This is a genomic window from Caulobacter hibisci, from assembly GCF_016135805.1.
GTDB lineage: Bacteria > Pseudomonadota > Alphaproteobacteria > Caulobacterales > Caulobacteraceae > Caulobacter > Caulobacter hibisci.
Window position 1 is genome coordinate 1 of the sequence record NZ_JADWOX010000023.1, and the last position, 53,555, is coordinate 53,555.

The 53,555-nt window shown below is 69.2% G+C and carries 60 protein-coding genes (1 of these 60 running past the window's edge); 44 read left to right on the top strand and 16 right to left on the bottom strand.

Translation table 11 applies throughout. From position 1 onward, the window contains the following. Positions 1 to 75 precede the first annotated feature (75 nt). The 14 genes from ruvB to I4Q42_RS22900 all read left to right on the top strand — a co-directional run bounded on the left by ruvB (position 76) and on the right by I4Q42_RS22900 (position 12,854). Positions 76 to 1,122, top strand: a complete 1,047-nt coding sequence (gene ruvB, locus I4Q42_RS22835) for a Holliday junction branch migration DNA helicase RuvB (RefSeq protein ID WP_198578398.1) — start codon at positions 76 to 78, stop codon at positions 1,120 to 1,122. Next, positions 1,115 to 1,642, top strand: a complete 528-nt coding sequence (locus tag I4Q42_RS22840) for a hypothetical protein (RefSeq protein ID WP_198578399.1) — start codon at positions 1,115 to 1,117, stop codon at positions 1,640 to 1,642. Before ruvB ends, I4Q42_RS22840 begins: the two co-directional genes overlap by 8 nt. Positions 1,643 to 1,691: 49 nt before the next feature. After that, positions 1,692 to 2,144, top strand: a complete 453-nt coding sequence (locus tag I4Q42_RS22845) for a YbgC/FadM family acyl-CoA thioesterase (RefSeq protein ID WP_269816539.1) — start codon at positions 1,692 to 1,694, stop codon at positions 2,142 to 2,144. 203 nt (positions 2,145 to 2,347) lie between these two features. Then, entirely contained in the window at positions 2,348 to 3,046 is a 699-nt protein-coding gene (gene tolQ / locus I4Q42_RS22850; protein ID WP_198578400.1) for a protein TolQ, read from the top strand. 4 nt (positions 3,047 to 3,050) lie between these two features. Next, positions 3,051 to 3,572 carry an ExbD/TolR family protein gene (locus I4Q42_RS22855; protein ID WP_198578401.1) on the top strand — a complete coding sequence of 174 codons (522 nt, stop codon included), beginning with the start codon at positions 3,051 to 3,053 and terminating at the stop codon, positions 3,570 to 3,572. A 16-nt stretch (positions 3,573 to 3,588) separates the two neighbouring features. Then, positions 3,589 to 4,452 (top strand): energy transducer TonB, encoded by an 864-nt coding sequence (locus I4Q42_RS22860; protein WP_198578402.1) that lies wholly within the window; start codon positions 3,589 to 3,591, stop codon positions 4,450 to 4,452. A gap of 149 nt (positions 4,453 to 4,601) precedes the next feature. Then, positions 4,602 to 5,945: a Tol-Pal system beta propeller repeat protein TolB gene (gene tolB, locus I4Q42_RS22865; protein WP_198578403.1), complete on the top strand. Its 1,344-nt coding sequence runs from the start codon at positions 4,602 to 4,604 to the stop codon at positions 5,943 to 5,945. 226 nt (positions 5,946 to 6,171) lie between these two features. Then, positions 6,172 to 6,744 (top strand): peptidoglycan-associated lipoprotein Pal, encoded by a 573-nt coding sequence (gene pal, locus I4Q42_RS22870; RefSeq protein ID WP_198578404.1) that lies wholly within the window; start codon positions 6,172 to 6,174, stop codon positions 6,742 to 6,744. Between the two features lie 116 nt (positions 6,745 to 6,860). Next, complete coding sequence (ybgF, locus tag I4Q42_RS22875; protein ID WP_198578405.1) at positions 6,861 to 7,706, top strand: tol-pal system protein YbgF; 846 nt, start codon at positions 6,861 to 6,863, stop codon at positions 7,704 to 7,706. Further along, positions 7,703 to 8,914, top strand: a complete 1,212-nt coding sequence (tilS, locus tag I4Q42_RS22880) for a tRNA lysidine(34) synthetase TilS (protein ID WP_232793376.1) — start codon at positions 7,703 to 7,705, stop codon at positions 8,912 to 8,914. The genes ybgF and tilS overlap by 4 nt, the downstream gene beginning before the upstream one ends. A 76-nt stretch (positions 8,915 to 8,990) precedes the next feature. Beyond that, on the top strand, positions 8,991 to 10,871 hold the full coding sequence (ftsH, locus tag I4Q42_RS22885; RefSeq protein ID WP_198578406.1) for an ATP-dependent zinc metalloprotease FtsH: 1,881 nt from the start codon (positions 8,991 to 8,993) through the stop codon (positions 10,869 to 10,871). Between the two features lie 179 nt (positions 10,872 to 11,050). Next, positions 11,051 to 11,521: a YbjN domain-containing protein gene (locus tag I4Q42_RS22890; RefSeq protein WP_232793370.1), complete on the top strand. Its 471-nt coding sequence runs from the start codon at positions 11,051 to 11,053 to the stop codon at positions 11,519 to 11,521. 41 nt (positions 11,522 to 11,562) lie between these two features. Then, complete coding sequence (gene folP / locus I4Q42_RS22895) at positions 11,563 to 12,378, top strand: dihydropteroate synthase (protein WP_198578408.1); 816 nt, start codon at positions 11,563 to 11,565, stop codon at positions 12,376 to 12,378. Positions 12,379 to 12,446: 68 nt separating this feature from the next. Beyond that, on the top strand, positions 12,447 to 12,854 hold the full coding sequence (locus I4Q42_RS22900; protein ID WP_198578409.1) for an MliC family protein: 408 nt from the start codon (positions 12,447 to 12,449) through the stop codon (positions 12,852 to 12,854). A 44-nt stretch (positions 12,855 to 12,898) separates the two neighbouring features. Here the strand turns inward: I4Q42_RS22900 and I4Q42_RS22905 are convergent, their stop codons facing one another. Beyond that, complete coding sequence (locus I4Q42_RS22905; protein ID WP_198578410.1) at positions 12,899 to 13,642, bottom strand: DNA polymerase III subunit epsilon; 744 nt, start codon at positions 13,640 to 13,642, stop codon at positions 12,899 to 12,901. 55 nt (positions 13,643 to 13,697) lie between these two features. After that, complete coding sequence (locus I4Q42_RS22910; RefSeq protein WP_232793371.1) at positions 13,698 to 14,594, bottom strand: hypothetical protein; 897 nt, start codon at positions 14,592 to 14,594, stop codon at positions 13,698 to 13,700. A gap of 71 nt (positions 14,595 to 14,665) precedes the next feature. Between I4Q42_RS22910 and I4Q42_RS22915 the strand changes: the two genes are divergently transcribed. Together I4Q42_RS22915 and I4Q42_RS22920 are read left to right on the top strand one after the other, a co-directional pair. Next, complete coding sequence (locus tag I4Q42_RS22915; RefSeq protein WP_198578411.1) at positions 14,666 to 14,995, top strand: DUF1491 family protein; 330 nt, start codon at positions 14,666 to 14,668, stop codon at positions 14,993 to 14,995. A 113-nt stretch (positions 14,996 to 15,108) separates the two neighbouring features. Next, complete coding sequence (locus tag I4Q42_RS22920) at positions 15,109 to 15,489, top strand: hypothetical protein (protein WP_198578412.1); 381 nt, start codon at positions 15,109 to 15,111, stop codon at positions 15,487 to 15,489. A 99-nt stretch (positions 15,490 to 15,588) separates the two neighbouring features. On the opposite strand, the gene I4Q42_RS22925 is transcribed toward I4Q42_RS22920, so the two are convergent. Beyond that, positions 15,589 to 15,726: a hypothetical protein gene (locus I4Q42_RS22925; protein WP_198578413.1), complete on the bottom strand. Its 138-nt coding sequence runs from the start codon at positions 15,724 to 15,726 to the stop codon at positions 15,589 to 15,591. Positions 15,727 to 15,940: 214 nt separating this feature from the next. On the opposite strand from I4Q42_RS22925, the gene I4Q42_RS22930 reads away from it, so the two are divergent. From I4Q42_RS22930 to I4Q42_RS22950, 5 genes are all read left to right on the top strand, one after another. Further along, positions 15,941 to 17,635, top strand: coding sequence for a tetratricopeptide repeat protein (locus I4Q42_RS22930; RefSeq protein WP_198578414.1), 1,695 nt, complete (start codon positions 15,941 to 15,943; stop codon positions 17,633 to 17,635). A 144-nt stretch (positions 17,636 to 17,779) separates the two neighbouring features. Continuing rightward, positions 17,780 to 19,387 (top strand): peptidase MA family metallohydrolase, encoded by a 1,608-nt coding sequence (locus tag I4Q42_RS22935; protein ID WP_198578415.1) that lies wholly within the window; start codon positions 17,780 to 17,782, stop codon positions 19,385 to 19,387. Positions 19,388 to 19,500: 113 nt separating this feature from the next. Continuing rightward, positions 19,501 to 21,090: a tetratricopeptide repeat protein gene (locus I4Q42_RS22940; RefSeq protein WP_198578416.1), complete on the top strand. Its 1,590-nt coding sequence runs from the start codon at positions 19,501 to 19,503 to the stop codon at positions 21,088 to 21,090. Between the two features lie 79 nt (positions 21,091 to 21,169). Further along, positions 21,170 to 22,783 carry a peptide chain release factor 3 gene (locus I4Q42_RS22945; protein ID WP_198578417.1) on the top strand — a complete coding sequence of 538 codons (1,614 nt, stop codon included), beginning with the start codon at positions 21,170 to 21,172 and terminating at the stop codon, positions 22,781 to 22,783. A gap of 103 nt (positions 22,784 to 22,886) precedes the next feature. Beyond that, positions 22,887 to 23,801 (top strand): energy transducer TonB, encoded by a 915-nt coding sequence (locus tag I4Q42_RS22950; protein WP_198578418.1) that lies wholly within the window; start codon positions 22,887 to 22,889, stop codon positions 23,799 to 23,801. A 316-nt stretch (positions 23,802 to 24,117) separates the two neighbouring features. On the opposite strand, the gene I4Q42_RS22955 is transcribed toward I4Q42_RS22950, so the two are convergent. Then, positions 24,118 to 24,939, bottom strand: a complete 822-nt coding sequence (locus tag I4Q42_RS22955; protein WP_198578419.1) for a hypothetical protein — start codon at positions 24,937 to 24,939, stop codon at positions 24,118 to 24,120. 62 nt (positions 24,940 to 25,001) lie between these two features. Next, complete coding sequence (locus tag I4Q42_RS22960) at positions 25,002 to 26,252, bottom strand: glycosyl hydrolase 53 family protein (RefSeq protein ID WP_198578420.1); 1,251 nt, start codon at positions 26,250 to 26,252, stop codon at positions 25,002 to 25,004. Positions 26,253 to 26,395: 143 nt separating this feature from the next. Here I4Q42_RS22960 and I4Q42_RS22965 point away from each other — a divergent pair, with 143 nt between their 5' ends. Continuing rightward, positions 26,396 to 26,776 carry a methylglyoxal synthase gene (locus I4Q42_RS22965; RefSeq protein ID WP_198578421.1) on the top strand — a complete coding sequence of 127 codons (381 nt, stop codon included), beginning with the start codon at positions 26,396 to 26,398 and terminating at the stop codon, positions 26,774 to 26,776. Here I4Q42_RS22965 and I4Q42_RS22970 read toward each other — a convergent pair. Continuing rightward, positions 26,773 to 27,954, bottom strand: coding sequence for a pYEATS domain-containing protein (locus I4Q42_RS22970; RefSeq protein ID WP_198578422.1), 1,182 nt, complete (start codon positions 27,952 to 27,954; stop codon positions 26,773 to 26,775). The two genes, I4Q42_RS22965 and I4Q42_RS22970, sit on opposite strands and share 4 nt — an antisense overlap. A gap of 75 nt (positions 27,955 to 28,029) precedes the next feature. Beyond that, complete coding sequence (locus tag I4Q42_RS22975; protein WP_198578423.1) at positions 28,030 to 28,515, bottom strand: ribonuclease H family protein; 486 nt, start codon at positions 28,513 to 28,515, stop codon at positions 28,030 to 28,032. 434 nt (positions 28,516 to 28,949) lie between these two features. Between I4Q42_RS22975 and I4Q42_RS22980 the strand changes: the two genes are divergently transcribed. The 3 genes from I4Q42_RS22980 to I4Q42_RS22990 all read left to right on the top strand — a co-directional run bounded on the left by I4Q42_RS22980 (position 28,950) and on the right by I4Q42_RS22990 (position 31,542). Then, positions 28,950 to 30,272 (top strand): hypothetical protein, encoded by a 1,323-nt coding sequence (locus tag I4Q42_RS22980; protein WP_332873138.1) that lies wholly within the window; start codon positions 28,950 to 28,952, stop codon positions 30,270 to 30,272. A gap of 66 nt (positions 30,273 to 30,338) precedes the next feature. Then, positions 30,339 to 30,644, top strand: coding sequence for an energy transducer TonB (locus I4Q42_RS22985; RefSeq protein WP_198578425.1), 306 nt, complete (start codon positions 30,339 to 30,341; stop codon positions 30,642 to 30,644). Positions 30,645 to 30,705: 61 nt separating this feature from the next. Further along, on the top strand, positions 30,706 to 31,542 hold the full coding sequence (locus I4Q42_RS22990; protein WP_198578426.1) for a hypothetical protein: 837 nt from the start codon (positions 30,706 to 30,708) through the stop codon (positions 31,540 to 31,542). 22 nt (positions 31,543 to 31,564) lie between these two features. On the opposite strand, the gene I4Q42_RS22995 is transcribed toward I4Q42_RS22990, so the two are convergent. After that, on the bottom strand, positions 31,565 to 32,218 hold the full coding sequence (locus I4Q42_RS22995) for a J domain-containing protein (protein ID WP_198578427.1): 654 nt from the start codon (positions 32,216 to 32,218) through the stop codon (positions 31,565 to 31,567). 59 nt (positions 32,219 to 32,277) lie between these two features. Between I4Q42_RS22995 and I4Q42_RS23000 the strand changes: the two genes are divergently transcribed. Both I4Q42_RS23000 and cdd read left to right on the top strand, forming a co-directional pair. Continuing rightward, the gene (locus tag I4Q42_RS23000; protein ID WP_198578428.1) at positions 32,278 to 32,550 is read left to right on the top strand and encodes a BolA family protein; all 273 of its coding nucleotides are present in this window, start codon (positions 32,278 to 32,280) and stop codon (positions 32,548 to 32,550) included. A 98-nt stretch (positions 32,551 to 32,648) separates the two neighbouring features. After that, on the top strand, positions 32,649 to 33,074 hold the full coding sequence (gene cdd, locus I4Q42_RS23005; RefSeq protein ID WP_198578429.1) for a cytidine deaminase: 426 nt from the start codon (positions 32,649 to 32,651) through the stop codon (positions 33,072 to 33,074). Between the two features lie 170 nt (positions 33,075 to 33,244). Here cdd and I4Q42_RS23010 read toward each other — a convergent pair whose 3' ends face one another. From I4Q42_RS23010 to I4Q42_RS23020, 3 genes are all read right to left on the bottom strand, one after another. Continuing rightward, entirely contained in the window at positions 33,245 to 33,466 is a 222-nt protein-coding gene (locus tag I4Q42_RS23010) for a YdcH family protein (protein WP_198578430.1), read from the bottom strand. A gap of 87 nt (positions 33,467 to 33,553) precedes the next feature. Then, complete coding sequence (locus I4Q42_RS23015; RefSeq protein WP_198578431.1) at positions 33,554 to 34,003, bottom strand: TIGR02444 family protein; 450 nt, start codon at positions 34,001 to 34,003, stop codon at positions 33,554 to 33,556. Between the two features lie 5 nt (positions 34,004 to 34,008). Beyond that, positions 34,009 to 34,650, bottom strand: coding sequence for a UbiX family flavin prenyltransferase (locus tag I4Q42_RS23020; RefSeq protein ID WP_198578432.1), 642 nt, complete (start codon positions 34,648 to 34,650; stop codon positions 34,009 to 34,011). 133 nt (positions 34,651 to 34,783) lie between these two features. Between I4Q42_RS23020 and I4Q42_RS23025 the strand changes: the two genes are divergently transcribed. Next, positions 34,784 to 34,957, top strand: coding sequence for a YdcH family protein (locus I4Q42_RS23025; RefSeq protein WP_110117944.1), 174 nt, complete (start codon positions 34,784 to 34,786; stop codon positions 34,955 to 34,957). A 99-nt stretch (positions 34,958 to 35,056) separates the two neighbouring features. On the opposite strand, the gene I4Q42_RS23030 is transcribed toward I4Q42_RS23025, so the two are convergent. After that, positions 35,057 to 35,770 carry a DUF1013 domain-containing protein gene (locus I4Q42_RS23030; RefSeq protein ID WP_198578433.1) on the bottom strand — a complete coding sequence of 238 codons (714 nt, stop codon included), beginning with the start codon at positions 35,768 to 35,770 and terminating at the stop codon, positions 35,057 to 35,059. 187 nt (positions 35,771 to 35,957) lie between these two features. Between I4Q42_RS23030 and I4Q42_RS23035 the strand changes: the two genes are divergently transcribed. Continuing rightward, positions 35,958 to 36,584: a hypothetical protein gene (locus I4Q42_RS23035; RefSeq protein ID WP_198578434.1), complete on the top strand. Its 627-nt coding sequence runs from the start codon at positions 35,958 to 35,960 to the stop codon at positions 36,582 to 36,584. A gap of 249 nt (positions 36,585 to 36,833) precedes the next feature. On the opposite strand, the gene I4Q42_RS23040 is transcribed toward I4Q42_RS23035, so the two are convergent. Next, entirely contained in the window at positions 36,834 to 37,808 is a 975-nt protein-coding gene (locus I4Q42_RS23040) for an NAD(P)H-quinone oxidoreductase (RefSeq protein WP_198578435.1), read from the bottom strand. Positions 37,809 to 37,882: 74 nt separating this feature from the next. Between I4Q42_RS23040 and I4Q42_RS23045 the strand changes: the two genes are divergently transcribed. The 8 genes from I4Q42_RS23045 (at position 37,883) to I4Q42_RS23080 (ending at position 44,104) form a co-directional block, all read left to right on the top strand. Then, positions 37,883 to 38,089, top strand: a complete 207-nt coding sequence (locus I4Q42_RS23045) for a DUF1192 domain-containing protein (RefSeq protein WP_198578436.1) — start codon at positions 37,883 to 37,885, stop codon at positions 38,087 to 38,089. 154 nt (positions 38,090 to 38,243) lie between these two features. Continuing rightward, the gene (gene rcdA / locus I4Q42_RS23050; protein ID WP_198578437.1) at positions 38,244 to 38,756 is read left to right on the top strand and encodes a protease adaptor protein RcdA; all 513 of its coding nucleotides are present in this window, start codon (positions 38,244 to 38,246) and stop codon (positions 38,754 to 38,756) included. A 70-nt stretch (positions 38,757 to 38,826) separates the two neighbouring features. After that, a complete protein-coding gene (thiD, locus tag I4Q42_RS23055; protein ID WP_408611121.1) occupies positions 38,827 to 39,651 on the top strand; it encodes a bifunctional hydroxymethylpyrimidine kinase/phosphomethylpyrimidine kinase in 825 nt (274 codons plus the stop codon). Next, positions 39,648 to 40,127, top strand: coding sequence for a hypothetical protein (locus I4Q42_RS23060; protein WP_198578438.1), 480 nt, complete (start codon positions 39,648 to 39,650; stop codon positions 40,125 to 40,127). Before thiD ends, I4Q42_RS23060 begins: the two co-directional genes overlap by 4 nt. Before the next feature lie 4 nt (positions 40,128 to 40,131). Beyond that, complete coding sequence (locus I4Q42_RS23065; protein WP_408611124.1) at positions 40,132 to 40,704, top strand: nucleotidyltransferase family protein; 573 nt, start codon at positions 40,132 to 40,134, stop codon at positions 40,702 to 40,704. A 203-nt stretch (positions 40,705 to 40,907) separates the two neighbouring features. Continuing rightward, a complete protein-coding gene (locus tag I4Q42_RS23070) occupies positions 40,908 to 42,545 on the top strand; it encodes a family 43 glycosylhydrolase (protein WP_198578440.1) in 1,638 nt (545 codons plus the stop codon). A 99-nt stretch (positions 42,546 to 42,644) separates the two neighbouring features. Then, entirely contained in the window at positions 42,645 to 43,262 is a 618-nt protein-coding gene (locus I4Q42_RS23075; RefSeq protein ID WP_198578441.1) for a DJ-1/PfpI family protein, read from the top strand. 17 nt (positions 43,263 to 43,279) lie between these two features. Beyond that, positions 43,280 to 44,104 (top strand): PhzF family phenazine biosynthesis protein, encoded by an 825-nt coding sequence (locus tag I4Q42_RS23080; protein ID WP_198578442.1) that lies wholly within the window; start codon positions 43,280 to 43,282, stop codon positions 44,102 to 44,104. 8 nt (positions 44,105 to 44,112) lie between these two features. On the opposite strand, the gene I4Q42_RS23085 is transcribed toward I4Q42_RS23080, so the two are convergent. Both I4Q42_RS23085 and I4Q42_RS23090 read right to left on the bottom strand, forming a co-directional pair. Then, positions 44,113 to 44,472 (bottom strand): hypothetical protein, encoded by a 360-nt coding sequence (locus tag I4Q42_RS23085; protein ID WP_198578443.1) that lies wholly within the window; start codon positions 44,470 to 44,472, stop codon positions 44,113 to 44,115. A 129-nt stretch (positions 44,473 to 44,601) separates the two neighbouring features. Beyond that, the gene (locus tag I4Q42_RS23090; protein ID WP_198578444.1) at positions 44,602 to 46,482 is read right to left on the bottom strand and encodes an ATP-binding protein; all 1,881 of its coding nucleotides are present in this window, start codon (positions 46,480 to 46,482) and stop codon (positions 44,602 to 44,604) included. 168 nt (positions 46,483 to 46,650) lie between these two features. Between I4Q42_RS23090 and I4Q42_RS23095 the strand changes: the two genes are divergently transcribed. The 7 genes from I4Q42_RS23095 to I4Q42_RS23125 all read left to right on the top strand — a co-directional run bounded on the left by I4Q42_RS23095 (position 46,651) and on the right by I4Q42_RS23125 (position 52,725). Next, on the top strand, positions 46,651 to 46,995 hold the full coding sequence (locus I4Q42_RS23095; RefSeq protein ID WP_198578445.1) for a hypothetical protein: 345 nt from the start codon (positions 46,651 to 46,653) through the stop codon (positions 46,993 to 46,995). A gap of 59 nt (positions 46,996 to 47,054) precedes the next feature. Beyond that, the gene (locus I4Q42_RS23100) at positions 47,055 to 47,480 is read left to right on the top strand and encodes a hypothetical protein (protein WP_198578446.1); all 426 of its coding nucleotides are present in this window, start codon (positions 47,055 to 47,057) and stop codon (positions 47,478 to 47,480) included. A gap of 147 nt (positions 47,481 to 47,627) precedes the next feature. After that, positions 47,628 to 48,803 (top strand): phosphoserine transaminase, encoded by a 1,176-nt coding sequence (locus I4Q42_RS23105; RefSeq protein WP_198578447.1) that lies wholly within the window; start codon positions 47,628 to 47,630, stop codon positions 48,801 to 48,803. Positions 48,804 to 48,808: 5 nt separating this feature from the next. Then, positions 48,809 to 49,288: a hypothetical protein gene (locus I4Q42_RS23110; RefSeq protein WP_198578448.1), complete on the top strand. Its 480-nt coding sequence runs from the start codon at positions 48,809 to 48,811 to the stop codon at positions 49,286 to 49,288. 63 nt (positions 49,289 to 49,351) lie between these two features. Then, positions 49,352 to 50,929 (top strand): phosphoglycerate dehydrogenase, encoded by a 1,578-nt coding sequence (gene serA / locus I4Q42_RS23115; RefSeq protein WP_198578449.1) that lies wholly within the window; start codon positions 49,352 to 49,354, stop codon positions 50,927 to 50,929. Between the two features lie 271 nt (positions 50,930 to 51,200). Further along, positions 51,201 to 51,569, top strand: coding sequence for a VanZ family protein (locus I4Q42_RS23120; protein ID WP_198578450.1), 369 nt, complete (start codon positions 51,201 to 51,203; stop codon positions 51,567 to 51,569). 43 nt (positions 51,570 to 51,612) lie between these two features. Beyond that, positions 51,613 to 52,725, top strand: coding sequence for an acyltransferase family protein (locus I4Q42_RS23125; protein ID WP_198578451.1), 1,113 nt, complete (start codon positions 51,613 to 51,615; stop codon positions 52,723 to 52,725). A gap of 119 nt (positions 52,726 to 52,844) precedes the next feature. Here the strand turns inward: I4Q42_RS23125 and I4Q42_RS23130 are convergent, their stop codons facing one another. Then, positions 52,845 to 53,555, bottom strand: the 3' portion of a protein-coding gene (locus I4Q42_RS23130) for an HAD family hydrolase (protein WP_198578452.1). The gene runs 3 nt beyond the window's last position; only the last 711 of its 714 coding nucleotides appear in the window; its start codon lies off the right edge, out of view — the gene reads right to left on this strand; the stop codon is at positions 52,845 to 52,847.

Here is a 53,555-nt window from a genome sequence, read left to right on the forward strand (position 1 = left end):
GGGTTGTTTTTCCGCGGTTAATATCCTCCCCGTCTGGGGGAGGGGGGGCGGCGGGTCTGGGGGGGTCTTCGCCCAATGACCCGCATCATCTCCGGCGAAGCCCAGCACGGCGAGCAGATCCCCGGCGCGACCGACCGCGCCATGCGGCCCCAGACCCTGGCCGAGTTCGTCGGCCAGGAGCAGGCCAAGGCCAATCTGCGGATCTTCATCGAGGCGGCCAAGGGCCGGGGCGAGTCCCTCGACCACGTGCTGCTGTTTGGCCCGCCGGGCCTGGGCAAGACCACCCTGGCCCAGATCGTCGCCCGCGAACTGGGGGTGAACTTCCGCGCCACCTCCGGCCCGGTGCTGAACAAGCCCGGCGATCTCGCGGCCATCCTGACCAATCTCGAGCCCAACGACGTCCTGTTCATCGACGAGATCCACCGGCTGTCGTCCAACGTCGAGGAGATCCTCTATCCGGCGATGGAGGACCACGTGCTCGACCTGGTGATCGGGGAAGGGCCGTCGGCCCGCTCGATCCGCATCGACCTGGCGCCCTTCACCCTGGTGGCGGCGACGACCCGGGCCGGCATGCTGGCCACGCCGCTGCGCGACCGTTTCGGCATTCCGGTGCGGCTGGAATTCTACACCCCGCGAGAGCTGCGCCACGTGCTGCTGCACGCCGCCCGCAAGATGGGCGCGCCGCTGTCGGAAGACGGCGCCGACGAGATCGCCAAGCGCGCGCGCGGCACCCCCCGCGTCGCCGGCCGCCTGCTGCGCCGCGTGCGCGACTTCGCCACCGCCGACGCCGCCGAGGTCATCGACCGCAAGGTCGCCGCCATGGCCCTGGCCCGCCTGGAAGTCGACGAGAGCGGCCTCGACAGCCTCGACCGCCGCTATCTGCGGGCCATGATCGAGCACTATGGCGGCGGACCGGTGGGCGTGGAGACCATCGCCTACGCCATCGCCGAGGCCCGCGACGCCGTCGAAGACGTCATCGAGCCCTACCTGATGCAGCAGGGCTTCATCCAGCGCACCCCGCGCGGCCGCATGGCCTGCGGCAAGGCCTATCTGCACCTGGGCCTGACCCCGCCGGCCGCCCCGCCGCCGGCGGCGCAGGGCGGGCTGTTTGGGGATGAATAGGGCCAAGGCGACCGACAGCGTCGCCTGGCGCTTCCGTACGCCGTTCCCGCCCGAGGCGGCGCGTGAGCGCCTGGAGGCCGCTGTAGGCGGTCCGGACGAGACCCGGATCGGGGAAGTGATCGGCCAGGTCGGTCTGGATTGGGCCAGGATCTATCGCTGCGAGCGTCAGGGATACGCGCCGATCCCGCTGCGGATGGACTGGGTCGCCGACGGCGAGGGAACGCTGGTCACCTGCCGCATGCGGTCGCCGAGCAAACGTTTCCCTCAGGGGCTGGCTATCGGCATCGCGATCATAGCCGCCTTTTCGGCCTGGCTCGTGTTCGGTCCCCTCGCGAGAGACGCCGGCGGCCTCACCGCGGTCCACGTGATCCTGTTTGGGCTGTGGTGCCTGTTCCTGGGCGGCTGGGGCCTCTATGCGGTGGTCTTCAGCAACTACGCCTATCGCGACGAGCGCCTGCTCCTGATCGCTCACGCCCAGCAGGCGCTGGAGGGCGGGCCGGTGGAGGAGGTCGGGGTTTGACGCGAAACCAGCCTCGCCCCGAGCAGCGAAGCGATTAAAAGAGGTCCCGATGAGCCAGGAACCGACCCCCACCGCCGGCGTCTTCGTCGATCGCGAGCACCAGCTGCCCGTCCGCATCTATTACGAGGACACCGACTTCTCGGGGATCGTCTATCACGCCAACTACCTGCGCTATTTCGAGCGCGGGCGCAGCGACTTCTTCCGGATGATCGGGGTGTCGCATACCGAGCTGGCGGCGATCGACACGGCCTTCGCCATCACCCGCATGGAGATCGACTTCAAGCGCGCCGCCAGGGTCGACGACGCCCTGGTGGTGCACACCGTCTGGAACCGCATCAAGGGCGTGCGCCTCTTGGCCCGGCAATGGATCACCCGCGGCGAGGACCTGGTTTGCGCTGCCAATGTCGAGGCGGTCTGCATCACCCTGGACGGCCGTCCGCGCAAGCCGTCGGCCGAGATGACCGCCAAGGTGACGCCCTGGCTGGCGCCCGAAGAGGCCTGAACCGGCGCGAACCTGGAATGCAGATCGTCGGTTGGTGAAAAATGGGCCGCCTGCAACCAATGTCATAGTTTCAACATTGCCCCGCTTCATGCAGTAAGGGCGCAGACCCATCACTTTTGAGCCTGGGGCGCATCCAGGCGGCGAACCTCGCACACTTCGCCTGACGCGCCCTAGACTGACGCCCCAACGGAGCAGAAACCCGCATGGACGCCGCCGCCAGCCCCGAAAGCTTCTCCTTCATCACCCTGTTCCTGAACGCCGACTGGGTGGTCAAGCTGGTGATGATCGGGCTGATCCTCGCCTCGCTGGGCTCGTGGGCCGTGATCCTCGACAAGCTGTTCCGCTTCTCGGCCCTCAACCGCGCCGCCAACCGCTTCGAGGAGCAGGTCGGTTCGGGCCGCTCGCTGGAAGACGTCGCCGGCGAGGCCGGGTCGAACCCGCGCCACGCCCTGCCGCGCATGCTGCAGGCGGCGCTGAAGGAGTGGCGCGAGGCCAAGGCCAAGGGCATCCAGAGCGAAGGCCAGGTGGCCCTGCTCAGCCAGCGCATCGACCGCGTGCTCGACACCCAGATCGCCCGCGAGAGCGCCAAGGCCGAGGAAGGCCTGGGCAGCCTGGCCATCGTCGCCACCGCCTCGCCGTTCGTCGGCCTGTTCGGCACCGTCTGGGGCATCATGCACGCCTTCCAGAGCATCGCCGCGGCCAAGAACACCTCGCTGACCGTGGTCGCCCCGTCGATCGCCGAGGCCCTGTTCGCCACCGCCATCGGCCTGATCGCCGCCATCCCGGCCTATATCGCCTACAACAAGTTCTCGACCGACGCGGGCAAGTACGCCGGCCGCCTGGAGAACTTCGCCGACGACCTGTCGACCGCCATTCAGCGTCGCCTGTCGGACCGGGTCTGATCCGATGGCGATGTCTTCCAACGACGCCTTCGCCACCTCGGGCGGCGGTCGCGGCCGCCGCCGTCGCCGGCGCGGCAAGGGCGCCCTGTCCGAGATCAACGTCACGCCGCTTGTCGACGTGATGCTGGTGCTGCTGATCATCTTCATGATCTCGGCGCCGCTCTTGACCTCGGGCGTCGAGCTGGAGCTGCCCAAGACCGAGGCCGGCGCGCTGAAGAACGAGCAGGAGCCGATCACCGTGTCGGTCCGCCACGACGGCGCGGTGTTCATCGGCGAGGACCAAGCCCCGTTCGCCGACTTCGCGTCGGTGGTCACGGCCAAGGCCGGCGATACGACCGACAAGCCGATCTATGTGCGCGCCGACGGCAAGGCCCCCTACGAGGTGGTCGCCCAGGTGATGGCCGCCCTCTCGAAGGCCGGCTTCACCAAGATCAACCTGCTGACCGACACCGGCGGCCCGACCTCGGGCGCGGCGCCGCAGGACGCGCGGCCCGCGGGCGGCGACGACCTGCGCCCGGCGCAATAGGGAACACCGACGGCTGATGCGCGAGGACCGCAACAACCTGTCGCCGGCGCTGATCGGCTCGGTCGCCCTCCACGGCCTCGTGGTGGCGGCGGTGATGATCGGCTGGCCGTGGAAGACCTCCAAGCCGATCGTCATCGGCGAGAGCGTGCCCGTGACCATCGTCACCGAAGGGCCGACCAACGTGCGTCCCGCCATCGAGGACCCGGTCGAGCAGCCGGCCGAGACCATCGAGCCCGTGCCCGACGCCACGCCCCAGCCGCCGGCCCCGATCCCCGCGCCGACGCCGCAGCCGGCGCCGCCCAAGCCGCAGCCGACGCCCAGGCCCGCGCCGGCCCCCGTGCCGCCCAAGCCGTCGCCGACCCCGACGCCCAAGCCGGTGCAGCCGCAAAAGCCCACGCCTCAGAATCCGACCCCGGCAAAGCCGGAGGCCGACTTCTTCTCGTCGATGGAAAAGACCCTGTCGAAGACGGCCAAGCCGGCCGGCAAGCCGAACTCCTCGGCGCCCCAGGGCCAGACCAACCGCGCCGAGACCGCCAACCAGGCCCGTCCCGGCACCGGCGCGATGACGGCCCTGCAAACGGCGGCGATCAGCGGCATGAAGGACGAGATCCAGCGGCGCTGGAACCCCAACTGCGAGGTCGTGGGCGGCGGTTCGATGCAGATCAAGCTCAGCTTCAAGCTCGCCGCCAACGGCCGCGTGGCCGGCCAGGTCACGGCCGGCGGGGCCGAGAACTCCGGCGACACCATCACGCGCACCGAGGCCGAGCGGGCGATCCGCGCGGTGTTCCAGTCGGCGCCGTTCGAGGGCCTGCCGCCCGACTACTACAACCAGCAGCTCACCTTGAACTTCAAGGCGCGCGACGCCTGCGCCGCGCGCTAGGGGTCTGAGATGAAAACCTCGTCCTTCGACAGGCTCAGGATGAGGTTTTTCTGCCGCCGAGCCTGAAATTGGTCCTCATCCTGAGCTTGTCGAAGGACGAGGGCCACGCACTAACGACAACGAACACGATGATGGAAGGAAGCCCGACGATGACCGCCAGCGCCCCCGCCCAGAGCGTCAAGCGCCGCCTCGCCACGCCGCTTCTGGCCATGAGCCTGGCCCTGGCCGGCTTCGGCGCGATCGCCGCCCTGCCGGGCGTGGCCGCCGCCCAGATCGAGATCGACATCGACAAGGGCGCGGTCAAGCCGATGCCGGTGGCCATCCCGGCCTTCGCCGGCGCCCAGCGCGGGGCCGACATCGCCCAGGTCATCAGCGGCAATCTCGAGCGCTCGGGCCTGTTTCAACCGCTCAACGTCGGCGGCGTCACCGACAAGCTGACCGACGTCAACGTCCAGCCGCGCTTCCCAGACTGGCAGGCCACCGGCGCCCAGGCGCTGATCAACGGCCAGGTGACGGTCGGCGCCGACGGCTCGCTGCGCGTCGACTTCCGTCTGTGGGACACCTTCAGCCAGCAGCAGTTGCTGGGCCTGCAATTCACCTCGACCGCCGAGAACTGGCGCCGGGTGGCCCACAAGATCAGCGACGCCGTCTATGAGCGCCTGACCGGCGAGAAGGGCTATTTCGACACTCGCGTGGCCTTCGTCGCCGAGAGCGGCCCGAAACTCGCCCGCGTCAAGCGCCTGGGCATCATGGACCAGGACGGCGCCAACCCGCAGTACATCACCGACGGCTCGTCGATCGTGATGACCCCGCGCTTCTCGGCCACCAGCCAGGAGCTGACCTACATGGCCCTGCGGCCGACGGGGTCGAGCATCTACCTGCTGAACCTGCAGACCAACCGCCAGGAGACGGTCGGCCGCTTCCCCGGCATGGTGTTCGCCCCGCGCTTCTCGCCCGACGGCAAGAAGGTGGCCTTCTCGGTCGAGAAGGGCGGCAACAGCGACATCTACGTGCTCGACCTGCGCACCCGCCAGTCGACCCGCATCACCACCGACCCGGCCATCGACACCTCGCCGTCGTTCTCGCCGGACGGCAGCAAGATCGTCTTCAACTCCGACCGCGGCGGCCAGGCCCAGCTCTACGTGATGAACGCCGACGGCTCGGGCGTGCGCCGCATCTCCTACGGCGGCGGCCGCTATACGACTCCGGTCTGGAGCCCGCGCGGCGACTACATCGCCTTCACCAAGCAGACCGGCGGCCAGTTCCACATCGGCGTCATGGCCACCGACGGCGGCGGCGAGCGCCTGCTGACCACCAGCTATTTGGACGAGGGCCCCACCTGGGCGCCGAACGGCCGGGTGCTGATGTTCTTCCGCGAGGGCAGCGCCGGCAATCCGCGTCTGTGGACCGTCGACATCACCGGCCGGATCCTGCGTCCGGCGGCCTATCCCGGCGCGGCGTCGGATCCGGCCTGGTCGCCGCTTCTGGACTGATCGCGGGCTGCGATGCACGGCTTGTAAGAAGGTTTCGCAACTTTCCACAGGCCCGGCGCGTTGGAGCGTTGCTGTTCATCCGCCATTCACCCGGAAGGTGTCACCCGACAGGTGAAACGAGGTGGAACGTCACCAACCTGACGCCATTGTGAGGTCGAGGGAGCGTTTTTGCGGGGCGAAGCTACAGCAACGCCGGTAAGAGTTTGAACCCAGGCCGTATTTAGACTTGAGGAGATACTGGATGAGCTTCGACACCAAGGGCGCTGCCCGACTGGCGCTGATCGGCCTTGCCGTCGCCTCGCTGGCCGCCTGTACCTCGCGGCCGAAGCCCGCTGGTCCGGCCGAGCCGGTCGCGCCGCAGCAGCCGGCGCCGGAACGTCCCTACACCCCGACGACCCCGGCTCCGGATCCGACCCCGCAGGGCCCGCTGCCCGGCACGATCCAGGACTTCGTGGTCAATGTCGGCGACCGCGTCTATTTCGACACCGATGAATACACGGTCCGCGCCGACGCCCAGCCGCTGCTGGCCGGCCAGGCCCAGTGGCTGAACCGCTATTCGAGCGTCAAGGTCCGCATCGAGGGCAACGCCGACGAACGCGGCACCCGCGAGTACAACCTGGCCCTGGGCGCCCGTCGCGCCAACGCCGTCCGCGAGTTCCTCGTCGGCCAAGGCGTCGCCGCCTCGCGCATCGAGACGATCTCGTTCGGCAAGGAGCGTCCGCTCGATCCGGGCACGGACGAAACCGCCTGGGCCAAGAACCGTAACGCCCGTACCGCCATCACCGACGGCGCGCGCTAAGGCTCTAGCCTGACCGATCGAAGGCCCTTTCCCGAACCCCGGGGGAGGGCCTTCTTTCCGTCTGGTCCCACTAATCCGGCCGCACTTTTGTCCGCAACCAGGGCATAATCGTCGACATGAAGCTGAAATCCGCGCTCCTCGCCTCCGCCCTGCTGCTCGCCGTCGCCGCGCCGGCCCTGGCCCAGACGCCGATGCCCGATCCGCTGGACGACCGTTCGGCCAAGCGCATCGAGAAGATGGAGAAGGTCGTGCGCGAGCTGCGGGCGATCGTCTTCCAGGGGCGCGACACCGGCAAGCCGGTGGTCGTCCAGACCGCGGAGACCGACGCCCAGATCGCCGCCCTCAACGACCGGATCTCGGACCTCGAGCAGACCATCCAGCGGATGAACGGCCAGAACGAGACCCTGACCCACGATCTGGATCAGGCGCGTCGCGGCAACGAAGGCCAGAAGGCGCGCGCCGACCAGCTGGAGCAGCGCCTGGCCGCGCTCGAGGGCAAGATCACCACGCTGGAGACCGCCGCCGCCACGGCCGCCGCGGCCCAGATCCCGCCGCCCCCGCCGCCGCCGCCGGCCGATCCGGCCACGGCCTTCAAGCAGGCCCGCCAGCTGCTGCTGGACGGCGACTACGCCGGCGCCGAAGGGGCCTTCAACAGCTTCGTGTCCGCCTATCCCGACGACGCCAAGGCGCCGGAGGCCCGTTACTGGCTGGGCGAGACCCTGTTCGTGCGCGAGGCCTATGGCGACGCGGCCGGCGCCTATCTGGGCGCGGTGCGCGGCTGGCCGCAGACCAGCTGGGCGCCCAACGCCGTGCTGAAGCTGTCGCGCTCGCTGGTGGCCCTGAAGAAGCCCGCCGACGCCTGCCGCACCCTGGACGAGCTGACCAAGCGCTATCCGAAGGCCTCGGCCGACGTGGTCGGCAAGGCCAAGAGCACCCGCGCCCAGGCCAAGTGCGCGGCCTGATCGGCGAGCCCGACTTTCCAAGCTTCGCCGCCGTCCTGGAACGGCGCCTGCGGCCGGGGGCGATCACGCCCCTGGCCGTCGGCTTTTCAGGCGGCAGCGACAGCCTGGCCCTGCTGCGCCTGACGCTGGACTGGGCGACCCCGCGCGGACGGCCGGTCCTGGCCCTGACCGTCGATCACGGCCTCAACCCCGCCAGCAACGCCTGGACCGCCGACGCCCTCGCCAGGGCCCGGGCGCTCGGCGCCGACGCCCGCGCCCTGCACTGGATCGGCGACAAGCCGTCGACGGGCCTGCCCGCGGCCGCCCGCGCCGCCCGCCACGCCCTGCTCGCCGAGGCGGCCCGCGCCGCCGGCGCCAGGGTCCTGCTGCTGGGCCACACCGCCGACGACCTGGCCGAAGCCGCCCTCATGCGGGCCGAGGGCTCGACCGTCTCCGATCCCCGCGACTGGGCGCCGTCGCCGGCCTGGCCGCAGGGGCGGGGCGTCTTCGTCCTGCGGCCGCTGCTCGGCGTTCGCCGCCAGGCCCTGCGCGCCTGGCTGGCCGCGCGCGGCGAGACCTGGCTGGAGGATCCGGCCAACAGCGATCCCCGCTATGCCCGCGCCCGGGCCCGCGTGGCGCTCGACGGCGCGGCGCCGCCGTCGCCGGCCAAACCCGAGGTCGCCAAGCCGCTGGCCGTCGAGGGCGAGCACGCCCTGCGCCTGCCGCGCGACGCTTCCGCCGCCCAGGTCGCCGCCGCCTGCCTGTGCGCGGCGGGGTCCAGCGTTCCCCCGCGCGGCGATCGCCTGGCGCGGCTGGTCGAGCGCCTGCGGGGCGGCGAGGCCTTCGTGGCCACCCTGGCCGGGGCGCGGATCGTCGCCGACGCGGCCGGCGCGCTGTTCGGGCGCGAGGCGGGGCGAGAGGGTCTTCCGGACCTCGTCCTGGCCGCCGGCGAGACCGCCGTCTGGGACGGCCGCTACGCCGTGACGGCGACGCAACTGGTCACGATCCGGGCGCTCGGGGGGCTGGCGGCCCGTCTGCCGGCGGAAGAAAGGCTGGCGCTGAAGAATTTTCCGGCGGCCTTTCGACCCATGCTGCCGGTCGCCGTCGATGCCGCCGGCCAGGCCTCTAGCCCGGTCCTTGCAAGGGATAGCGCGGTCCGCGCGCGTGTGCTGATCCGGGAAAGGTTCGAAGCCGCATGCGGCTTCATCGATCAAGAACCTGCGACCTGATATCGCGCGCGTGGCGAAACGCCGTCAGTCGTCCTATCTTGGGTCGACGAGCGATAGCTTTGGGAAGACGACGCGTATGAATCTGAGGAATGTGGCCATCTGGCTGGGGATCGTGTTCGTTCTGATCATGGCCTACAGCGTGATGCGGCAGGGCAGCCCGGTGCATCGTGACGGCGGCGCCAGCTACTCCCAGCTGCTGAAGAACATCGACAACGGTCAGGTCAAGAAAGCCGAGATCAACGGTCAGCAGGTCAAGGTGACCGCGGCCGACGGCAAGACGACCTACACCGTCAACGCCCCGTCGAACGACGAGGACCTGATCAAGCGGCTCGAGGCGCGCAACGCCGAGATCCAGATCCAGGACCCCAACAAGTTCAACATCCTGGGCCTGTTCCTGAATATGCTGCCGATCCTGCTGCTGATCGGCGTGTGGATCTTCTTCATGCGCCAGATGCAGGGCGGCACGAAGGGCGCGATGGGCTTCGGCAAGTCCAAGGCCCGCCTGCTGACCGAAAACAAGAACCGCGTGCTGTTCGACGACGTCGCCGGTGTGGACGAGGCCAAGGAAGAACTGCAGGAGGTCGTCGACTTCCTGAAGGATCCGGCCAAGTTCCAGCGCCTGGGCGGCAAGATCCCCAAGGGCGCCCTTCTGGTCGGCCCTCCCGGCACCGGCAAGACCCTGATCGCCCGCGCCGTGGCGGGTGAAGCCGGCGTGCCGTTCTTCACCATCTCCGGTTCGGACTTCGTCGAGATGTTCGTCGGCGTCGGCGCCAGCCGCGTGCGCGACATGTTCGAGCAGGCCAAGAAGAACGCCCCCTGCATCATCTTCATCGACGAAATCGACGCCGTCGGTCGCCACCGCGGCGCCGGCCTGGGCGGCGGCAACGACGAGCGCGAGCAGACCCTCAACCAGCTGCTGGTCGAGATGGACGGTTTCGAGGCCAACGAAGGCATCATCCTGATCGCCGCCACCAACCGTCCCGATGTGCTGGATCCGGCGCTGCTGCGTCCGGGCCGCTTCGACCGCCAGGTCGTGGTCCCCAACCCCGACGTCGCCGGCCGCGAGAAGATCCTGCGCGTGCACATGAAGAACGTGCCGCTGGCCGCCGACGTCGACGTCAAGACCCTGGCCCGCGGCACCCCCGGCTTCTCGGGCGCGGACCTTGCCAACCTGGTCAACGAAGGCGCCCTGACGGCCGCGCGCAAGAACCGCCGCATGGTCACCATGCACGACTTCGAGCACGCCAAGGACAAGGTCATGATGGGCGCCGAGCGCCGCTCGATGGCCATGAGCGAGGCCGAGAAGAAGCTGACGGCCTATCACGAGGGCGGCCACGCCCTGGTGGCCTTGAACGTCCCGGTCGCCGACCCGGTCCACAAGGCCACCATCGTGCCGCGCGGCCGCGCCCTGGGCATGGTCATGCAGCTGCCGGAAGGCGACCGCTACTCGATGAGCTACGACATGATGACCTCGCGTCTGGCCATCATGATGGCCGGCCGCGTGGCGGAAGAGCTGATCTTCGGCAAGGAGAAGATCACCTCGGGCGCGTCGAGCGACATCAGCGCGGCCACCAACCTGGCCCGCAACATGGTCACCCGCTGGGGCTTCTCCGACGACCTGGGCACCGTGGCCTACGGCGACAACCAGGAAGAAGTGTTCCTGGGGCACTCCGTGGCCCGCACCCAGAACGTCTCGCCCGACACCATGGTCAAGATCGACGCCGAGGTCCGCCGCCTGGTCAAGGGCGGCGAGGACGACGCCCGCCGGATCCTGACCGAGAAGCTGGAAGACCTGCACGCGGTGGCCAAGGCCCTGCTGGAGTACGAAACCCTGAGCGGCGACGAGATCATCGGCGTCACCAAGGGCGTCGCGCCCACCCGCGAGGAGCCCGAGGACAACAAACCGACCGGTCCGGTCGCCTCGGTGCCGGTCTCGCCCACGGGCGTCACCGCCTAAGGCGTCGGCGCACCTTCGAAACCGCGAAAGCCGGATCCGCTCGTCGGGTCCGGCTTTTGTTTTGCCTGTCGCCAGGCCCCGATCATCAGCCAAGGCTCGGGCCTCCTGGCCTTCGCGGGCGAGGGGCGGTAGAGCTTTCTTGCAAAGCTGAAACGAAGGGCGCGCCCATGAAGACGTCGATGGCCGGACTGTTCGCCGGAGCGCTGGTCGCGCTCGCCCCGCTGGCCGCGAGCGCCGCGCCGGTGGTGTTGCACAACGACGGCCTGACAGGTCCCGAAGTCGCCAAGTGGCTGCAGGACGCCGGCTACAAGGCCGAGCTGACCACCGACAAGAGCGGCGACCCGCTGGTCAAGAGCGCCGCCGAGGGCGTGGCCTTCAGCATCTATTTCTACGACTGCGAGGCCAAGCCGCGCTGCAAGGCCATCCAGTTCTCGGCCGGCTTCGACCTCAAGGCCCCGCTGACGGCCGCCAAGATCAACGAGTGGAACCGCAATCACCGCTACCTGAAGGCCTATATCGACGACGAGGGCGACCCCCACATCGAGTACGACGTCAACGTCAACGCCGGGCGCACCCAGGCCGGCCTGGACGACGACTTCGCCGTCTGGACCTCGATGATCGGCGACTTCACGACCTTCATCGACTGGTAGGACGCGTGACGGGCGGCCCGCGCGGGTCTAAACCACCGGCCATGATCCATGCCGTCCCGCGCGTCATGGGCGTGGTCAATGTCACGCCCGACAGCTTCTCGGACGGCGGCCGGTTCTTCGATCCCGCCGCCGCCCTGTCCCACGCCCGTCGACTGATCGACGACGGGGCGACCATCCTCGACATCGGCGGCGAGAGCACCCGGCCGGGCGCCGACCCGGTCTCCGAAGCCGAAGAGATCGCCCGCGTCGCCCCGCTGATCCGCGCCATCCGCGCCGAGAGCGACGTGGCGATCTCGATCGACACCATGAAGCCGGGCGTGGCCCGCGCCGCCGTCGCCGCCGGCGCCGACATCTGGAACGATGTCGCGGCCCTGCGCTTCGCCCCGGACGCCCCCGAGGTCGCCGCCGAGCTGGGCTGCGAAGTCATCCTCATGCACATGCGCGGCGAGCCGGGCACGATGCAGGACGAGCCGCGCTACGACGACGTCGTCGCCGAGGTCGAGGCCTTCCTGCTGGCCCGCGCCCTGACGGCCATGGCCGCCGGGGTCGAGCGCGAGAAGATCTGGCTCGATCCGGGCATCGGCTTTGGCAAGACGCTGGAGCATAACCTGGCCCTGCTGGCCGCCCTGCCTCGCCTGGTGGCCCTGGGCTACCCGGTGCTGCTGGGCGCCAGCCGCAAGCGCTTCATCGCCGCCATCGACCCCCGCGCCCAGGACGCCCGCGACCGCCTGGGCGGTTCCCTCGCCGTCCACCTGCACGGCGCCGACTGCGGCGTCGAGGCCGTCCGCGTCCACGACGTCCGCGAGATGACCCAGGCCCTGGCGGTGTGGAAGGCGATCGTGGCCTCGGGGCGGTGATCGGCAACGAAGGTCGGCCAGCCGACGTTATAGGCGCGTCGAACCTTCGCTTTTCGGGGAGCCTTGAGATGATCCGCCCGCTGTTCGTCGCCGGCCTGGCCGTGCTGGCCCTGGCCGCCTGCGAGAAGAAGACCGAGGCGCCCAAGCCTGCGCCCACCCCCGACGCCCTGGCCCACAGCCCCGCCCCGGCGACGCCCGCCGCGCCGGCGGTCAAGGAGATCGTCTACGCCTGCGCCGACGCCTCGGTGCTGAAGGCCCGCTATCCCGACGACAAGACCGCCATCGTCGAATACGGCGGGAAGACCCGCACCCTGACGGTCGCCATGTCGGCCAGCGGCGCGCGCTATGTCGGCGAGGGCCTGCAATGGTGGACCAAGGGCATGACCGACGGCCTGGTCGCCGAACTCAAGCCCGGTGAAGACGTCGCCAGTGGCAAGCCGGTCGAGTGCATCGCGCCGTCTGGGGCGGCGGGGTAGGAGCGCTTTCACAGACCCTCTCCCTATGGGAGAGGGAGTGCTCCTTAAAGCAACGTCCGCTGCGCTGGCTCCACCGGATCCGGCTCCGCCAGCTCCCCCCGCCGCCGCAGCTCGGTCTCGGCGCTGAAGCGGAGGTCGCGGTCTCGGTCCTTGGCCAGGGCTTGCAGCGCATCGCCGTCGAGCTGGTCCCAGGCCTTGCCGCGATGCGGGCCGGTCGGCACGCGGGGCAGGAGGCCCGGCTCGGCGCTCCAGGCCAGCAGCTGCTCCAGCGAGGCCTCGTTCAGCATGTCGCGCAGGTGGTGGGCGGTGACATAGGCGTCGGGCAGGGCGCGGTGGGCGGGCAGGCCCCACGCGTGGACCAGGCCCTCGGGCATGCGCTGGTAGCGCAGCATCTGGTTGGAGAAGCTGGACAGCTGCGGCCACAGGCGCAGGGCGCATTTCCAGGTGCAGATCCAGTCGGCCCCGCCGGCCAGGTTGGGCGTGCAGTAGCGCTGCTCGAAGCTGGCGCGGTGCGCCGCCAGGGCCGCCACCCCGCCCTCGGGCTTCAGCACGCCGGGCGAGGCGTCCTTCCAGAACGGCGCGCCGGCGACGTCGGCGTCGAGGATGTGGTGGACGGCCATGGTCTCGGGCGAGATCGGGCGGCCGGGATTGACCAGCCGCGATCCGCGCTCGTCGTCGACGCGCCAGCGGCCGCCCGGGTCCTGCACCACGTCCTGCCAGCCGATCTCGCAGACGTCGTGCGGGCCGTTTCCGGCGGTCTCCAGGTCGATGACGCGAACACGCAGCATGGACCGAATATGGGCGCGGGCGGCCGTCAGGCCAAATGCGGCGCGCCCAAACCTGTCAGCTGACGCGCAGGAAGGCCCGTCCGGCGGCGAAATCGCCGACCTCGACATAGGCCCGGCGCACCACGTCGCCGTCGCGGCCCTGGATCAGGAACTCGACGGTGATCGCCTCGCGCGGGTCGAGCCGGGCGATGACGTCGCCGGCCTCGCGCGGGAAGCGGAAGGCCATGCCGGTCTTGGCGCCGGTCGGCAGCAGGGTGGGGGCGGGGACGGCGTCGCGGGTCTCGGCCCCAAACACCCGGCTGGCGGCGCGCGGGGCGGCGTTGTCGGCCAGGCCGCCGCCGTTGCGAGCCTTCAGATAGGGACCCTGGGTGCGGGTCGGATCGCGCATGACCAAGCGCGCGGCATAAGGCCGGGCGCCGTCGGCGAAGGTCGCCACGGCCAGCAGTTCGACATTGCGGCCGGCCAGGCCGAACATCAGCCGATCGGGGCCGAAGGCCGAGGGCTGCGACAGCCGCCAGAAGGGGATGGTGGCCGAGCTGGCGCGGTCGGCCTGCCAGGTCGCCCGGTCGCCCGGATAGTCCATCCGCTGCAGCAGGGCGTAGCCTTCGAAGGCCTTGCGCACCCGGCCGGCGGCCGTGGTCAGGTCCTTGGAGGCGCAGGGCACCGAGGCCGCCTTGGCGTGGGCGCGCTGCTGCACGCCGTCCAGCTGTTCGACGCTGGCCCCGGCCCGCAGGGCCGCGCCCCGGGCCTGCGCGCGGCCGGCGTCCAGGGCGCCCGACAGCGAGGGCGTGAACAGGCCGCAGCGCGCGCCGGCGGCGCTCATCAGGCTGCGTTCGTAGAAGAGGTCGGAGGGGGTGGCCGCCGCGACCTGGGCCGCGCCGAGGGCGGCTACGGCGACGAGCGTCGCCGCCATGCGCCGCTTTCGCGGGGCGGAGGTCTTCACGGTGGTCATTTTCTCGTATTCTGCGAGACAGGATGTTTCGGGGCCACCTTAGGCGCCCCGTGGTTGCGGTTCGGTTAGCGATGCTTCTTTCGACGGATCTCTGGGTGGGCGCGCTGATCCGCCGCGCCGAGCTGGGCGGCGCCTTCGCCATGGTCGTGCGCAAGGGCGACGCCCGGGCCGGGGCGGTGCTGGTCAAGGTGGTCGACCGCCGGGCCGGAACCGTGCGGCTCTACAGCGAGGCCACGCGCGGCGACGGCGAGCGGGTGTGGATGCAGCCGACCAAGTCCGACTTCGAGCCCGACCTCGACGCCTATGCCGAGCGCGCCGCCCGCATCGACCCGGACGTCTGGGTGGTGGAGATCGAGGACCGCGAGGGGCGCCACTTCCTCACCGAGGCGGTCGAGGACTGATTTCGCACGGCGAGATTGCAACGATCCACAGCATTAACCCTGCCGCTAAACCAGACCGAAAGCCCGGCGTGGCAGGTTGTCGCAGGTCACTTCGCAGCCCCCGCAAGCCGCCCATGCTCTTCCTGATGAACGACGTCGTGCTCAGCCTGGACGCCGCCGAACTGTCGCCGCCGATGACGCGCGACCGTTTCGCGGCCCTGTCGCTGAACTTCGTCGCCGAGTTGGGCAAGGAGCTCTACGCCGAGGAGCCGCTGCTGCACCTCAAGCAGCCTGACAAGGCCAAGCGCCTGGCGGCCCTGCTGATCGCCAAGTCGCCCGAGGTCAACGCCGCCCTGTTCATCGCCCCGGCCCGGGGCTGCCTGATCGAACAGGTGCAGGTGCGCTACGCCCAGATCGGCATCGAGGTGATGGCCACGCTGCATCAACGCCAGAAGGCCGGCCAGCTGACCAATCTGGAAGCCGACCGCCAGGTCTGGCGGCGGTTGGCGGCCTGACGCCGCTCGCGTCCCGCTAGAGCCCGCAACGGGCGCGCCAGGCCGGATGTCCGGACCGCGCGCCGACGGGACGATCGCGAACGCCCGACCCTTCTGCCGCTACAGCAGCAGGCCGGCCAGGATGTTCAGGGCGATCGCGATGACCACAAGTCCGGCGATCACCGTGCCCAGGCAAAGCGTGCTTTGCCCCAGGGAGCGTTGGCGGATATGGCGGCGAGGGTCTTCGGCCAGGGCCATGGCGTTTCCTCCTGGCGCCGTCGTTCTCGTGACGATCATGCGCTGGATGGCAGCATGATCCTAAAACCTTCGGATGTGTAGGGGTATTGGCGAAGGCCGCCTTTGCCCGCTTTCCGGCACGTCCCGCCCATTTGTCCGAGGAATGCGACGCCGCCCTTGATCGGCGCCCCGCGAAGCTTAAGGTTGAAGCGAGTGTGGCATTATCGAGTGTGTGATGGGGATTCGGGGGATTAAGGCGGCCACGGTTCTGGCCGTGGCGCTGGCGATGGGCGTCGGCTTTGCCGGCCAGGCGTCGGCGCAGGACGTGGGCGCGATCGAGGGGCTGGTGGTCAAGTCCGGCAAGGGCGGTCGCTGGCTGAAGGCCGAGAGCCCGCGCTTCACGATCTACAGCAACGGCGACGAGGGGGTGCTGCGCGACTATGTGGCCAAGCTGGAGCTGTTCGACTCCTGGCTGCGCTTTCGCCACGGCCTGCCGATCGACGGCGTGCCGCCGCGCAAGCTGACCCTCTACCTCGTCGGCAACACGTCCGAATTCAAGATCGTCTGGCCCACTGTCGGCTCCGGCGTGCAGGGGTTCTACAAGGCCGACGTCGACGAGATCTTCGCCATGGCGGTGCGCCAGCGCGCCGACGACCATGTGATCCAGCACGAGTACGTGCACCATTTCATGATGCAGTACTTCCCCTATGGCTATCCGTCGTGGCTGGTCGAGGGCTATGCCGAGTACTTCGGGTCGGCCACCATCGTCGGCAAGAAGATCGAGGCGGGACGCAACGAGACCCGCGGCGAGAACGTGGTCTACGGGCCATGGGTCTCGATGGACAAGCTGCTGAGCAAGCGGCCCTTCGAACTCGGGGACAGCGAAAGCGCCTCGATGTTCTACGCCCAGGCCTGGCTCCTGACGCACTACTTCATCAGCGATCCGAACCGCTACCAGCAGCTGGTGGCCTACATGAAGGCCGTCGGGGCCGGGGCCGATCCGGTCACCTCGATGGAGAAGGTCACCGGCCTCACGGCCTCCCAGCTGCAGATCAAGCTGCGCGCTTACAGCACCTCGGCCATTCCCTACAAGTCGTTCACGGCGACCGACCTGCCCACGCCGCGGATCGAGATCTCCCGGCTGTCGCCGACGGCCGACGACCTGCTGCTGGCCGAGCTGTCGCTGCGCGCCGCCGGCCTCGAAGCCGGCCGCGACGCGCCCGTCGACGCCGACGACGAGGACGAGCCTGGCAAAGGCGAGCCCGGCAAGGACAAGTCCGGCAAGGACGCCAAGGAGAAGGCCGAGCTCGCCAAGGCCATGGCCGAGGGGCGCGCCGAGCGCCAGAAATGGCGCGAGGAACTGCTGGGCAAGGTGCGGGCCGCCGCCACGCGCTATCCCGACCAGCGGCTGCCCAAGCTGGCCCTGGCCCGCGCCGAACTGACCTTCGGCGACTTCGGCAAGGGGTTGGCGCTGATCGACCAGTACACCGTCGACTACCCCGAGGACGCCGTCGGCTTCGAGCTGGCGGGCCTGGCGCGCCTTCAGGCCGGCGACGACGCACCCGAGCGCAAGACAGAGCTCTACAAGGCGGCCGGCGCCCAGTTCGGCAAGGCCTTCAAGCTCGACGGCGGGCGCTACCAGACGCTGTACGGCTATGCGCGCAGCCGGACGGTCGAGGCCCACTATCCCAGCGAGAACGTGCTGACGGTGCTCGACAAGGCGCACCGGCTGGCGCCGCAGGTCGAGACCATCACCCTGACCGAGGCGCGGGCCCTGATCATGAAGCACGAATATGTCGAGGCCGACGCCCTGCTGCGGCCGGTCGCCGGCGACCCGCACAAGGCCGGATCGGCCGCGGCGGCTCAGCGGCTGCTGAAGGAGATCGCCGACAAGCTGCCCAAGACGGCCGAAGCCGCCGGCGGCAAGTAGGTGACCATCCGCACCCCGAAGACCTTGGGTCTCCGGGGTGCGGGCGCCGCCGGTCGAATGACCGGCAGTGCCGCGACCGTCCGGCTATGACGCGCGGTCGGAATCTGAAAGTTTCAATTTCCGGTCGTGTCGGGGGCGATGTCGATGTTGCGTAGAATGGGTCTCGTGGTTCTGGCGGCGCTGCTGGCGGCGCTGCTGGCGGCGTGGTCGCCGGCCTGGGCGCAATCCGATCCGCCCGGCCGCTGGTTGCGGGCCGAGAGCGAGCACTTCGTCGTCTATTCGGACCGCAGCGAAAACCTGCTGCGCGAATATGTGACGATGCTCGAGGATTTCGACGGCATTCTGCGGCTGCTGCACGGCCGCACCGAAGCCGCGACCCCGCGCAAGCTGCCGGTCTATCTGGTGTCGAACACCCGCCAGCTGCGCCGCGCCTATCCCGAGGCCCCCGAGAACGGCCGCGGCGTCTATTTCACCTCGCTGGACGACATCTTCGCCGTGGCCATCCGCGAGGGCGCCGGCGGCGAGTACGACACCACCAAGGGCGACGACGTGGTGCTGCACGAATACACGCACCACTTCATGATGCAGTACTTCCCCGCCGGCTATCCGGGCTGGATGATCGAGGGGCTGGCGGAATACTACATGACCGCCGATCTGCAGGCCAAGAAGGTGACGATCGGCAACTTCAACGCCGGCCGCGCCTACGCCCTGGTCAACGAGCGCTGGCTGCCGATGGACGTGCTGCTGACCAAGCGCCCCAGCGACCTGGATCGCGACGACGTCTCGGCCTTCTACGCCCAGTCCTGGCTGCTGACCCACTACCTTTGGAGCGACAAGGGGCGGCGGGCCAAGCTGGAGACCTATCTCGACGCCGTCCGGGCCGGGAAGCCGGCGATGGAGAGCTGGACCGCGGTCTATGGCGACGACGCCAAGACCCTGGAGCGCAACCTGCGGGCCTATATGCGCAAGTCGCTGATGGGCATGTCGGTGATGCGCACCCCGCCGACGCCGCAGATCGCCTTCACCCGCCTGCCGGCGGGCGCCGACGACCTGATCCTCGAGGTGCAGCTGATCAAGCGCGGCGTCAGCGAAGAGCAGGGCAAGGCGCTGCTGCCGCGGGTGCGCGAGCTGGCCGCCAAGCGTCCGAACGAGTTCTACAGCCGCCTGGTCCTGGCCCGGGCCGAATGCGACTTCGGCGATCGCGCGGCCGGCGAGAAGATCCTCAAGACCCTGCTGGACGAGCGGCCCAACGACCTTGAGGCGCTGCAGGTCATGGCCTACAGCCGCCTGGCCGCCGCCCGCACCGCCGACTTCGAAGACACCAAGGCGATCTACGCCGAGGCCGTGAAGTATCTGGGCCGCGCCCACAAGGTCGACGGCGACAACTACCTGACCCTCTACGGCTACGCAGAGGCGCGGTCCTTCGATCGAGAGCCGACCGAGAATACCCTCAACGTCATCTACCGGGCGGCCGAGATCGCGCCGCAGAGCCCGGCCATCCGGCTGAACGCGGCGCGCCTGTTCATGCGCGCCGGCCGCTACAGCGTCGCCCGCCAGATGCTGGCGCCGATCGCGGCCAACCCGCATGGCGGCGGCCAGGCCAAGCAGGCCAGCAACATCCTCAAGGACCTGGAGGGCAAGGAGGACAAGCCGGAACCGCCGACCCCGGCCGCGACCGAAGCCAAGCCGCCGCCCTCGCCGCCTGCACCGGCAAAGGCCCGGGCCGCCAAGAGCGGGGCGACCAAGGGCTGACCAGCGTCTTGTTCGAAATCTGGGACCGCATTTCAGATTTCGAAACATACAGCCTTGCCTGGCGGTCGTGCTTGCGCCAGCCTCAACGTATAATTGCGCTTGGGAGGGCGGTCTTGTCGGTACGTTGGACTGGTGTTGGCGTCGCGATCGCGGCGGCGCTGAGCGTTTGGACGCCCGCCCTGGCCCAGCCGGCGGCGCCGCCGCCGCCCGCGGTCGCCGATCCCACCGGCCGCTGGATGCGCGCCGAGAGCACGCACTTCGTCGTCTATTCCGATCGCAGCGAGGCCCTGGTGCGCCGCTATGTGGCGATGCTGGAGGATTTCGACGGCGTCCTGCGCCTGCTGCACGACAAGACCGACGCCGAGACGCCGCGCAAGCTGCCCTTCTATCTGGTCTCCAGCACCCAGCAGATGCGGCGGGTGATCCCTGGCGCTTCAGAGGGGTTGCGCGGGATCTACTCCACGGCCCTGGAGGACATCTTCGTGGTGGCCATCCGCGAGGACGGCGGCCGCTACGACCGCAACAACGGCGACGACGTGGTGCTGCACGAATACACCCACCACTTCATGATGCAGTACTTCCCGGCCGGCTATCCGGGGTGGCTGATCGAGGGGCTGGCGGAATACTACATGACCGTCGACCTGCAGCCCGAGAAGGTGCTGATCGGCGACTTCAGCCGCAGCCGCGCCGCGTCGCTGATGAACAAGACCTGGGTGCCGATGGCCGACGTGCTGTCGAAGAAGCCCGGCCAGATCCCCGAGGCCGACCGCGGCGTCTACTACGCCCAGTCCTGGCTGCTGACCCACTATGTCTGGAACGACAAGGGCCGGCGCTCGCAGCTGAGCCGCTATCTGAAGGCCGTGCGCGAGGGCGCCGATCCGATGGCCAGCTGGACCAAGGTCTACGGCCAGGACGGCAAGCAGCTGGAAAAGGCCCTGGTCAAGTACATGGACAATCTGTCGGGGATGGAGCTGAAGCGCACGCCGCCGCCGGCCCCGGAGATCGTCTTCACGCGCCTGCCCGAGGGCGCCGATGACCTGATCCTCGAGGTCCAGCGCCTCAAGCAGGACATCCCGCCGGCCGAGGCGGACGCCTTCCTGGCCAAGATCCGCAAGATCGTCGCCAAGCGGCCGAACGAGTTCTACAGCCGCCGCGTCCTGGCCCGCACCGAGTGCGACCTGGGCGACCGCAAGCAGTGCGAGGTGATGTTGAAGGCCCTGCTCGACGAGCGTCCGCAGGACCTGGAGACCTTGCAGATCCTGGCCGCCAGCCGTCTGTCCTCGGCGCGCAAGGCCGTCCGCGACAAGGCCGACCGCGAGCAGGTCCAGGCCATCTACGCCGACGCCGCCCAATACCTGGGGCGGATCCACAAGATCGACCCCAACGACTACATGGCGCTGTTCGGCTACGCCCAGACCAGGTCGCTGGAGAAGACGCCGTCGGAAAACACCCTGAACGTCATCACCCGCGCCGCCGAGATCGCGCCACAGGCCTCGCTGATCCGGATGACGGCCGCCCGGCTGTTCATCCAGGCCAAGGCCTATGAGGAGGCGTGCGAGATGATGGCGCCCGTGGCCGGCAACCCGCACGGCGGCGCGCGCGCCAAGTACGCCGCCCAGCTGATGGCCGAGCTGAGGGACAAGGCCGACGGCGAGGCGCTGCCGGCCGGGTCGCAGGCGGCCGTCTTCGCGGAGAGAGGGTGACCCCCAGCACGACCCGGCGGACGACGCGGCAGTGCGGCCAGAGGGTGACAAGGACGTGCGGGAGCGGTAGTCCGGCGCGATGAGCACTTCGCCCGCCAACCTTTCTCCCGTCGTCCAGGCCGCCCGTCGGCGCACCTTCGCCATCATCAGCCACCCTGACGCCGGCAAGACGACCCTGACCGAGAACCTGCTGCTGGCCGGCGGGGCGATCCGCGCGGCCGGCGCGGTGCGGGCGCGCGGCCAGGCGCGGCGCACCCAGTCGGACTGGATGAAGATCGAGCGCGAGCGCGGGATTTCGGTCAGCGCCTCGGTGATGACGTTCGACCACGACGGCCTGATGTTCAACCTGCTGGACACCCCGGGCCACGAAGACTTCTCGGAAGACACCTACCGCACCCTGACCGCCGCCGACGCCGCGATCATGGTGCTGGACGCGGCCAAGGGCATCGAGCCCCAGACCCTGAAGCTGTTCGAGGTGTGCCGCCTGCGCGACATCCCGATCATCACCTTCATCAACAAGATGGACCGCGAGGCCCAGGATCCGTTCGAGCTGCTCGACGAGGTCTCCTCGAAGCTGGCCCTCGACCCCGCGCCGCTCTACTGGCCGGCCGGCTCGGGCGGGCGCTTCAAGGGCATGCTCGACCTGCGCAGCCAGCAGTTCATCCCCTACGCCAAGAAGAGCTCGACCGACGAGGAGGGCCATCCCGACCCCGTCGCCTTCAACGGCAACGCCGTCGTCCAGTACCTGGAGCCCGAAGAGCGCGCCGAGCTGGAAGACAACGCCATGCTGGTCACCGAGGCCGGCAAGCCGTTCGACGTGCAGTCGTTCCTCGAAGGCCACATGACGCCGGTGTTCTTCGGCTCGGCCCTGCGCCACTTCGGCGTCGACCAGCTGCTGGCGGGCATCGGCGCCTACGCCCCCGCGCCCAAGCCGGCCAAGGCCAACAAGGCCGGGGCCGAGACCCATGTCGCCCCGGGCGACGGCGAGGTCTCGGGCTTCGTCTTCAAGGTCCAGGCCAACATGGACCCCAATCACCGCGACCGGATCGCCTTCCTGCGCCTGACCAGCGGCCGCTTCACCCGCGGCATGAAGCTGAAGGCCCAGAACACCGGCAAGGCCATGAGCGTCAACGCGCCGATCATGTTCTTCGCGTCCGACCGCGAACTGGCCGAAGACGCCTTCGCCGGCGACGTGATCGGCATCCCCAACCACGGCGTGCTGCGGGTCGGCGACAGCCTGTCGGAGAGCGGCGCCCTGCGTTTTGCCGGCCTGCCCAACTTCGCCCCGGAAATCCTGCGCCGCGTGCGGGTCAAGGATCCGCTGAAGGCCAAGCACCTGAAGAAGGCCCTGGAGGGCCTCGCCGAGGAGGGCGTCACCCAGCTGTTCCGGCCGATGATCGGGTCGGACTTCATCGTCGGCGCCGTCGGCCAGCTGCAGTTCGAGGTCATGGCCGACCGCCTGGCCAACGAGTACCAGCTGGACGTGATCTTCGAGAACAGCCCCTACGCCGAGGCCCGCTGGCTGGTCGGCGAGCGCGCCGACGTCGAGGACTTCGAGAACAAGCACAAGACGGCCATGGGCCGCGATATCGACGACCAGCCGGTGTTCCTGGGCAAGAGCGGCTGGGAGATCAACTACGTCGCCGAACGCTACCCGAAGGTGCGCTTCGAGCGGACCAAGGAACGGGGCTGAGGCGGCGAACGCCGTCCCCGCGAGCTTTAGACCCGTTTCTCGCCATGCTAGATCGCGACGGTCGTGTCGCCCTTCGCGAGCGGCGCGTGATTCCGGGGGAAGCATGAAGCGGAAAGCTTGGTTCGCGGGCCTGACCGCATTGGCGTTCGCGAGCGGTTCGGCGACGATCGGGCTTGCCGATCCTCTTCCGCAGGACTCCCAGATCATCGTCTCTGGCACGGTGGCCCGCTACTATCCCGATCGGGCGCAGCGGATGGAAGTCAATGGCTGGGCGCGGGTGCGCTGCATCGCCCAGCCCCCGAGCCAGGTGACCGGACGGGTCTCCGACTGCGTCGTGGTCGGCGAGTTTCCGGCCGCCTTCGGCTTCGGCAAGGCGGCCCAGCTGATCACCGAGCGACTCGGGCGCCTGGTGACGCCGCCGGCGGCGGGCGAGCCCGTCTACATCCACATCAGATTCAACGTCACGGACGGGGGCAGGTCCTGGTCCAGCCCCGTCAAGCCGCCCAGCGGCAAGGTGCTGGACGCGGCGCGACCCGCGGGCGCGGACGCCCTCGGCACCGCTTCGCTGTCCTGCGAGGCGCCCCTGGAGGCTTCCGGTCCGCTGACCGCCTGCAAGGTGCTTTCGGAAGGTGCGCCGGGGCAGGGCTATGGCGCGGCGGCGATCGCCGTGGCGCAGAGCGCCTACAAGACGGCCCTGCGGCCGCCGCCGAAGGCACTGTCCGTCCGGCTCTATGGGGCCGGCGTCGAGACCTTGGGCGATGTCGAGAACGGCGACTGGCTGGAGCTGGCGGCGGTCGAGGGCGGCCCGTCCGTCAGGCCTTCGCAATCGGCGCGCCTGGTCTGCGGCTGGACCCCCGATGGACGGCTGAGCCAGTGCCAGCTCGCGCCGCCGCTGAAGCCGATCCCCGGGCTGACGCCGCCCGAGCCCTCGCCTCAGGCGGCGAGCGAGGCCCTGGCCTTCAGCCAAGGCCTGCGCCTGGTGCGCAAGGTGGTGTTCGCCATCAACTGGGGCCAATAAGCTTCAGCGGCGGGTCCTGGTCGCGCGTGCCGAACCAGCGATCCTCCTCGGCGACGCCGGTCCCGATCCAGGCCAGCACCTGCTCGACGGGGATCGGATCGGCGGCGCCAGCCGCAGCTGGCTGACCAGGTCGCCGGGCCGCACCTTGCCGTCGACGATCGGCAGCAGGCGGGCGGTCGCGCCCCGCTCGTCCCAGCCGAACAGCGAGGCGTCGCGCGGCGCGATCATCAGGACCAGATAGCGCCGGGGCGGCTCGCCAGGCCGGCAGGGCAGGACGGGCCGAGCAGCTCCGAGCCGAAGATGTCCATCGACAGGTTCATCGGCGAGATCTTGTGGCCGCCGACCAGGCGAGGGCGGCAGGCGGGGATCGATGCCCGCGGCGATCCCGGCTCCAGCGGCGCGGCCTCATAGATCGCCGCCTCGGTAAAGCGGGCGAACAGGTCAGCCGGACGTCGTCGTCGCGGGCGCCGCCGCGCAGCCAGCGCAGGCGCTGGACCAGCAGGTCGCGATCAGCCCCGCCGCGGGCGACCGGCTCCCAGTGATCGATCTGGCCCCGCTCGTCGAGGAACACGAGGTAGTCCAGCGCCGGGTCGAGGATCGGCCGCGAGATCGTTCCGTCGCTGAGGCGCGGCCGGTCGAAGACACCCTCTACGTCCAACTCGCGGTCGGCGATGCGGCCGCGGTGCAGGAACAGGAAGCCGGCATGGCGTCCGGCCGCTCGCTTGGCGTCCAGGTCGTACACCCCGATCCACAGATCCGGCCGCGTGCGGCGCATGAAGTCGGGGTCCAGCGGATAGTCGCCGCGCAACCGCGCGGGCAGGCGCCGGGGCGGGGCGCCCTTCAGCGTCTCGATCACCGCCAGCCGATAGCGGCGCGACCGCTCGCGCTTGCCGCAATAGTCGCCGTAGGCTTGGGGCGACGCCCACGACAGCAGCCCGGCCAGCCAGCAAGGCGGTGTCCAGGCGGCCTTGGGGCGGACCAGCGCGACGGCCGTGGCCTGGCGATACTCGGCCGCGCCCGCCGGGGTGCGAACGGCCTCAAGGCTGGGCGGGACTTCCATCAGCATCACCGCCCCGGTCGGCGTCGCCAGGGCCAGGCCGAGGGCCAGGGCCACGATCCGCAGCAGCCGCTTGCCCATGCCGCCCCTCCCTCGACGAGGGAAGGTTACGTATGTAAAATAATCAAGGTCAAGCCGTCGCCTCACCCCTTCTTCAGCCCATAGTCCCGCGCCATCTGGCGATAGAGCCCCAGGAACGCATTGGCGTCGTAGCGGCCGCCGTGCTCGGTCTTTTCGGGATGCGGGGGCGGGGCGCCGGCGATCTGCGCGCCGGGGGCCTCGGCGCTGTTGATGCCCTGCGACAGCAGGTTGGGCTTGGGGCCTTCGCCGGCGTTTTGGCCGTCCTGGTCGAAGATCGCCTCCTGGTGCCGGGTCGGCTCCCAGATGAAGGTTCCCCAGCCGCGCTGGCCCGGGGCGTCGAACACCAGGTCGTTCACATAACGCTTCCGGCTGGAATATTCGGCCACATAGAAGCCGTGGTCAGGGTAGCGCTCGCCGAACCGCTTGAAGGTGTTGGCCCAGTCGCCCTCGGCCTGCTGCTGGTAGCAGGAGAAGCCGACGGCGTCGAAGCGCACGCCGCGTGAGAGCAGGCTGTCGGTCCAGTGGCTGACGATCGTCCAGTGCCGGCCCAGGTGGTTGTGCAGGCTGGTCTTGACCCCCGGCACGGTCTCGCGCGAGGCGTCGAGGCCCGCGCTCAGCAGCCGGGCCAGCTTGTCGAAGCCGCCGGCGTCGGGAACGTTCAGGTGCACCGCGTCGGTGGCCGGATTGCCGGTCGGGACGGGCAGGGGCACGCGGCCGTCGGGCCACAGCATGCCGAAGGTGATCTCGTTGCCGATCACTACCAGGTCGGGCCGGGCGCCGGCCTTCTCCAGGGCGGTGAGCACGGTGCGGGTGTGGTCGCCGACGGCCTTGACCAGGGCGTCGAACGGCAGGTCGGTCCAGGCGGCGGGCTTCACCTGCTTCTGCGGATCGGCCCAGTTGTCGCTGTAGTGGAAGCTGATCGTCAGGTGCATGCCGGCGGCCTTGATCCGCTTGGCCATGCTGACCGTCTGGGCCAGGCCCGCCCACGGGTCGGTCTTGCGCTGCGCCGAGTAGCCGTTCTCGGGATTGACGAAGACGCGGATCTTGATGGCGTTGAAGCCGGCGTCGCCCAGGATCGCCAGGATGTCGCGCTTCTCGCCGCCGGCGTAGAACACCGCGCCGTCGGCCTCGTCCTGCGGGATCCAGGTGATGTCGGCGCCCAGCAGGAACGGACCCGGGCGAGCGCCGGGTCCTTTCGCCTGGGATTGGGCGGCCAGGGCGCGGGGCGCGGCCGACAGCAGCGGCAGGGCGGTCAGGCCCGCGGCGAAGGCGCGACGGTCGAGGGTCATGGCGTCTTCCTCCAGGATCGCCATGAACGGCGATCTCATTATTTGAGATATCGTTTCAATATGTATCCTAGCGGCATTGCGCGTGAAAAGGGAAGAGGCGCGGGACGGCTGGCGGCCCGGCGTCCAGCCGCTATAGGAAGGACGCGTTCAACCGGAGCCGTTCCCGCATGACCCGCCAGCTCGCCATCGGCCTCGTGGCCCACGACGACAAGAAGGCCGACCTGGTCGACTGGGCCCTGGCCCATGCGGCGTTCCTGGAAAAGCACGTGCTTTACGGCACCGGCACCACCGGCGGCCGCATCCTGCAGGCCCTGCCGCAGCTGCAGCTGACCCGCCTGAAGAGCGGCCCCCTGGGCGGCGACCAGCAGCTGGGCGCGATGATCGCCGAGGGCCGGCTGGACATCCTGATCTTCTTCGTCGACCCGCTGTCGCCTCAGCCGCACGACGTCGACGTCAAGGCGCTGATCCGCCTGGCGACCCTGGCCGACATCCCCTTCGCCTGCAACGCGGCGACCGCGACCCTGGTGGTGAAGGGGCTGGACGCCTAGCGCGCCTTGAACACGGCGGGGGCGTTCGGCAGCAGGGCCAGGTTCAGCTCGTAGCGCTCGTCGTTTTGCAGTTGCAGGCCGACGGTGAACGCTCCCCAGCCCACCAGTTCCAGGGCGAAGCCCATCTTTCCCAGTCGGATGTCGCGGATCGGATTGGGGAAGGTCGGGTGCAGGTAGAGCCGGGCCGGACTGTCGGCCAGGTGGGCCGCCGTCGCCTCATCGGCGAAATTGATCAGGATCGTGATCGAGAACCAGTCGGCGTCGCCGGGCAGGGCCTTGACCTGTGCGTCCAGCTTGATGCTGCCGGCCTGATGCGGGTGCGATAGAAACTGACCTTGCCAGGGGTCTAGTTCATTGGCGCCTTGGGCGACCACCGGAGGCATCTCGAAGGCGGCGCCGACCTGGGAGCTGGCGACGGCCACGGCTTGTGACGTCCGGGCGGTGATCTCCTGGGCGTTCGCCGATGGGACGGCCTGCTTGGCTCCGCTGCGTTCGGCCGCCTCGATCTTCTGGCGCCCGGACATGTATTGCATGGACATCGCTTGCCGCTCGATCATCGACAGGCGGGCGCTGGCCAGTTCGCCGGGCAGGAAGCGCCTGATCCAGATGTAGCTGATGGCGAAGCCGATCAGTACGGAGGGCGCCAGGGTCAGGCCGCCGATGGCCGGCCCTGCGTCGGCTTGGCCGCTCATCGCCCGCGACACCTCCACCGAAACCTCCCAGCCGTGCAGGAGAAAGCGGTCGAAGTTCACCAGGCTCAGGCCCACGATAATCTTGGTCAGCCAGTCGGCGATCTGCTCCATCGCCGTATTGTCGGTGAACCAGGGATTGTCCTGGCCGGGGCCGTGCGGATTGGCGTTGGTCTGGGCCACGGCGCGGGCGGCGCTGGTCGGCAGGCCAAACAGCAGTCCGAGCAGACCGCCGCCGCAGGCGCCGGCCGTCCCCGCCATGACCCCGAAGGCCAGGAAATGGCCGTTGAAGCGCGCCCCGATCGAGCAGCGGCCGGCTTCGGCGCTGTCGGGACAGACCACCCAGGACGCGGTGAACAGGGCCACGATGCCCAGGGCGGCCAATGTGAACAGCACAGTCAACGCCAACAGGGTCGGCGAACTGCCCAGGCGGGGATCGACCCGCGCCTGCGGCGACCCGGTAAAGAACGCTGAAAGCCATTGCAACATGCCATCCCCCCGGATGCTGTCGGCAGTTCAATCAGCCTATAGTGGTATTGTTGACTTGGTCAAGCTCAGGTCGTTTCAGCCCGGGAATTTCAGCAGGTTCGGTTTCGGGATCGCGGCCTTGAACGCGCCGCGGCTCTTGGAGGTGTCAAGGCCGAATTCGGACCAGGCGGCCAGGAAGCCGTTCGCCGGGGCGCTCGGCGCCAGCGGGACGAGGTTCAGCACCGGCCGGGCGGCGACCAGGGCGCGGGCGGCGGCCCAGGCCTCGGGCTCGGCGCTGGCATAGGCGCCGTCGCTGGCGACCAGCTCGCCGGCCAGGGCGGGATCGGCGAAGTACAGGGTCACGGCCGTGTTGGCCGGCAGGTCCGACAGGCTGGACAGCGCTTCGGCCAGAGCCGTCAGGCTCATCCGGGCCAGGGTGGTGCGGCGCTCGCCGCCGGCCGCGCCCTTGATCGCCGCCGCGCCCGACTCGCCGTCCAGCTTGCGCACGAACGACCAGCCGCCATAGCCGGGGTCCTGCTTGCAGAGGGCGGCGGTCCAGAGGGTGACGGCGGAGCTGGTCATGGCCGTTTTCTAGCGATTCACGCGCCGATCCGCCATCCCGAGGCGCTCCAACCCTGAACGAAGTGTAAACAAGGTCCTAAATCTTAGAGTTAACGTCATTTTCACTTGAGTGAACAATGTTCTAATTTGTGCGCCCACACCCACCCGGTCCGGCCGTCTGGCGAAGCAAAAACCGTGCCAAAATGGGTCAAAACCGCCAGTTTCCGGCCCAATCCGGCGATCAAAGTTAATGTGATCTGAATATTCAGGGTTAACGGCCGATTCACACCGGTTAACCCCTTGTTAAGACCGTTGGCTCCGGTTTTGCTGATATCGCGTTAAATCCATCGCGGCCGTGCCGAGGTGGGACGATCCGAAGGCGGAGTACGCGAGCGATGTTCGAATTCGTTGGGCGGGACCTGAAGCGGCTTCTCGGCGTGGAGGGGCAGGGACGCGTGTCCCATGCCGCCGCGCATCGCGAGGGGCTGACCGGCGGCGACACCGCGCTGCTGGAGCTGATGGACTTGCGCCTGCTGACCAACGAGGCGCGCGCCGCCGACGTCGCGGCCGGCCGCATCGGCTGCAAGGATCGCGCGGTGCGTCTGCTGGAAGCCGCCGTGGTCTGGCGCGAAGTGGCCCGCCGCACCGGCGACGCCGCCGCCCTGCGCAAGGGCGCGGCCCAGGCCGAGGGCGCGACCCGCCTGGCCGAGACCGAACGCAAGGCCGAGCTGGCCGCCGCCGCCCGTTGCGAGCAGGCGGTGCTGGCCATGCTGGGCGCCGACCTGTTCGGCGACGAGGGGCTGCACGCGGCCGCCGGCGCCACCCTGGCCCTGACCAAGGCGACCCACGGCCCGCACGGCGCGCTGGCCGCCGCCCTGCTGGCCGCCGTCGATGGCCGCATGGCCCTGGCCGAGAACGACATCGACCGCGCCCTGGCCGCGGCCCAGGCCTTCGAGGCGCCGCTGGCGGTGATGTCCGGCGATCGCGGCGCCAAGGCCGGCGGCGCGCGCCTGCAACTGGCCGACCAGCGCGCGGCCCGCATCGACCTGCTGCTGGGCTGCGCCGTCCGCCTGAAGGACCGCAGCCTGGTCGAGGTGGCCCTGGCCGAGGCCCGCGTGGCCGTCGCCGCGCTGGATCCCGATTTCGAACCCCTGACCTGGTCGCGGCTGGAGCTGCTGCGCGGCGAGGCCCTGACCCGGCTGGGCGACCTGGACGGCGAGCTGACCCTGATCGCCGACGGCGTCGAGGCCGCCACCCAGGCGCTGGAGCCGCTGGATCCTGGCCACAGCCCGCTGGACTGGGCCCGCGCCCAGGCGGGCCTGGGCGAGGCCCTGCAGATGATGGGCGAGGCCACCACCTCGGACCGCTGCTTCGAGCAGGCCGTCACCTGCTACGACCGCGCCACCCATATCGTGAAGGTGCAGCCGGCCCTGGCCCTGCGCGCCGCCGTGGCCAACAACCGCGCCCTCAGCCTGGCCCGCTGCGCCGAGCTGACGGCGGATCTGGCCGTGCTCGACGCCGCCGAGATGGCCTTCAAGGCCGAGCTGGCCGCCCATCCGGGCGGTCGCGACCCTGCCGGCTGGGCCGTGGCCCAGATGAACCTCGCCCGTCTCTATGAAGCCCGGGTCGAGATCACCGGCCGCGACGACGGCCGACTCGACCGCGCGGCCACCGCTCTTGCGGTCGCGTTCGACGTCTTCGCGGAGCTGGGCCTGCGTTCGCTGACCGACCTGGCGGCCCAGGGGTTGCAACGGCTCAAGCAGGCCAACGCGGCCTGATCCAAAATGACACCGGAGACCCCAGGCCAGCCTGGGCCCCCTCCGAAAGACCATAGGGATGATACAGTGATCGCTTCGTTCGTTCTCGCCGCCGCCGTGACCGCCGCCACCCCGACCGCCTCGGCCGAGCCGCAGGCCCGCGTCGTCCAGGTGGCCCAGCCGCGCGAGGCCGTGGCCCTGCTCAGCTGCATGGTCAAGCGCGACGGCGGCCTGACCGCCTGCAGCGTCCAGAGCGAAAGCCCCTCGGAAATGGGCGTCGGCGAAGCGGCCGTGCAGATGGCCTCGCAGTTCCAGGTCGACCTGATGGGCCCCGACGGCAAGAGCCGCGCCGGCTCGTTCATCGACGTGCCGGTCCGCATCCGCATCCGCTGAATTTAAGCGCGAGTCCGCTTTCGGACTCGCGTCCTTTGCCGGCCGCGCCTAAAGCTCGGCCATGGCCGGCGAGCGCGTCTTTCCCTGGATCATCACGGTCGCCGTCGCGGCGGCCACGCTGGCCGTCGCCGGCGGCCTGACCGTCCGTCGCGATCGCGTCGAGGCCGCCCGGCTGGCGCATTCGCGGCCGCAGCTGTCGCCCGCCGACCTCGAGGACCAGAAGGCCTACGCCCAGGCCCTGGCCGAGAACATGGCGCAGGGCAGGGCTGAAGAGGCCAAGCTCCTGGCCCAGTTCCCCGATCTGGCGCGCCGCGCCGGCGACGTCCTGTTCGTTCGCGGTCCCCGGGGCGACGTGGCCAGCTTCACCGACAGCGGCTTCTGCGACGGTTTCGACCAGTGCGCCCGCTGGCGCCTGGCGGGCGTCGTGGCCGTTGGGGGCGAAAGGCTGCCCCATCTCACCTTCACGCATGGCGAGGGCGAAGCGATGTCGGTGCTGATCGGCGCCGACGGCCGCCTGCGCGTGGCGGATGTCGGACTCCCCCTCGCATCGCCCGATGGCGTCTGGCTGGTGTTCGGCAACGAGAGCGACGACGGCGGCGGCGTGACCCTTTATCGGGCCGACGGCGCGGACTTGGTCCCGGTGGCCTCCAAGGGCGCGTCGTGCAGTCCGCAGGCCTGGCTGGCGTCCGACCGCTTGCGCATGAGCTGCATTGTCGATCCCGTCGGAGGAGGCCGTCACGTCGAGGCCAGCCTGGCGCGCGAGACGGGCGACGCCTGGACGCTGTCCTATGCTGGCGGGGCGCGTGAACCGCTGTCCGCTATCGAGACCGAGGAAGGCGATCCCGGCGACTTCTTCGAAGGCTGGAGCGAGAAGGGCTACCGCCGCCTGGCCCGCTGAGGTCTCGCCCGCTGAGCCGCCGCTACTTCGCCATCCCGGATTTCTGCAGGGTCTTGTAGGCCTTGATCACCCGCTGGAGCTTGTGCTCGGCGCTGCGGTCGCCGCCGTTCATGTCGGGATGGCAGCGCTTGAGCAGGTCCTTGTAGCGGGCGCGGATGGCCGCGGCGTCGGCGTCGACGTCGAGATCCATGTCGGCCAGGGCCTGGCGTTCCAGCTTGCCGACGGCGCGACCGGCCGCGGCCGATTCCGCCTTGCGCTGCTGGGCGCGGAACAGGCCGAAGGGGTCGGCCATGTTGCGGGCGTCGCGGGCGGCGGCCGCGGCGGCCTCGCGCGAGCCGGCGTCGGCCTTCATGCTCCAGGTCGGACGGCCGCCGGTGACCTTCTCGCGCTCCTGCTCGACGCGGATCTGGCCCTCGTTCATGCCGGCGTAGAAGTTCCAGTTCTTGTTGTACTCGGCCGCGTGCGGCTGACAGAAATGGTAGTACTGGCCCGGCAGGTCGCGGCTCTTGGGCGCCTTGGCCTCGGCCGCGCGCAAGCAGTCGGCGTGCTCGCAGCGCCGCTGGCCGGGCTTCAGCCGGTTGACGTCATCGGCGCGCGGACCCTCCTCCTCGCCCGGCTTGGGCGGGCGGACCCGTATGTCGAAGAACTTGGGACGATATTCGAACTCGCGGCTCATGGCGCTTAGATTAAGCCCAGGCTATTTCCGTTCAAGGATTGACATGCTGGAGATCGACAATGGGCGCCGTCGCTGACGCCATCGAGGCCAAATTGACCGCCGCCCTGGCGCCCTCCCGGCTGGAGGTCGTGGACGACAGCGCGCGCCACCAGGGCCATGCCGGACACCGCGAGGGCGGCGAGAGCCACTTCAACCTGACGATCGAGGCGCAGGCCTTTGCGGGCAAGGGCCGCGTGGCCCGCCAGCGCCTCGTCCACCAGGCCCTGAGCGAGGAATTGGCCGGCCCCGTGCACGCCCTGTCGATCGTCGCCCTGGCGCCGGGCGAAAGCTGAGCCGGAGGGCGCGCGGGCGGCTGTTTGAGCTTGCATCGCGCGCCCGCGACTGATTGCCTCGGTTCCCGGCGCGATCCTGCCGGAACCCGAGGGATGGCATGAGCGCCGCACGATTTCTTTCCGACACGCCCGATGAATCGGCGATCGCCGCGCAACTGCCGGCCTATCTGGCGCGGTCCTACGCCCGCTATTCGAACTTCACCGTCGCCAGCGCCGTGATCGACGACCTGGGCGGGGTGCATTTCGGCGTCAATGTCGAGAACGCAGCCTATCCGTCGGGCACCTGCGCCGAGCAGACGGCGATCGGGGCGATGATCACGGCCGGCGGCCGCCGAATCGAACGGGTCTACATCGCCGCCGGCTCCGACGCCGTGGTCCAGCCCTGCGGCGCCTGCCGCCAGCGCATCGGCGAGTTCGCCAGCAAGACCTGCGAGATCGTCTCGGTGCAGGGCGGCGCGGCGACCTTGCGTACGCCGTTCTGGACGCTGTTGCCCGAGGCGTTCGGGCCGGGGGATCTGGAGTAGCTCGTTGGGAACCTCCCCCTCTGGGGGAGGCGGCCGAAGGCCGGTGGGGGGAAGTTTTCAGCTTCCGCAAACCCTGGCCGATTGCGCAGTCACGCCCCCCACCGATCGCTTCGCGATCGCCTCCCCCAGAGGGGGAGGTTCCTCAGGCGGTGTAGAGGGGGTCTTAGCGCCTAAGCGATGATATCCGGCGTCACCTGGTCTTCCAGGCGCACGATCTCGTCCTTCAGGGCCAGCTTGCGGCGCTTGAGGCGGGCGATCTGCAGCAGGTCGGGCAGGGGGCGTTCTTCCAGGGCCGAGACGGCGTCCGACAGGTCCTGGTGTTCTTCGCGCAGGACCGCCAGGCGGCGCTCGATGGCCACGCCGGTGTCTTCCGAAGGATCGTCATCGTTCATGGACGTTCCCCCATACTGAGCGCTGGTCCGAAGGCGGTGATAGATAGCAAAGCCTGACGGGCGGTAAAGGTCTCAAGCGGGACTGCATCAAGCCAGCGCATCGGCGAGCCTGGCCAGGGCCGCGTCATGCGGCGGATCGCCGGTGGCCCGCGCCGCCGCCAGCAGGGCGCCGTAGACGTCGGCCGTGGCCCCGACGGGACCGCAGGTCGCTTCCAGGCTTTCCATCAGCACCTTCTCGCCGGCCAGCTCGGCCGCCTTGACCCTGTCGCGGAAGGCTTCGCGCGCCGCATCGTCGATATCAACCCGCGCGGGCTTCAGCGCCCGCCGCACCTCGCGCAGGGGTGCGCCGACCTCGGCCTCCCAGGCGCGGACCAGGCCGGCGGCGCGCGGCAGGTCGACGGGGCGTCCCTCCAGCGCCGCCCAGGCCGCCCACAGCAGGAACGGCACGTTCTGGCCGTGCGCGTCCTGCAGATGCAGGCAGGCGACTGCGACAGGCTGTCGCGCATAGACCGAAAGCGCCCAGTCCCAGAACCGCATGGCCGTTAATTTTCGTCCGTTTCGTTGACGGTTGAGCTTCCGCTCGAGCCGATGGGGGGCAGGTCCTCGCCCCAGCGCTTCACCGGGCCCCAGGTCAGGCCGAACAGATCCAGCGCCCGGCCCACCGACTGGTCGACCATCTCCTCGATCGAGACCGGCCTGGCGTAGAAGGCCGGCACCGGCGGGGCGATCACCGCGCCCATTTCGGCCAGGCGGGTCAGGGTGCGCAGGTGGCCCAGGTGCAGGGGGCTTTCGCGCACCATCAGCACCAGCGGCCGGCGCTCCTTCAGGGTCACGTCGGCGGCCCGGGTCAGCAGCGAAGAGGTTACGCCGGTGGCGATCTCGCTCATCGTCCGCACCGAGCAGGGGGCCACGACCATGCCCAGGGTGCGGTAGGAACCCGATGCGATGGCGGCCCCGACGTCACCGGCCCGGTGCACCACATCGGCCATTTCGGCGGCCTCGGCGACGCTCAAACCGGTCTCCTGGGTCAGGGTCAGGGCGGCCGACTTGCTCATCACCAGGTGGCTCTCGACGCCCAGGTCGCGGCAGGCCGCCAGGGTGCGCAGGCCGTAGAGCGCCCCCGACGCGCCGGAGATTCCGACCACGAGGCGGGGCTTGAAAGCGGGTGCGGCGGCGTCCGTCATGGTGAATTTTCGTCCGTCACGGGAGGAAGCTGCGCCACGTCAAGCGCTGCCGGTTGCAATCATATGTGATCTGACAGTCCGAACCAGCGGGTGTTCACTCGATCCGTCAACAGCCCAAAAGGAGGCCGAGCCCATGGCCATCGAATCCCGTATCCGCGAGCTGGGGTCCCGTCACGAGAACCTCGACCGCACGATCCAGGAGGAGACCAGTCGACCGGGTAGCGACGCCACGAGGCTTCGCGAACTCAAGCGGCAGAAGCTCAGGCTCAAGGAGGAGATAGAGGGACTTCGAGCGAGGCTGCACTAGCTTCCCAGTCCCTGGCCCTCAGGCAAGGAAAAGGCCCATCCGATCGTTCGGATGGGCCTTTTTGCTGTCCAGGCCCGTCCTCGCGAACGGGGTGAAGGATCAATCCTCGTCTTCGTCGTCTTCGTCGACGTTCGAGAACGAGCCGAACACGTCTTCGGCCTTCGGCTCGGCGCGGGCGGCGCGGATGTCGCGCTCCTCCTGCTCGGCGTCGGGGTTGTAGCCGGTCTCGGCCGCCGGACGCAGAGTCGGATCCTCGGCGACGATGCCCTTCTTGGCGTCGTCCTTGGCCTTCTTCTCGGCGGCCTTCTTGACGAGGGCGTCGAGTTCCAGCTGGCCGACCAGGCCCAGGGTCACCGGATCGACCGGCTTGATGTTGGCCGCGTTCCAGTGGGTGCGGTTACGCACCTGCTCGATGGTGGCCTTGGTCGTGCCGAGGATCTTGGAGATCTGGGCGTCGGTCACTTCCGGGTGGTGGCGGATGAACCAGGCGATGGCGTCCGGACGGTCCTGGCGACGCGACACCGGGGTGTAGCGCGGGGCCTTCTTCTGCGGCTTCAGCAGCTCGGCGTGACGGCTCACCTGGGCCTTCATGCGGTACTGCGGAGCGCGCTGGGCCTTGTCCAGCTCTTCGCGGGTCAGCTGGCCGTTGCCGATCGGATCGGCGCCGCGGATGTCGCGCGCCACTTCGCCGTCGGCGATGCCGCGGACTTCCAGCGGGTGCAGGCCGCAGAAGTCGGCGATCTGCTCGAAGCTCAGCGAGGTGTTGTCCACGAGCCAGACGGCGGTCGCCTTGGGCATCAGAATGTCGGACATGCGGTCCTCCAGAAATGACGGCGCCCGACCTTGCGGCCGGGCGGGGTTGTTCAACGAGAGCTATAATCCGGTTCTCCGGGAAAGGGAACGGGGATCGATAGGCTCGCCGCCAGACTGCTATTCGTTGCCTTAATCGCAATACGTGTGTTCTGGTGGTCTCGCCAAAAAGGCGACTGTGGGGCGGAACATGGAACTGAAAGACGACGGGGCGTTCTTCGATCTGGTGCGGACGACGAAAATGCTTGGCCCTACCCTCAGCCAGGTCGAGACCGACGGCTGCAACGCCGTGCTCGCGGCGCTCGGCGCCCATGGCTGGGGCCAGGCCTGGACCGCTTACGGCCTGGCGACGGCCTATCACGAGACCGCCCAGACCATGCAGCCGATCGACGAGCGCGGCGGGGACGCCTATTTCCAGCGGCTCTACGACGTCAACGGCCTCAATCCCAAGCGCGCCAGGGCCAACGGCAACACCCAGCCCGGCGACGGCGTGCGCTATCACGGCCGCGGCTATGTGCAACTGACCTGGAAGAACAACTATGTCCGCGCCGCCAAGGAGCTGGGCGAGCCGATCGACCAGCAGCCGACCCTGGCCAAGCGCCCCGACCTCGCCGCCGCGATCATGGCGCTGGGCATGCAGGAGGGCTGGTTCACCGGCAAGAGCCTTGGCCGCTACATCGATAAGACCGCCGTCTCGGCCACCCCCAAGGCCTACGGCCTGGCCCGCTATGTCATCAACGGGACCGACCGCGCGGCCGACATCGCCGGCTACGCGGCCAGCTTCGAAAAGGCCCTCAAGGCCGGCGGCTGGAGCTGAGCTTCAGCGTGCCGGGGCGGGACTAACTCCTCCCCGCGCAGCCCGGACGCCCCGCGCCCTCTCCGATCAACTCAGCGGTCTGCCGCGTGAGCGCGAAGACGCGTGCTCAGTGACCCTGCCCCTGAAGGGGGAGGTGGCCCGGAGGGCCGGAGGGGCAGGTTCCTGATGAGTGAGCCGCAGCCACGGACGCCGCAATCACTTCCCCCTCAGTCGCTCCGCGACAGCTCCCCCTTCAGGGGGAGCATCTGTTCAGGCAACCAGCACCACCTTGCCCACATGCTCGCCCGCCTCCAGGTGCGCATGGGCCTTGGCGGCCTCGGCCAGGGGGAAGGTGGCATCGACGATCGGCTTCAGCTTGCCGGCGGCGATCCACGGCCAGACGGTGCGCTCGATCTCGGCGGCCAGGCGGGCTTTTTCGTCGGCGGGGCGGGGGCGCAGGGTCGAGCCGGTGATCACGGCGCGCTTCTGCATCACCTTCATCACCGGGACCTCCAGCGTGCCGCCGGCCAGGGCGGCGATATAGACGATGCGCCCGCCGGTCTTCAGGGCGTCGAGGTTCTTGTCGAAATAGGCGGCCCCGACCATGTCGAGCACCACGTCGACGCCGCCGGCGCCCTTGGCGATTTCGGCAAAGTCCTCGGTCTTGGCGTCGACGGCGAGGTCGGCGCCCAGCTCCAGCGCCGTGGCCTTCTTGTCGGCGCCGCGCCCGGTGGCGATGACGATCGCGCCGGCCGCCTTGGCCATGGCGATCGCCGTTGTCCCGATCCCGGACGTCCCGCCATGAATCAACAGGGTCTCGCCGGGCTTCAGCCCGCCATGCTCGAAGACGTTGGCGAAGACGGTGAAGACGGTCTCGGGCAGGGCCGCTGCATGGACGAAATCGAAGCCTTCCGGGATCGGCAGGGCCTGGCGGGCGTCGACCACGGCATATTCGGCATAGCCGCCGCCGCCGAGCAGGGCGCAGACCTTGTCGCCGACCCGCCAGCGGCCGGCGGCGACCTCGACCTCGCCGGCGACCTCCAGGCCCAGGGTTGTCGGGGCGCCGGGCGGCGGCGGATAGAAGCCCAGGCGCTGCAACAGATCGGGGCGATTGACCCCGGCCGCGCGCACCCGGATCAGGATCTCGCCGGGGCCCGGAACGGGACGTTCCACCTGCGCGGGGCGCAGGGCGTCGGCCGCGCCCTTGCCGCCTTCGATCTCGATCGCGGTCATGGTCTGGGACATGGAGGCGGCTCCGTCGCGCTTGCGTCGCGCCCTAGGTAGGCGTCAGATGGCCGATCGGAAAGGGAGGATGGTCGATGATGGAAGAGCCGGTCGAACCGCGCGCGTTCCGGGGCGACGCGCTGAACACCGCCACGCACGAGGACCTCGAGACCTACGGCGTCATCGAACTGGAAGAGCGGATCGAGGCCCTCGAAGCCGAGATCGCCCGGACCAAGGCCCAGCTGAACAAGAAAAAAGCCGGGCGCGCGGCGGCGGATGCGCTGTTTGGTCGCCTCGACTAACGAATGGTTTACGCTACCCGTGGACGCTGAAGCGCGTCCGTCGGTCACAGTGAGTCGGGGCGGTCGCGAAACGGGACGTTAAGGCTTGGCACGGGGGTTGCAGTCCGCCTCCTCAAGCGAGACGTCCTCGCGGCCTTAGGGGCATTGAGTAGACATGACCGATCCGAACGCGTCCACGGCCCCCTGGCGGGCGGGAGTCATCCAGGACTTCGCGCGCTCCGAACTGTTCGACCGCACCTTCGACGAGGGCATGTTGCTGGTCGAGGAGACCGCGGCCTATCTCGACGGGGCCGGTCGCCACGACAGCAAGATCCTGTCGCGGAACGCCGCCCTGGCCTATGCCAGCGAGAGCATGCGCCTGACCACCCGGCTGATGCAGGTGGCCTCGTGGCTGCTGGTGCAGCGCGCGGTCAAGGAAGGCGAGATGGCCCCCGAGGCCGCCTGCGCCGAGAACTACCGCATGGCCATCGAGACCGGCGAGGTCCCGGCCGCGATCGAGGACCTGCCCTTCGGCCTGGTTAATCTGCTGCAGCGCTCCGAGCGCCTGTACGAGCGCGTCCGCCACCTGGACCGCCGCATGTATGTCGAGGCCGCCGCCGTGGAAGAGGCCCCGCGCCCCGTCCAGGCCCAGTTCGACCGCCTCACCGCCGCCTTCGGCGTCGCCTGACGTCCTTCCTGGTCGCTTTCGGCGCCGCCTGACCGTTCAACTGGTTTCCAATCCGGGGTAGGACAGGCGCGTGACCCAAGCGCCTTCCCCCGATTCACCCTCGTTCCTGGGCCGCGTGCTCGTCCTGGCCGGATCCGATTCCGGCGGCGGGGCGGGGGTGCAGGCCGACATCAAGACCGTCACCGCCCTGGGCGGCTACGCGGCCACGGCGATCACCGCCATCACCGTCCAGAACACCCTGGGCGTCACCGGCGTCCACCCGATCCCGCTCGACGTCATCGAGGCTCAGGCCCGCGCCGTGCTCGACGACATCGGCGCCGACGCCTTCAAGACCGGCATGCTGGGCGATGTCGGCGTGGTCGAGACCGTGGCCCGGGTGCTGGCCAGCGCGCCGCATATCCCGGCCGTCGTCGATCCGGTGATGATCGCCAAGGGCGGCGCCCCGCTGCTGGCCGACCGGGCGATCGACGCGGTCAAGGCGCTGATGATCCCCCGCGCCGCGCTGCTGACCCCCAACGCCCCCGAGGCCAGCGCCCTGACCGGCCTGGCGGTCGAGACCATCGACGACCAGCGCCGGGCCGGCGAGGCCCTGCTCGAGCTCGGCGCCCACGCCGTGCTGATGAAGGGCGGTCACGTTGCGGGCGAGCGGGTCGTCGACCTGCTGATCACCCGCCAGGGCGAGACCAGCTTCGAGGGCGAGCGGATCGACACCCGCCACACCCACGGCACCGGCTGCACCTTGGCCAGCGCCGTCGCCACCGGCCTGTCGCAGGGCCTGCCGCTGACCGACGCCGTCGCCCAGGCCTGGAACTACGTCCATGAGGCCATGCTGCGCGCCCCGGGCCTGGGCAAGGGCCACGGCCCGCTCGACCACGCCTGGCCGGTGCGGGGATGAAGTCTCGTCCGAAAGGCGCGAAGCTTTTCTGGATCGCCGCCGCGGTGGTGCTCGTCGTGGCCTATGTCTACGTCACGCATGGCGGTGTGCGGGACAGCGGCGTGACCCGCATCGAGATTGCCGGCGCGAAGGGTGAGCGGCTGGCCCGACACTTTCCGGGCTCGGACACGGTGTGCGAGTTCACGCCCGGCATCAAGTCGCCGCCGGACGCGAGCACGCTCTACACCGACGACAATACGCACGACGCCGTCCAGTCCGTCCGCGCCGTCTGTCCCGACATCGGCAAGCTCGACATTCCGTTCAGCTTTCTGGCGGTCGAGGAAAGCGTCTTCGTCGGCCTGAAGGGCTGCCGCGTGGTCGGCGCCTACAAGATCTACAAGGGCAAGCGTCCGATGGACGGCGTCCCGCAGGAGTTCTGCGCGCCGCCCTCCCGACTGCTGGTGACGAACGATGGAGGCGTGGGCCTTGACCCCTGAGACCCTGCAAGACCGCCTGATCGACATCGTCCGCGCTACGCCGACGACCCTGCAGGTGCTGCGCACCGTCCGCGACCTCGACCTGCCCGACTGGATGATCTTCTCCGGCGCGATCTACCAGCCGGTGTTCAATTCCCTGACCGGCCGGCCGCTGGACTACGGCATCAAGGATTACGACGTCGCCTATCACGACGACCGAGACACCTCGTACGAAGCCGAGGACATCGTCATCCAGCGCGTCGCCGCCGCCTTCGAGCCGCCGCTGCGCGAGCTGGTCGAGGTGCGCAACCAGGCTCGCGTGCACCTATGGTTCGAGAAGAAGTTCGGCGCCGACGAGCCCTATCCCGCCCTGCGCTCCAGCGCCGAGGCCCTGGAACGGTTCGTGGCCACGGCCTTCTGCGTCGGCGTGCGGCTGGAGGCCGACGAGACCTTGCGCGTCTGGGCGCCGTTCGGCCTGGAAGACCTGTTCGCCATGCGCCTGCGGCCCAACCCGCTGCGGGTGAAGGGTGCGGGCGGCTGGGCCCGCACCACCGGCTCGGCCAAGGCCCGCTGGCCGGAGATCACCGTCGAGGGGTGAGGCGCTTCTCGCCTTGTGTCCCAATCAGGAAGTCATCGCCCGGCTTGTCCGGGCGACCCAAGCGGCGTTTCAGGATGTGGCTGATCCAGCTTGGGTCGCCCGCATGAAGCGGGCGATGACTTCTTTTGATGGTGGCGAGTAGACGCCCGCAGCTCATCGCTCTACGGAATTTGATAGCGCTATCATTCTCTCGTGAGCGACCCATGGCCCTGCCGCGCCGCACCCTGTTCAAAGGCCTTCTGGCGGGCGCCGCCGCCGCGCCGGCGCTGGCTGTCCCAGCCGCAGAAGCCAAGCCGGCCGCGAAAAGCGCTGCCGTCCCGACCTGGGGCAAGGGGCCTGACGGCCGCCGCACGGCAGACCTGGGCGACGGGACCTATCTGAACCCGATCATCGCCGGCGATCACCCCGATCCGACGATCCTCAAGGACGGCGACGTCTACTACATGACGTTCTCGTCGTTCCTGGCCTATCCGGGCCTGGTGATCTGGAAGTCGACCGACCTGGTGAACTGGACGCCGGTCGGTCCGGCCCTGCGCAAGCCGCTCGGCACGATCTGGGCTGTCGACCTGGTGCGGCACGACGGGCGCTACTTCATCTACATCCCGGCCGATCCGACGGGGCAGGGCTGGTCGATCTTCGCCATCTGGGCCGACAGCATCGAGGGGCCGTGGAGCGATCCGATCGACCTGAAGATCAGCGGCTGCATCGATCCGGGCCACGTGGTCGGCGAGGACGGCAAGCGCTACCTGTTCGTCAACGGCGTGCGCAAGATTCGCCTGACCGACGACGGCCTGGCCACCGACGGCCAGCTGGAGAAGGCCTACGACCCCTGGCGCTATCCCGATGACTGGATCGTCGAGAACTTCGCGCCGGAAGGCCCTAAGCTGCTGCGCCACAATGGCTGGTTCTACCTGATCACCGCGGTCGGCGGCACGGCCGGGCCGGTGACCGGCCACATGGTCATCGCCGCCCGCTCGCGCTCGGTGAACGGCCCGTGGGAGCACTGCCCGCACAATCCGCTGGTGCGCACGCGCAGCAAGGACGAGCCTTGGTGGTCGCGCGGCCACGCCAGCCTGGTCGAGGGGCCGGCCGGCGACTGGTGGATGGTCTATCACGCCTACGAAAACGGCTATTGGACCCTGGGCCGCCAGACCCTGCTGGAGCCGATCGAATGGACCGCCGACGGCTGGTTCAAGCCGCTGGGCGGCGACCTCTCCAAGCCGATCCGCAAGCCGCGCGGCGGCAAGGCCGGACCGTCGGGCTTTGCCCTATCGGACGACTTCTCGGCCGACCGCTTCGGCCTGCAGTGGGCTTTCCACGATCCCAAGCCGGGGGAGGGCGATCGCACCCGGTTCGAGACCAAGGGCCTGCGGCTGAAAGGCTCGGGGACCTCGCCGATCGACAGCGCGCCCCTGACCTGCATCGTCGGCGACCGCTCGTACGAGGCCGAGATCTCGCTCGATCTGATCGGCGAGGCCGAGGCGGGGCTGCTGCTGTTCTACAATCACAAGGCCTTCGTCGGCCTGGGCGTCACGCCGACGGCGCTGAAGACCTTCCAGTATTCCGAGGAGCTGGCCTGGGCGCGCATCAAGCACGAGGCCCGCAGCGTGCGGCTGAAGGCCCGCAACGACGAGCACGTGGTCACCTGGTGGTATTCCTACGACGACGGCGCGACCTGGACCCGGCACGGCACGCGGATGGAGGTCTCGGGCCTGCACCACAACGTGTTCGGCGGCTTCATCAGCCTGAAGGTCGGGATCTATGCGGCCGGCCCGGGCGAGGTGCGGCTGCGCAACTTCGTCTACCGCGCGGGTCTGCCGAAGACGGTGGAAAGCGCCTGATGCGGGCGCGGAGGAGTTTTGTCACGGTGACAATACTCCTTTTGCTTCATGGATCATTGCCCGTTACCGCTTGAGGCCTCACGCAAGAGGAGGCTTCCAGTGCGGATCGCGGTTCTGACGTTCGATGGCTTCAACGAGCTGGACTCGTTCATCGCCGCGGCGATCCTCAACCGCATGAAGGCCCGCGGCTGGGCGGCCTACATCACCGCGCCGACGCCTGAGGTGACGTCGCTGAACGGCGTGACCGTGCAGCGCCAGAAGCCGCTGGAATTCGCCGCCGAGGCCGACGTCGTGCTGATTGGCAGCGGCTCCAAAACGCGCCAGATCGCCGCCGACGCCGACCTGCTGTCGCGCATCGCGCTGGATCCGGCGCGCCAACTGATCGGCGCCCAATGCTCGGGCACGCTGCTGCTGGCCAAGCTGGGTCTGGTCGGCGACCTGCCGGCCTGCACCGACCTGACGACCAAGCCTTGGGTCATCGAAGCTGGCGTCCAGGTGCTGGACGCGCCGTTCGTCGCCCACGGCAATGTCGCCACGGCCGGCGGCTGCCTGGCCTCGCAATATCTGGCCGCCTGGACGATCGCGCGGCTGGCGGGTTTGGCGGAGGCCGAAGAGGCGATCCGCTACGTCGCGCCGGTCGGCGAGAAGGACGTCTATGTCGCCCAGGCCCTGGCGGCGATCGGCCCCTATCTGCCGGCCGCCCAGGCCGCCGCCTGAAGTTCGGAGATCCCGTCATGCGCCAATGGACCATCGACGCCTTCGCGTCCGCGCCCTTCAAGGGCAACCCGGCCTGCGTGGTCGAGCCGTTCGACCGCTGGCCTAGCGACGCCTGGATGCAGTCGCTGGCGGCCGAGAACAACCAAGCCGAGACGGCCTTCCTGCTGAAGACCGCCGATCCGGCCCGCTACGGCCTGCGCTGGTTCACGCCGGCCCGGGAAGCGCCGCTGTGTGGCCACGCCACCCTGGCGTCGGCCCACGCCCTGTTCGCCGAGCTGGGCGCGGACGTGGAGGTTCTGGCCTTCGACACCCTGTCGGGCGAGCTGCGCGTGCGGCGCGACGGCGAGCGGCTGGAGATGGACTTTCCGTCCGACCCGCCGCGACGTATCGACGTGCCGGCGGGCCTTTCCGAAGCCTTGGGCGCGCCGGTGGTCGAGGCCTGGGCCGGCGCTTATCTGGTGGCGGTGCTGGAGGACGAGGCGGCCGTGCGGGCGCTGAAGCCGGACCTGGCCGCCTTGAACCGTCTCGATGGCGGCGCGACCGATGGCGCAGGGCAAGTCATCGCTGTCGCTCTTGCTGATGCGGGCCGGCCCTATGCGGTGGTGAGCCGGTTCTTCGCGCCGGCCGCCGGTATTCCCGAGGATCCGACCACGGGTTCGGCCCACTGCATCCTGATGCCGCTGTATGGCGACAAGCTGGGAAAGCAGGCCTTGGAGTTCCACCAGGCCTATCCGGGCCGTGGCGGGGACCTGTCATGCGAAAGCCGCGGCGCGCGCGTGATCCTGCGCGGCCGTGGCCTGACGGTGGTGGAAAGCCGGCTCCGGGTGGAGCCGGCCTTCTAGTCTAGTCGTTACCAGCGACCGCGATGGTCGTTGCGGTCGCCGCGGCCGTAGCCTTGGCCATAGTCGCGGTCATGACGCTCGTAGCGGATCTGGGCGCTGATGCGGTCCAGGCGACGGTCGAGGTCGTTGCGTTCCCAGCCATTCAGGCCGTTGGCGCGATAGCGATGCTCGAGGCGGGCTACTTCGCGCAGCTCGCCGTTCAGGCGGCGCGCTTCCTGGCGGTTGAGGTCGCCGCTGCGCACGCCGCGGTCGATCCGCTGTTCCAGCTGCGCCTGGCGCTGGTTGATGGGCTGGGCCATGGCCGCGGCGGGCAGGGTGGCGGCCGCCAGGGCCGAGACCGCAACGATCGGGAGAATGATCTTCTTCATCGGTTCGGTTCCTTCTCAATCTGATCCGCCGTCCTTGTCGGCGGCGTTGAGGAGAAGAAAACACGTCCCGCCTGAAGCGGTTCTGAGCCCGTCGTTATATTCAGTTCATCTAGCTGAAGGCCGGCGAGGTCAGGCGGCCGCGGCCAGGCGAGCGGCCGCCGCGACGGCGTCCTCGATGGCGGCGTAGAGCTTGGTGACTTCGATCGGCTTGGCCACGTGGCCGTCCATGCCGGCGGCCAGGTAGCCCTCGACCTGGTGGACCAGGGCGTTGGCGGTGACCGCCACGATCGGGGTGCGGGCCCGGCCTTCGGCGATTTCCGCCGCGCGGATGGTGCGGGCGGCCTCGACGCCGTCCATCACCGGCATGTGGATGTCCATCAGGATCACGTCATGGCCGCCGGCCCGCCAGGCCTCGACGCAGGCCGCGCCGTCGGACACCAGCGCCACCTCGGCGCCCAGAGGGGCCAGGACGGCGGCGATGACCTTCTGGTTGGTCAGGTTGTCGTCGGCGGCCAGCACGCGCAGGCGGCGCGGTGCGGCGCTGTCGGCCGGCTCGACGGCCGCCGGCGCGCTGACCGGGATCTCGCCCGAGCCGCGGGGCATGGCCACCACGACGGTGAAGGTCGAGCCCTGGCCTTCGCGGCTCTGGACGTGGATGCCCCCGCCCATAACGGCGGCCAGTTCGCGGCAGATCGACAGGCCCAGGCCCGAACCGCCGAAGCGGCGGGTGGTCGAGCTGTCGGCCTGGACGAACTTGTCGAACAGGCGCGGCAGGATGTCGGCGGCGATGCCGATGCCGGTGTCGGTGACGTCGATGCGCAGGCCCGAACCGTCCTCGGCCGAGGCGAAGCGCACCGAGACGGCGCCGGCCAGTGTGAACTTCAGGGCGTTGGACACCAGGTTGGTGAGGATCTGACGCAGGCGGTCGATGTCGCCGCGCCAGGCGCCCAGCGCCTCGGGCGCGACCATGACGCCGAACTCCAGGCCTTTCTCGCGGGCTTGGTCGAGGAAGGTCTCGCGCAGCGAAGACGCCAGGGTCGAAAGGTCGAAGTCGCGCTCGACCAGCTCCAGCCGGCCGGCCTCGATCTTCGACAGGTCGAGCACGTCGTTGAGCACGGCCAGCAGCAGGCCGCCCGACTCGCGGATCACCGACAGGCGCTCGCGCTGCTTGGGCGACAGGTCGTCCATGGCCATCACTTCGGTCATGGCCAGCACGCCGTTCAGCGGCGTGCGGATCTCGTGGCTCATATTGGCCAGGAAGTGCGACTTCAGCACGTTGGCGGCGTTGGCGTCGTCGCGGGCCTTGACCAGCTCGCCCATGGCCGAGCGCAGGTCGTGGTCGTTGGCTTCCAGCCGCGAGACCAAGTGATTGAAGCTGTCGGTCAGGCTGTGGAAGACATCGTCCTCGGTGGCCTGCTCGACGGGGCTGTAGCGGCCGCCCTGGGCCATGTCGTGCATGGCGTCCGACAGCCGCTGCATCGGCTTGGTCATCCGCCGCGCCAGGCTGTTGGCCAGCAGGATCGCCAGGCCCGCCGCGCCGAAGAACAGGGCGCCGGTCAGGGCCAGGTCGCGGGCCAGGATCTCGACCAGGCTGGGCTGGCGGGCGACCAGGGTCAGGGCGCCGACCTTGCGGCCGGCCAGCATCACCGGCCGGGTCAGGGTCTCGGCGTTCTCTTCGCTCTCGACGCCGATGTGGGCCACGGTCTGGCCCGTCGTGTCGGTCAGGCGGGCGCCGGCCACGTGCGGGGCCTTGATGACGGCGTCGAGCGCCCGGCTGGCGCCCACGGCGTTGTGATCGGCCAGCGGCGTGGCGGCGCCGGCGGCGACCATCTCGGCCAGGACGCGGTGGTTCTCACGGGCTTCCTGGCGGGCGACGCTCCACTGCTGGAGCATGAAGCACAGGCATGCCGCCGTCAGGGCGGCGACCGTCGTGCCCAGCGCAACGCCAGCGATTCGCGCCTGTAGAGGCGCGTGAGCTGAAGATTCGGAGGTGCGGCGCGTGTCGTCCATGGCCCTTCCGGCAGGTCAAACAAGGGCATTTTGCCGCAAGGTTCCTAACGCTTCGCTTCCGGCCCCAGGTGCAGTCGCGACAAAACAACGCTAGGGCGCATTTCTCCATTGCGCAGGCGTTAATGATTCGTTTACCTATTCACTCGGTTCTCTGGAGGAGTCGGGTTAGTGGAAAAAGTGTTCGTTGCTCAACGAGTCGCCAATAAGTTGTTTGCGACTGAAAACGCCATCGATACTGCGATGGTGAACGCCGCCGAACTGATGTCGGACATGCTGAAGGCCCGTAAGGACCTTGGTCTGTCGGCCGTCGTCGGCGACAAGGCCAGCGCCAAGCTGGTCGAAGCCATGGCTGCGCTGGGAGAAGCCCGCAGCGCCATGGTCGGCATGCACAACGAGCTGAGCGAAGTGAAGCTTCGCGTCGGCATCCGCACCAAGCTGGCGGGCGTTGAAAACAAGTCGGAAGAGCTGGGCGAAACGACCGGCCATAAGGATGGTCTGCGCACGGTCGCCTAACGGCAAGTTGCAAGACTTTAACTTAGCAGGGCCCCTAATTTGCGTTAGGGGCCTTTTGCATGCTCGGAAACGCCATATCAGTCGGGATCTGGATCGCGATCGTCGCGCTCGTGGCTTTTGCCTGGGCGAAGGGCGGCCGCGCCGAGCGCTTTGGCGCGCTGGCGATTCTGCTGGGCGCGCTCGGCGTTTCGGCCACCCACGTGCTGCTGCCGCGCTCGGCGCAGCCGATTATCCTGCTGATCGACGACGCGGCCCTGGCCGTGGCCTTCCTGATGCTGGCCATGCGTTTCGTCAGCCCCTGGCTAGGGGTGGCGATGCTGCTCCAGGCGGTGCAGTTCAGCCTTCACGCCTACTATCTCGTCGTCGAGAAGCCGCACGACTACCTCTATAAAAGCGTCAACAACATCAACACCGTCGGCGTGCTGCTGTGCGTGCTGTTCGGCACGATCCTGGCCTGGCGGCGCAGCGCACGCGCCGCAAAATAATTGCCGAGCGCGGACGATCGGTCGCGGTCCGCGAAAGAAAATTCCAGAAAATGGCGCTTGCGTTCGCGGCGGAAACGGGGTTTCTCGCCGGCGGGCCACGCCCCCCCAACGGGGCGCAGTCCATCTGTAAGGATGGGAGACATCGCCATGACTACCCTCGCCAAGCCGGCAATCCGTCCGGCTCGCCCCGAGTTCTCTTCCGGCCCCTGCGCCAAGCGCCCCGGCTGGTCCCCTGAAAATCTGAGGAACGCGGTCCTGGGCCGCTCGCACCGCTCCAAGCTGGGCAAGGCGCGCCTGAAGGCCGCCATCGACCAGACGCGCGACGTGCTCGAAGTGCCCGCCGACTTCCTCATCGGCATCGTCCCCGGTTCGGACACCGGCGCCGTCGAGATGGCGATGTGGTCGATGCTCGGCGCCCGCCCCGTGCAACTGCTGGCCTTCGAGTCCTTCGGCAAGGACTGGGTCACGGACGTCAACAAGCAACTGAAGCTGCCCGACGTCGAGGTGCTGAGCGCCCCGTACGGCGAGCTGCCCGACACCGCCAAGGTCGATCCGGCCAAGGACCTGGTCTTCACCTGGAACGGCACGACCTCGGGCGTGCGCGTGCCCAACGCCGACTTCATCGCGGCCGACCGTGAAGGCATCACCATCTGCGACGCCACCAGCGCCGCCTTCGCCCAGGACCTGGACTGGACCAAGCTCGATGTCGTGACCTTCTCCTGGCAGAAGGCGCTGGGCGGCGAGGGCGCGCACGGGATCCTGATACTGTCGCCGCGCGCCGTGGCCCGCCTGGAAAGCTATGTCCCGGCCTGGCCGATGCCGAAGCTGTTCCGCATGACCAAGGCCGGCAAGATCGCCGCCGACATCTTCGAAGGCGCGACGATCAACACCCCGTCGATGCTGTGCGTGGAAGACGCCCTGGACGCCCTGCAATGGGCCGCCTCGATCGGCGGGCTCGAAGCCATGCAGGGCCGCGCCGACCAGAACCTCAAGGTCCTGGCCGACTGGGTCGAGAAGACCGCCTGGGTCGACTTCCTGGCCGCCTCGCCGGAAATCCGCTCCAACACCTCGGTGTGCCTGAAGGTGGTCGACGCCGAGATCGCCGCCCTGCCGGCCGACGCCCAGGCCGACTTCGCCAAGAAGCTGGCCAGCCTGCTGGAGAAGGAGGGCGCGGCCCTCGACATCGGCGGCTATCGCGACGCCCCGGCCGGCCTGCGCATCTGGTGCGGCGCCACGGTCGAGGCCTCGGATCTGGAAGCCCTGACCCCGTGGCTCGACTGGGCCTTCTCGGAAACCAAGGCGGCGGTCCTGCAAGCGGCCTGACGCCGATGTTCGCCGACCCCCTCACGCAGCGCCTGACCGACTTTATCATCGGCCTCGGCATCGACGTGAGGGTGGGCGAGCTTCCCGACGACACCTTCCTGCCGGGCGTGGACATCCGGTTCGGCGGGTTGGTGATCGACGAGAAGCGCCTGGCCCATCCCGGCGACATCCTGCACGAGGCCGGCCACATCGCCGTCACCGAGCCCGACGCCCGCAAGGCCGAACGGCTCGAACCCTCCGACGGCGAAGAGATGGCGACCCTGGCCTGGTCCTGGGCGGCCCTGACCCATCTGGGTCTGGAGCCCGCCGTGGTCTTCCATCCGGAAGGCTACAAGGGCGAGGCCGAGTGGCTGGTCGAGACCTTCACCTCCGGGGGCGCCATCGGCGTGCCGCTTCTTCAGTTCTACGGCCTCACCCTCGAGCCCCGCCAGGCGGCCGAGCGCGGGGTCGCTCCCTTCCCGAACATGCTGCGCTGGCTTCGCTGAGCGCGGCTTCACAGACAGACATCGCGGCCCGACCGGCCGCCGCATCGACAAGGAACTCAGCACATGGCTCCTCGCGTCCTCATCGCCGACAAGCTTTCCCCGGCCGCCGTCGACATCTTCAAGAACCGCGGCGTCGACTTCGACATCAAGGTCGGCCTGTCCAAGGACGAGCTGATCGCCGTCATTGGCGACTATGACGGCATCGCCATCCGCTCGGGCGCCAAGCTCGACAAGGACGTCATCGCCGCCGCCAACAAGCTGCAGGTCATCGCCCGCGCCGGCATCGGCGTCGACAATGTCGACATCCCGGCCGCCACCGCCAAGGGCGTGGTGGTGATGAACACCCCGTTCGGCAACTCGATCACCACGGCCGAGCACGCCATCGCCATGATGTTCGCCCTGGCCCGCCAGCTGCCGGCCGCCGACGCCAGCACCCAGGCCGGCAAGTGGGAAAAGAACCGCTTCATGGGCGTGGAGCTCTACGCCAAGACCCTGGGCCTGATCGGCGCCGGCAACATCGGCGGCATCGTCGCCGACCGGGCGCTGGGCCTGAAGATGAAGGTCGTGGCCTACGACCCCTTCCTGAGCCCTGAGCGCGCCATCGAGATGGGCGTCGAGAAGGTCGAGCTGGAAGAGCTGCTGGCCCGCGCCGACGTCATCACCCTGCACACGCCGCTGACCGACAAGACCCGCAACATCCTGTCGGCCGAGAACCTGGCCAAGACCAAGAAGGGCGTGCTGATCGTCAACTGCGCCCGCGGCGGCCTGGTCGACGAAGTGGCGCTGCGCAAGCTGCTGGACGACGGCCACGTGGGCGGCGCGGCCTTCGACGTGTTCGTCACCGAGCCGGCCAAGGAAAACCCGCTGTTCGGCTCGGACAAGGTGGTGGCCACGCCGCACCTGGGCGCCTCGACCTCGGAAGCCCAGGAGAACGTCGCCCTGCAGGTGGCCGAGCAGGTCAGCGACTACCTGCTGACCGGCGCCGTGACCAATGCGCTGAACAGCCCCTCGGTCAGCGCCGAGGAAGCCCCGAAGCTGAAGCCGTTCGTGGCCCTGGCCGAGAAGATCGGCGCCCTGGCCGGCCAGATGGTCGACTTCGGCATCAAGGCCATCGACATCGCCTTCGAAGGTGAAGTCGCCGCCCTCAACGTCAAGCCGCTGACCTCGGCCGCCCTGGCCGGCGTGCTGAAGCCGATGCTGGCCGAGATCAACATGGTTTCGGCTCCCGCCGTGGCCAAGGAGCGCGGCGTGACCGTCTCCGAGAGCCGCCAGGAAAAGAGCCCGACCTACGACTCGCTGCTGCGCGTCACCATCACCACCGAGAAGGGCAAGCGCGCCTTCGCCGGCACGGTGATCGCCGGCGCCCCGCGCGTCATCGAGGTCAAGGGCATGGAGCTGGACGCGGGCTTCTCGCCGGCCATGCTCTACATCAACAACCTCGACAAGCCGGGCTTCATCGGCGCCCTGGGCATGCTGCTGGGCGAAGCGGGCGTCAACATCGCCACCTTCAACCTCGGCCGCGTCTCGGCGGATGAAGACGCCATCGCCCTGGTCGGCGTCGACCAGGCCCCGAGCGAAGAGCTGCTGGCCAAGATCCAGGCCCTGCCGCACGTGAAGGAAGCCCGCGCGCTGACCTTCTGAGGTTGATTTAGAGAGACACCCAAAAAGGAGTCATCGCCCGGCTTGTCCGGGCGACCCAAGCAGCGTGTCAGCGTCGGTTAGCTCGGCTTGGGTCACCCGCATGAAGCGGGTGATGACTTCTTGAGAGGGAAGGCGGCTTCCGCCCCATCCGCGCCCCGCGGATGCAGATCGCGTGCAGAGCCCGACAAGAATGAACACGCGGGGCTGGCGGCCATTTTCAAGCCCCAGGTGAGCGGCTAGGGCAGGGCTTACGTCTCGTCCAGGATCCCGCATGTCCCGCAGCTTCAAGCACAAGATCAACTGGCTGGCCTTCGCCGTCTTCGTGGCCGCGGCGCTCTACGCCTTCTGGAAGGCGGTCACCTTCGGCGACGACGCCCTGGGGCTGATCCCGTGGGACAAGGCCAAGCACTTCATCGTCTTCTACGTGCTGGCGGTGCTGGGCTGCCTGGCCATGCCCAAGAGCCGGCTGTGGCGCATCGGGGCGGTGCTGGTGGCGTTCGGGGCGCTGATCGAGGTGGTGCAGTTCTTCGTCGGCCGTGATGCGGCCTGGGGCGACATCTTCGCCGACTTCTGCGGGGTGGCGGCGGCCTACGGCTACAGCGTGGTCGGCGAGATCCGCCGCAGGCTGCCGGCCCGCTGAGCTCCAGCTTGACCGTCTTCGCGGGGGCGCTCACCACTGGCGCGTGAAACCGTTCCCGCCGCTCAAGACCGATTCCGACGACATGCTGCACCTGGACGCCCTGCGGGCGATCGGGGCGGTGATGATCGTCGTCTTCCACTTCAACCGGTTCATCAATATCGACGGCCGCTGGCAGGCGGTGGACGACACGGTCAAGAGCTTCAGCCTGTTCGTCGATCTGTTCTTCGTGATCTCCGGCTATGTGATCAGCGCCGTCTATACCGGGCGGATCCGCACGGTCTCTGACTTCCGCTGGTTCCTGCAGAAGCGGGTGGCGCGGCTGATGCCGCTGCACTGGCTAACCCTGGGCGTCTTCATTGCCATCGCGATCGCCGGGGCGCTGGGCCTGGTCAACGACCGCGACCCCAGCCGCTACGACCCGGCCTGCGTCGTGCCCAATCTGCTGAACCTGCAGGCCTTCGGCATCTGCCGCGCCCAGACCTTCAACTTCGTCAGCTGGTCGATCAGCGCCGAGTGGGCGATGTACCTGATCCTGCCGGCGCTGCTGTGGCTGGCGGGACGTGGGACGGCCTGGCTGACTCTGGCGACCGCCGCGATCCTGGCGGCCCTGTTCGCCGTGCCGCTGTTCGTCCCGACCGCCGCCCAGCCCTTCCACATGTGGACCGCCGACTTCGGCGTCGCTCGGGCCGCGCCGGGCTTCATGATCGGCATGATCGCCTACGGGATCCGCGGGCCGCTGGGCCGGCTGCCGGGCGCGCGCTGGTGGTTCTTCGGTTCGTGCCTGGCCTTCGTCGCCGGGGCGGCCTTGCAGCTGGACCGGAGCATCCTGCTTTTCGTCTGCTACGCCGTCGGCCTGCTGGGCGTGGCGGCCGACAATGCGCCGGTGAAGGCCGGCCCCGCCGTGCGCTGGCTGGCGCCGTGGGGGCAGCTGTCCTACTCGATCTACATGCTGCACCCGATCGTGCTGAAGATCGCCCTGAACTGGGTGGGTCTGGGCATGCTGCACCTGACCGGTGACGTCATGCGGTTGTGGTGCCTGGCCTGGGGGCTGGTGCTGATCCCGGTCAGCTATGCGTCGCTGATGTATTTCGAGAAGCCGGCGCGGGATGCGATCGCGCGGTGGGGGAAGGCCGCCACCAAGAAACCTCTCCCATAGGGAGAGGGAGGGGGCCGCCGCGTAGCGGTGGGAGGGTGAGGGCGTACGCCGCCAGCCGGCGTGCGGGCACGCCGTCTTCCGTCCCTAACCCCTCATCCGGCGCTTCGCGCCACCTTCTCCTATGGGAGAAGGGATTTGGACACATGATCCACGAAGGCCGGTAGTTCGCTGATCGAGGCCAGCTCGACATAACGCTCATGCCCGACCGGCGCCTCGGCCGCCTCGTGCGCCCAGACCAGCGGGTAGGGGATCAGGGCCCCCCAGGCACCGGCCTCCAGGGCGGGCAGGATATCCGAGCGCATCGAGTTGCCGGCCATCAGGGCCTGATGCGCGCCGGTGCCGTAGCGCTCGAACACCCGGCGGTAGGTCTCCGCGTTCTTCTCCGAGACGATCTCGACGGCGGCGAACAGGTCGCCCAGGCCCGAGGCGGCCAGCTTCTGCTCCTGGTGCAGCAGATCACCCTTGGTGATCAGGATCAGGCGGTAGCGCTTGGAGAGCTCGGCCAGGGCCTTCTCGACGCCGGGCAGGGGCTCGACCGGCTCGGTCAGCATCTCGCGGCCGACGGCCAGGATCTCGCGGATCACCCGGGTGGAGACCGCGCCGTCCGTCAGGTCCAGCGCGGTCTCGATCATCGACAGGGTGAAGCCCTTGGCGCCGTAGCCGTAGACCCGAAGGTTCTTCTTCTCGGTCACGGCCAGCTGGGCGTCGATCCGCTCCTCATCGCCGAATTCGGCCAGCAGTTCGACGAACCGCTTATGGGAGAGGCGGAACAGGGTCTCGCAGTGCCAGAGGGTGTCGTCGGCGTCGACGCCGACCGTGGTGATGAGGCT

Excerpts from the sequence above, each read along its gene's own strand:
- ruvB (WP_198578398.1), top strand. The coding sequence starts at position 76 with ATGACCCGCATCATCTCCGGCGAAGCCCAGCACGGCGAGCAGATCCCC.
- I4Q42_RS22840 (WP_198578399.1), top strand. The coding sequence starts at position 1,115 with ATGAATAGGGCCAAGGCGACCGACAGCGTCGCCTGGCGCTTCCGTACG.
- I4Q42_RS22845 (WP_269816539.1), top strand. The coding sequence starts at position 1,692 with ATGAGCCAGGAACCGACCCCCACCGCCGGCGTCTTCGTCGATCGCGAG.
- tolQ (WP_198578400.1), top strand. The coding sequence starts at position 2,348 with ATGGACGCCGCCGCCAGCCCCGAAAGCTTCTCCTTCATCACCCTGTTC.
- I4Q42_RS22855 (WP_198578401.1), top strand. The coding sequence starts at position 3,051 with ATGGCGATGTCTTCCAACGACGCCTTCGCCACCTCGGGCGGCGGTCGC.
- I4Q42_RS22860 (WP_198578402.1), top strand. The coding sequence starts at position 3,589 with ATGCGCGAGGACCGCAACAACCTGTCGCCGGCGCTGATCGGCTCGGTC.
- tolB (WP_198578403.1), top strand. The coding sequence starts at position 4,602 with ATGACCGCCAGCGCCCCCGCCCAGAGCGTCAAGCGCCGCCTCGCCACG.
- ybgF (WP_198578405.1), top strand. The coding sequence starts at position 6,861 with ATGAAGCTGAAATCCGCGCTCCTCGCCTCCGCCCTGCTGCTCGCCGTC.
- ftsH (WP_198578406.1), top strand. The coding sequence starts at position 8,991 with ATGAATCTGAGGAATGTGGCCATCTGGCTGGGGATCGTGTTCGTTCTG.
- I4Q42_RS22890 (WP_232793370.1), top strand. The coding sequence starts at position 11,051 with ATGGCCGGACTGTTCGCCGGAGCGCTGGTCGCGCTCGCCCCGCTGGCC.
- folP (WP_198578408.1), top strand. The coding sequence starts at position 11,563 with ATGATCCATGCCGTCCCGCGCGTCATGGGCGTGGTCAATGTCACGCCC.
- I4Q42_RS22900 (WP_198578409.1), top strand. The coding sequence starts at position 12,447 with ATGATCCGCCCGCTGTTCGTCGCCGGCCTGGCCGTGCTGGCCCTGGCC.
- I4Q42_RS22905 (WP_198578410.1), bottom strand. The coding sequence starts at position 13,642 with ATGCTGCGTGTTCGCGTCATCGACCTGGAGACCGCCGGAAACGGCCCG.
- I4Q42_RS22910 (WP_232793371.1), bottom strand. The coding sequence starts at position 14,594 with ATGACCACCGTGAAGACCTCCGCCCCGCGAAAGCGGCGCATGGCGGCG.
- I4Q42_RS22915 (WP_198578411.1), top strand. The coding sequence starts at position 14,666 with ATGCTTCTTTCGACGGATCTCTGGGTGGGCGCGCTGATCCGCCGCGCC.
- I4Q42_RS22920 (WP_198578412.1), top strand. The coding sequence starts at position 15,109 with ATGCTCTTCCTGATGAACGACGTCGTGCTCAGCCTGGACGCCGCCGAA.
- I4Q42_RS22925 (WP_198578413.1), bottom strand. The coding sequence starts at position 15,726 with ATGGCCCTGGCCGAAGACCCTCGCCGCCATATCCGCCAACGCTCCCTG.
- I4Q42_RS22930 (WP_198578414.1), top strand. The coding sequence starts at position 15,941 with ATGGGGATTCGGGGGATTAAGGCGGCCACGGTTCTGGCCGTGGCGCTG.
- I4Q42_RS22935 (WP_198578415.1), top strand. The coding sequence starts at position 17,780 with ATGTTGCGTAGAATGGGTCTCGTGGTTCTGGCGGCGCTGCTGGCGGCG.
- I4Q42_RS22945 (WP_198578417.1), top strand. The coding sequence starts at position 21,170 with ATGAGCACTTCGCCCGCCAACCTTTCTCCCGTCGTCCAGGCCGCCCGT.
- I4Q42_RS22950 (WP_198578418.1), top strand. The coding sequence starts at position 22,887 with ATGAAGCGGAAAGCTTGGTTCGCGGGCCTGACCGCATTGGCGTTCGCG.
- I4Q42_RS22955 (WP_198578419.1), bottom strand. The coding sequence starts at position 24,939 with ATGGGCAAGCGGCTGCTGCGGATCGTGGCCCTGGCCCTCGGCCTGGCC.
- I4Q42_RS22960 (WP_198578420.1), bottom strand. The coding sequence starts at position 26,252 with ATGGCGATCCTGGAGGAAGACGCCATGACCCTCGACCGTCGCGCCTTC.
- I4Q42_RS22965 (WP_198578421.1), top strand. The coding sequence starts at position 26,396 with ATGACCCGCCAGCTCGCCATCGGCCTCGTGGCCCACGACGACAAGAAG.
- I4Q42_RS22970 (WP_198578422.1), bottom strand. The coding sequence starts at position 27,954 with ATGTTGCAATGGCTTTCAGCGTTCTTTACCGGGTCGCCGCAGGCGCGG.
- I4Q42_RS22975 (WP_198578423.1), bottom strand. The coding sequence starts at position 28,515 with ATGACCAGCTCCGCCGTCACCCTCTGGACCGCCGCCCTCTGCAAGCAG.
- I4Q42_RS22990 (WP_198578426.1), top strand. The coding sequence starts at position 30,706 with ATGGCCGGCGAGCGCGTCTTTCCCTGGATCATCACGGTCGCCGTCGCG.
- I4Q42_RS22995 (WP_198578427.1), bottom strand. The coding sequence starts at position 32,218 with ATGAGCCGCGAGTTCGAATATCGTCCCAAGTTCTTCGACATACGGGTC.
- I4Q42_RS23000 (WP_198578428.1), top strand. The coding sequence starts at position 32,278 with ATGGGCGCCGTCGCTGACGCCATCGAGGCCAAATTGACCGCCGCCCTG.
- cdd (WP_198578429.1), top strand. The coding sequence starts at position 32,649 with ATGAGCGCCGCACGATTTCTTTCCGACACGCCCGATGAATCGGCGATC.
- I4Q42_RS23010 (WP_198578430.1), bottom strand. The coding sequence starts at position 33,466 with ATGAACGATGACGATCCTTCGGAAGACACCGGCGTGGCCATCGAGCGC.
- I4Q42_RS23015 (WP_198578431.1), bottom strand. The coding sequence starts at position 34,003 with ATGCGGTTCTGGGACTGGGCGCTTTCGGTCTATGCGCGACAGCCTGTC.
- I4Q42_RS23020 (WP_198578432.1), bottom strand. The coding sequence starts at position 34,650 with ATGACGGACGCCGCCGCACCCGCTTTCAAGCCCCGCCTCGTGGTCGGA.
- I4Q42_RS23025 (WP_110117944.1), top strand. The coding sequence starts at position 34,784 with ATGGCCATCGAATCCCGTATCCGCGAGCTGGGGTCCCGTCACGAGAAC.
- I4Q42_RS23030 (WP_198578433.1), bottom strand. The coding sequence starts at position 35,770 with ATGTCCGACATTCTGATGCCCAAGGCGACCGCCGTCTGGCTCGTGGAC.
- I4Q42_RS23035 (WP_198578434.1), top strand. The coding sequence starts at position 35,958 with ATGGAACTGAAAGACGACGGGGCGTTCTTCGATCTGGTGCGGACGACG.
- I4Q42_RS23040 (WP_198578435.1), bottom strand. The coding sequence starts at position 37,808 with ATGTCCCAGACCATGACCGCGATCGAGATCGAAGGCGGCAAGGGCGCG.
- I4Q42_RS23045 (WP_198578436.1), top strand. The coding sequence starts at position 37,883 with ATGATGGAAGAGCCGGTCGAACCGCGCGCGTTCCGGGGCGACGCGCTG.
- rcdA (WP_198578437.1), top strand. The coding sequence starts at position 38,244 with ATGACCGATCCGAACGCGTCCACGGCCCCCTGGCGGGCGGGAGTCATC.
- I4Q42_RS23060 (WP_198578438.1), top strand. The coding sequence starts at position 39,648 with ATGAAGTCTCGTCCGAAAGGCGCGAAGCTTTTCTGGATCGCCGCCGCG.
- I4Q42_RS23070 (WP_198578440.1), top strand. The coding sequence starts at position 40,908 with ATGGCCCTGCCGCGCCGCACCCTGTTCAAAGGCCTTCTGGCGGGCGCC.
- I4Q42_RS23080 (WP_198578442.1), top strand. The coding sequence starts at position 43,280 with ATGCGCCAATGGACCATCGACGCCTTCGCGTCCGCGCCCTTCAAGGGC.
- I4Q42_RS23085 (WP_198578443.1), bottom strand. The coding sequence starts at position 44,472 with ATGAAGAAGATCATTCTCCCGATCGTTGCGGTCTCGGCCCTGGCGGCC.
- I4Q42_RS23090 (WP_198578444.1), bottom strand. The coding sequence starts at position 46,482 with ATGGACGACACGCGCCGCACCTCCGAATCTTCAGCTCACGCGCCTCTA.
- I4Q42_RS23100 (WP_198578446.1), top strand. The coding sequence starts at position 47,055 with ATGCTCGGAAACGCCATATCAGTCGGGATCTGGATCGCGATCGTCGCG.
- I4Q42_RS23105 (WP_198578447.1), top strand. The coding sequence starts at position 47,628 with ATGACTACCCTCGCCAAGCCGGCAATCCGTCCGGCTCGCCCCGAGTTC.
- I4Q42_RS23110 (WP_198578448.1), top strand. The coding sequence starts at position 48,809 with ATGTTCGCCGACCCCCTCACGCAGCGCCTGACCGACTTTATCATCGGC.
- serA (WP_198578449.1), top strand. The coding sequence starts at position 49,352 with ATGGCTCCTCGCGTCCTCATCGCCGACAAGCTTTCCCCGGCCGCCGTC.
- I4Q42_RS23120 (WP_198578450.1), top strand. The coding sequence starts at position 51,201 with ATGTCCCGCAGCTTCAAGCACAAGATCAACTGGCTGGCCTTCGCCGTC.